General features: G+C 63.7%; 52 protein-coding genes. 29 read left to right on the top strand and 23 right to left on the bottom strand.

Annotated elements, in window-relative coordinates; genetic code table 11:
• Positions 1-232: 232 nt before the first annotated feature.
• Complete coding sequence (gene rph / locus NKH19_RS25820) at positions 233-949, bottom strand: ribonuclease PH (RefSeq protein WP_023762602.1); 717 nt, start codon at positions 947-949, stop codon at positions 233-235.
• A 181-nt stretch (positions 950-1,130) separates the two neighbouring features.
• Here rph and hrcA point away from each other — a divergent pair, with 181 nt between their 5' ends.
• The 6 genes from hrcA (at position 1,131) to NKH19_RS25790 (ending at position 6,627) form a co-directional block, all read left to right on the top strand.
• Entirely contained in the window at positions 1,131-2,213 is a 1,083-nt protein-coding gene (hrcA, locus tag NKH19_RS25815; RefSeq protein ID WP_352872376.1) for a heat-inducible transcriptional repressor HrcA, read from the top strand.
• Positions 2,214-2,296: 83 nt separating this feature from the next.
• Complete coding sequence (locus NKH19_RS25810; protein WP_013528634.1) at positions 2,297-2,494, top strand: hypothetical protein; 198 nt, start codon at positions 2,297-2,299, stop codon at positions 2,492-2,494.
• A 113-nt stretch (positions 2,495-2,607) separates the two neighbouring features.
• Complete coding sequence (locus NKH19_RS25805) at positions 2,608-3,957, top strand: PQQ-dependent sugar dehydrogenase (protein WP_352872378.1); 1,350 nt, start codon at positions 2,608-2,610, stop codon at positions 3,955-3,957.
• Between the two features lie 115 nt (positions 3,958-4,072).
• Positions 4,073-4,690: a LysE family translocator gene (locus tag NKH19_RS25800; RefSeq protein ID WP_352872379.1), complete on the top strand. Its 618-nt coding sequence runs from the start codon at positions 4,073-4,075 to the stop codon at positions 4,688-4,690.
• A gap of 199 nt (positions 4,691-4,889) precedes the next feature.
• Positions 4,890-5,870, top strand: coding sequence for a cysteine synthase A (gene cysK / locus NKH19_RS25795; protein WP_352872381.1), 981 nt, complete (start codon positions 4,890-4,892; stop codon positions 5,868-5,870).
• Positions 5,871-6,000: 130 nt separating this feature from the next.
• Entirely contained in the window at positions 6,001-6,627 is a 627-nt protein-coding gene (locus tag NKH19_RS25790) for a glutathione S-transferase family protein (RefSeq protein ID WP_352872382.1), read from the top strand.
• A gap of 30 nt (positions 6,628-6,657) precedes the next feature.
• Here NKH19_RS25790 and NKH19_RS25785 read toward each other — a convergent pair whose 3' ends face one another.
• The gene (locus NKH19_RS25785) at positions 6,658-7,902 is read right to left on the bottom strand and encodes an RNA polymerase sigma factor (protein ID WP_352872384.1); all 1,245 of its coding nucleotides are present in this window, start codon (positions 7,900-7,902) and stop codon (positions 6,658-6,660) included.
• A gap of 7 nt (positions 7,903-7,909) precedes the next feature.
• Positions 7,910-8,278, bottom strand: a complete 369-nt coding sequence (locus NKH19_RS25780; protein ID WP_352872385.1) for a YciI family protein — start codon at positions 8,276-8,278, stop codon at positions 7,910-7,912.
• 261 nt (positions 8,279-8,539) lie between these two features.
• On the opposite strand from NKH19_RS25780, the gene NKH19_RS25775 reads away from it, so the two are divergent.
• The 3 genes from NKH19_RS25775 (at position 8,540) to NKH19_RS25765 (ending at position 12,138) form a co-directional block, all read left to right on the top strand.
• The gene (locus tag NKH19_RS25775) at positions 8,540-9,499 is read left to right on the top strand and encodes a TAXI family TRAP transporter solute-binding subunit (RefSeq protein ID WP_352872386.1); all 960 of its coding nucleotides are present in this window, start codon (positions 8,540-8,542) and stop codon (positions 9,497-9,499) included.
• Between the two features lie 159 nt (positions 9,500-9,658).
• Positions 9,659-11,758, top strand: a complete 2,100-nt coding sequence (locus NKH19_RS25770; protein WP_352872388.1) for a TRAP transporter permease — start codon at positions 9,659-9,661, stop codon at positions 11,756-11,758.
• The gene (locus tag NKH19_RS25765) at positions 11,755-12,138 is read left to right on the top strand and encodes a DUF1850 domain-containing protein (RefSeq protein WP_352872389.1); all 384 of its coding nucleotides are present in this window, start codon (positions 11,755-11,757) and stop codon (positions 12,136-12,138) included. Before NKH19_RS25770 ends, NKH19_RS25765 begins: the two co-directional genes overlap by 4 nt.
• A gap of 320 nt (positions 12,139-12,458) precedes the next feature.
• Here the strand turns inward: NKH19_RS25765 and NKH19_RS25760 are convergent, their stop codons facing one another.
• Positions 12,459-12,599 (bottom strand): hypothetical protein, encoded by a 141-nt coding sequence (locus NKH19_RS25760; protein ID WP_352872390.1) that lies wholly within the window; start codon positions 12,597-12,599, stop codon positions 12,459-12,461.
• A 376-nt stretch (positions 12,600-12,975) separates the two neighbouring features.
• Here NKH19_RS25760 and ku point away from each other — a divergent pair, with 376 nt between their 5' ends.
• Both ku and ligD read left to right on the top strand, forming a co-directional pair.
• Entirely contained in the window at positions 12,976-13,830 is an 855-nt protein-coding gene (gene ku, locus NKH19_RS25755; protein ID WP_352872391.1) for a non-homologous end joining protein Ku, read from the top strand.
• Positions 13,831-13,842: 12 nt separating this feature from the next.
• Positions 13,843-16,356, top strand: a complete 2,514-nt coding sequence (ligD, locus tag NKH19_RS25750) for a DNA ligase D (RefSeq protein ID WP_352872392.1) — start codon at positions 13,843-13,845, stop codon at positions 16,354-16,356.
• A 12-nt stretch (positions 16,357-16,368) separates the two neighbouring features.
• On the opposite strand, the gene NKH19_RS25745 is transcribed toward ligD, so the two are convergent.
• On the bottom strand, positions 16,369-17,043 hold the full coding sequence (locus NKH19_RS25745; protein ID WP_352982980.1) for an ArsR/SmtB family transcription factor: 675 nt from the start codon (positions 17,041-17,043) through the stop codon (positions 16,369-16,371).
• 68 nt (positions 17,044-17,111) lie between these two features.
• On the opposite strand from NKH19_RS25745, the gene NKH19_RS25740 reads away from it, so the two are divergent.
• The 3 genes from NKH19_RS25740 (at position 17,112) to NKH19_RS25730 (ending at position 18,087) form a co-directional block, all read left to right on the top strand.
• A complete protein-coding gene (locus NKH19_RS25740; RefSeq protein ID WP_352872394.1) occupies positions 17,112-17,327 on the top strand; it encodes a DUF1127 domain-containing protein in 216 nt (71 codons plus the stop codon).
• 86 nt (positions 17,328-17,413) lie between these two features.
• Complete coding sequence (locus NKH19_RS25735) at positions 17,414-17,746, top strand: NIPSNAP family protein (protein WP_352872395.1); 333 nt, start codon at positions 17,414-17,416, stop codon at positions 17,744-17,746.
• Positions 17,743-18,087 (top strand): antibiotic biosynthesis monooxygenase family protein, encoded by a 345-nt coding sequence (locus NKH19_RS25730; protein ID WP_352872396.1) that lies wholly within the window; start codon positions 17,743-17,745, stop codon positions 18,085-18,087. Before NKH19_RS25735 ends, NKH19_RS25730 begins: the two co-directional genes overlap by 4 nt.
• Before the next feature lie 40 nt (positions 18,088-18,127).
• Here NKH19_RS25730 and mbfA read toward each other — a convergent pair whose 3' ends face one another.
• Positions 18,128-19,111, bottom strand: a complete 984-nt coding sequence (gene mbfA, locus NKH19_RS25725) for an iron exporter MbfA (protein ID WP_352872398.1) — start codon at positions 19,109-19,111, stop codon at positions 18,128-18,130.
• 166 nt (positions 19,112-19,277) lie between these two features.
• On the opposite strand from mbfA, the gene NKH19_RS25720 reads away from it, so the two are divergent.
• Both NKH19_RS25720 and NKH19_RS25715 read left to right on the top strand, forming a co-directional pair.
• Positions 19,278-19,601 (top strand): hypothetical protein, encoded by a 324-nt coding sequence (locus NKH19_RS25720; protein ID WP_352872401.1) that lies wholly within the window; start codon positions 19,278-19,280, stop codon positions 19,599-19,601.
• Positions 19,602-19,997: 396 nt separating this feature from the next.
• A complete protein-coding gene (locus NKH19_RS25715; protein ID WP_352872403.1) occupies positions 19,998-20,981 on the top strand; it encodes a threonine/serine dehydratase family protein in 984 nt (327 codons plus the stop codon).
• Between the two features lie 145 nt (positions 20,982-21,126).
• Here NKH19_RS25715 and NKH19_RS25710 read toward each other — a convergent pair whose 3' ends face one another.
• From NKH19_RS25710 to NKH19_RS25695, 4 genes are read right to left on the bottom strand one after another with little or no spacing between them, the layout of a single operon-like run.
• Complete coding sequence (locus NKH19_RS25710) at positions 21,127-22,263, bottom strand: ABC transporter permease (protein WP_352872405.1); 1,137 nt, start codon at positions 22,261-22,263, stop codon at positions 21,127-21,129.
• Complete coding sequence (locus tag NKH19_RS25705) at positions 22,260-23,180, bottom strand: ABC transporter ATP-binding protein (protein ID WP_352872407.1); 921 nt, start codon at positions 23,178-23,180, stop codon at positions 22,260-22,262. The genes NKH19_RS25710 and NKH19_RS25705 overlap by 4 nt, the downstream gene beginning before the upstream one ends.
• Positions 23,177-24,130, bottom strand: a complete 954-nt coding sequence (locus NKH19_RS25700; protein WP_352872409.1) for an HlyD family secretion protein — start codon at positions 24,128-24,130, stop codon at positions 23,177-23,179. The genes NKH19_RS25705 and NKH19_RS25700 overlap by 4 nt, the downstream gene beginning before the upstream one ends.
• A gap of 13 nt (positions 24,131-24,143) precedes the next feature.
• The gene (locus NKH19_RS25695) at positions 24,144-24,824 is read right to left on the bottom strand and encodes a CerR family C-terminal domain-containing protein (RefSeq protein WP_352872410.1); all 681 of its coding nucleotides are present in this window, start codon (positions 24,822-24,824) and stop codon (positions 24,144-24,146) included.
• Positions 24,825-24,924: 100 nt separating this feature from the next.
• On the opposite strand from NKH19_RS25695, the gene NKH19_RS25690 reads away from it, so the two are divergent.
• The 3 genes from NKH19_RS25690 to NKH19_RS25680 are packed head-to-tail and all read left to right on the top strand — an operon-like array spanning position 24,925 to position 27,205.
• The gene (locus NKH19_RS25690) at positions 24,925-25,398 is read left to right on the top strand and encodes a CYTH domain-containing protein (protein ID WP_352872412.1); all 474 of its coding nucleotides are present in this window, start codon (positions 24,925-24,927) and stop codon (positions 25,396-25,398) included.
• On the top strand, positions 25,395-26,327 hold the full coding sequence (locus NKH19_RS25685; RefSeq protein ID WP_352872414.1) for a CHAD domain-containing protein: 933 nt from the start codon (positions 25,395-25,397) through the stop codon (positions 26,325-26,327). Before NKH19_RS25690 ends, NKH19_RS25685 begins: the two co-directional genes overlap by 4 nt.
• A gap of 50 nt (positions 26,328-26,377) precedes the next feature.
• Positions 26,378-27,205, top strand: coding sequence for a YiiX/YebB-like N1pC/P60 family cysteine hydrolase (locus NKH19_RS25680; protein WP_352872416.1), 828 nt, complete (start codon positions 26,378-26,380; stop codon positions 27,203-27,205).
• Positions 27,206-27,270: 65 nt separating this feature from the next.
• Here the strand turns inward: NKH19_RS25680 and NKH19_RS25675 are convergent, their stop codons facing one another.
• Both NKH19_RS25675 and NKH19_RS25670 read right to left on the bottom strand, forming a co-directional pair.
• Positions 27,271-28,647 carry an adenylate/guanylate cyclase domain-containing protein gene (locus NKH19_RS25675; RefSeq protein WP_352872417.1) on the bottom strand — a complete coding sequence of 459 codons (1,377 nt, stop codon included), beginning with the start codon at positions 28,645-28,647 and terminating at the stop codon, positions 27,271-27,273.
• Between the two features lie 118 nt (positions 28,648-28,765).
• Positions 28,766-29,566, bottom strand: coding sequence for a helix-turn-helix domain-containing protein (locus NKH19_RS25670; RefSeq protein WP_352872419.1), 801 nt, complete (start codon positions 29,564-29,566; stop codon positions 28,766-28,768).
• Between the two features lie 113 nt (positions 29,567-29,679).
• Here NKH19_RS25670 and NKH19_RS25665 point away from each other — a divergent pair, with 113 nt between their 5' ends.
• A complete protein-coding gene (locus tag NKH19_RS25665; protein WP_352982976.1) occupies positions 29,680-30,540 on the top strand; it encodes an SMP-30/gluconolactonase/LRE family protein in 861 nt (286 codons plus the stop codon).
• 64 nt (positions 30,541-30,604) lie between these two features.
• Here the strand turns inward: NKH19_RS25665 and NKH19_RS25660 are convergent, their stop codons facing one another.
• Positions 30,605-31,528 carry an AraC family transcriptional regulator gene (locus tag NKH19_RS25660; RefSeq protein ID WP_352872423.1) on the bottom strand — a complete coding sequence of 308 codons (924 nt, stop codon included), beginning with the start codon at positions 31,526-31,528 and terminating at the stop codon, positions 30,605-30,607.
• 745 nt (positions 31,529-32,273) lie between these two features.
• Between NKH19_RS25660 and NKH19_RS25655 the strand changes: the two genes are divergently transcribed.
• The 3 genes from NKH19_RS25655 (at position 32,274) to NKH19_RS25645 (ending at position 35,793) form a co-directional block, all read left to right on the top strand.
• A complete protein-coding gene (locus NKH19_RS25655; protein WP_352982974.1) occupies positions 32,274-33,260 on the top strand; it encodes a methyltransferase in 987 nt (328 codons plus the stop codon).
• 21 nt (positions 33,261-33,281) lie between these two features.
• Positions 33,282-33,839 carry a c-type cytochrome gene (locus NKH19_RS25650; protein WP_352872429.1) on the top strand — a complete coding sequence of 186 codons (558 nt, stop codon included), beginning with the start codon at positions 33,282-33,284 and terminating at the stop codon, positions 33,837-33,839.
• A gap of 217 nt (positions 33,840-34,056) precedes the next feature.
• Complete coding sequence (locus NKH19_RS25645) at positions 34,057-35,793, top strand: adenylate/guanylate cyclase domain-containing protein (protein WP_352872430.1); 1,737 nt, start codon at positions 34,057-34,059, stop codon at positions 35,791-35,793.
• A gap of 206 nt (positions 35,794-35,999) precedes the next feature.
• Here NKH19_RS25645 and NKH19_RS25640 read toward each other — a convergent pair whose 3' ends face one another.
• The 5 genes from NKH19_RS25640 to NKH19_RS25620 all read right to left on the bottom strand — a co-directional run bounded on the left by NKH19_RS25640 (position 36,000) and on the right by NKH19_RS25620 (position 40,552).
• On the bottom strand, positions 36,000-36,677 hold the full coding sequence (locus NKH19_RS25640) for a redoxin family protein (RefSeq protein ID WP_352872431.1): 678 nt from the start codon (positions 36,675-36,677) through the stop codon (positions 36,000-36,002).
• 436 nt (positions 36,678-37,113) lie between these two features.
• Complete coding sequence (locus NKH19_RS25635) at positions 37,114-38,847, bottom strand: SulP family inorganic anion transporter (RefSeq protein WP_352872432.1); 1,734 nt, start codon at positions 38,845-38,847, stop codon at positions 37,114-37,116.
• 80 nt (positions 38,848-38,927) lie between these two features.
• Positions 38,928-39,206 carry a helix-turn-helix domain-containing protein gene (locus NKH19_RS25630; RefSeq protein WP_352872434.1) on the bottom strand — a complete coding sequence of 93 codons (279 nt, stop codon included), beginning with the start codon at positions 39,204-39,206 and terminating at the stop codon, positions 38,928-38,930.
• 270 nt (positions 39,207-39,476) lie between these two features.
• Positions 39,477-40,196 carry a phosphatase PAP2 family protein gene (locus tag NKH19_RS25625; protein WP_352872435.1) on the bottom strand — a complete coding sequence of 240 codons (720 nt, stop codon included), beginning with the start codon at positions 40,194-40,196 and terminating at the stop codon, positions 39,477-39,479.
• Between the two features lie 14 nt (positions 40,197-40,210).
• The gene (locus NKH19_RS25620; RefSeq protein WP_352872436.1) at positions 40,211-40,552 is read right to left on the bottom strand and encodes a hypothetical protein; all 342 of its coding nucleotides are present in this window, start codon (positions 40,550-40,552) and stop codon (positions 40,211-40,213) included.
• Between the two features lie 171 nt (positions 40,553-40,723).
• Between NKH19_RS25620 and NKH19_RS25615 the strand changes: the two genes are divergently transcribed.
• Positions 40,724-42,115 carry a sensor histidine kinase gene (locus NKH19_RS25615; RefSeq protein ID WP_352872438.1) on the top strand — a complete coding sequence of 464 codons (1,392 nt, stop codon included), beginning with the start codon at positions 40,724-40,726 and terminating at the stop codon, positions 42,113-42,115.
• Positions 42,112-42,774, top strand: a complete 663-nt coding sequence (locus NKH19_RS25610; protein ID WP_352872440.1) for a LuxR C-terminal-related transcriptional regulator — start codon at positions 42,112-42,114, stop codon at positions 42,772-42,774. The genes NKH19_RS25615 and NKH19_RS25610 overlap by 4 nt, the downstream gene beginning before the upstream one ends.
• A 75-nt stretch (positions 42,775-42,849) precedes the next feature.
• Here NKH19_RS25610 and NKH19_RS25605 read toward each other — a convergent pair whose 3' ends face one another.
• The gene (locus tag NKH19_RS25605) at positions 42,850-43,242 is read right to left on the bottom strand and encodes a hypothetical protein (protein ID WP_502911028.1); all 393 of its coding nucleotides are present in this window, start codon (positions 43,240-43,242) and stop codon (positions 42,850-42,852) included.
• Positions 43,243-43,623: 381 nt separating this feature from the next.
• Positions 43,624-44,094: a hypothetical protein gene (locus NKH19_RS25600; RefSeq protein ID WP_352872443.1), complete on the bottom strand. Its 471-nt coding sequence runs from the start codon at positions 44,092-44,094 to the stop codon at positions 43,624-43,626.
• 296 nt (positions 44,095-44,390) lie between these two features.
• On the opposite strand from NKH19_RS25600, the gene NKH19_RS25595 reads away from it, so the two are divergent.
• Entirely contained in the window at positions 44,391-46,394 is a 2,004-nt protein-coding gene (locus NKH19_RS25595) for a PhoX family protein (protein WP_352872445.1), read from the top strand.
• Positions 46,395-46,483: 89 nt separating this feature from the next.
• Here the strand turns inward: NKH19_RS25595 and NKH19_RS25590 are convergent, their stop codons facing one another.
• The gene (locus NKH19_RS25590; protein WP_352872447.1) at positions 46,484-47,674 is read right to left on the bottom strand and encodes a flavin-containing monooxygenase; all 1,191 of its coding nucleotides are present in this window, start codon (positions 47,672-47,674) and stop codon (positions 46,484-46,486) included.
• 349 nt (positions 47,675-48,023) lie between these two features.
• Here NKH19_RS25590 and NKH19_RS25585 point away from each other — a divergent pair, with 349 nt between their 5' ends.
• Positions 48,024-49,061: a phosphatidylglycerol lysyltransferase domain-containing protein gene (locus tag NKH19_RS25585; RefSeq protein ID WP_352872449.1), complete on the top strand. Its 1,038-nt coding sequence runs from the start codon at positions 48,024-48,026 to the stop codon at positions 49,059-49,061.
• Between the two features lie 30 nt (positions 49,062-49,091).
• Here the strand turns inward: NKH19_RS25585 and NKH19_RS25580 are convergent, their stop codons facing one another.
• Both NKH19_RS25580 and NKH19_RS25575 read right to left on the bottom strand, forming a co-directional pair.
• Complete coding sequence (locus NKH19_RS25580) at positions 49,092-49,853, bottom strand: ABC transporter permease (protein WP_352872455.1); 762 nt, start codon at positions 49,851-49,853, stop codon at positions 49,092-49,094.
• Positions 49,854-49,867: 14 nt separating this feature from the next.
• Entirely contained in the window at positions 49,868-50,794 is a 927-nt protein-coding gene (locus NKH19_RS25575) for an ABC transporter ATP-binding protein (RefSeq protein WP_352872451.1), read from the bottom strand.
• 251 nt (positions 50,795-51,045) lie between these two features.
• On the opposite strand from NKH19_RS25575, the gene NKH19_RS25570 reads away from it, so the two are divergent.
• Both NKH19_RS25570 and NKH19_RS25565 read left to right on the top strand, forming a co-directional pair.
• Positions 51,046-52,407: a cytochrome ubiquinol oxidase subunit I gene (locus NKH19_RS25570; RefSeq protein WP_352872453.1), complete on the top strand. Its 1,362-nt coding sequence runs from the start codon at positions 51,046-51,048 to the stop codon at positions 52,405-52,407.
• A 585-nt stretch (positions 52,408-52,992) separates the two neighbouring features.
• Positions 52,993-53,997, top strand: a complete 1,005-nt coding sequence (locus tag NKH19_RS25565) for a cytochrome d ubiquinol oxidase subunit II (RefSeq protein ID WP_352874100.1) — start codon at positions 52,993-52,995, stop codon at positions 53,995-53,997.
• The last annotated feature ends 283 nt before the right edge of the window (positions 53,998-54,280 follow it).

Genomic DNA, 54,280 nt, shown 5'->3' with positions numbered 1-54,280 from the left:
GAGAGAAGACGGACAAACCCCGTTTTACGGGGCATGCACATGCGGCATTTCGATTCACTCAAAACTTTCCCCGGACAGCCCTGCGCAAGGGGGGAGATTGGAAGCATCAGCGCTGGCTCATGACTTGCAAAGTTGGTGATTGGCGAAACCCGCAACCACAGCCCATCTCCCCCCTTGCGGGGGAGATGGCCGGCAGGCCAGAGGGGGGTGCCTTGGCTCGGCATTCGAAACCTCAAGCCACTGCCATCTGCTGCAGGCTGACCAGGCGCTGGATGCCCTTCTTGGCCAGGCCCATCAATTCGGCGAACTGCCCTTCGGAGAAAGGCTCGCCCTCGGCGGTGCCCTGGATCTCGACGATGCCACCCTTGCCGGTCATGACGAAATTGGCGTCGGTGCCGGCCGACGAGTCCTCGATATAGTCGAGGTCGATGACCGGCTGGCCGTCATGGATGCCGCAGGAGATCGCCGCGACATGGTCCTTCAGCACCTTGGCGACGCTGGCCATCTGGCGGGCTTCCATCCAACGCAGGCAGTCATACAGCGCCACCCAGCCGCCGGTGATCGAGGCGGTGCGGGTGCCGCCATCGGCCTGGATGACGTCGCAGTCGACGGTGATCTGCTGCTCGCCCAGCGCCTGCAGATCGACCACGGCACGCAAGGAGCGGCCGATGAGCCGCTGGATCTCCAGCGTGCGGCCGCCCTGCTTGCCGGCGGAAGCCTCGCGGCGCATGCGCTCGCCGGTCGAGCGCGGCAGCATGCCGTATTCCGCCGTCACCCAGCCCTTGCCGGAATTGCGCATCCAGCCCGGCACCTTCTCTTCGAGGCTGGCCGTGCACAGGACATGCGTGTCGCCGAACTTCACCAGGCACGAGCCTTCGGCATGCTTGGAGACGCCGCGCTCGAAGGAGATGGCGCGCATTTCGTCGAATTGGCGTTTGGAAGGGCGCATTCAGGCTGCTTTCTTGTATCATTTTCGGAATCTTGGCCGGCTTGTAACCGCATGGGACGCACGGCGCAAAGGAAAATGGCCCGACGATCCGACACAGACACCGGGTGATCTGACGCGCGCACACCGGGTTGCGCGGGCCGTAGCGAAGTCTATATCCTTGGGCCGGAGGTTTTTGGCCGCAATGACCAAGCCAGTCGATCCGAGTTCGCAGTCGCCCGCGCTTCAATCTTTGGATATGCGCTCGCGCGACATCTTCCGGCGCATCGTCGATTCCTATCTCAAGGACGGCGAACCCGTGGGATCACGCAGCCTGTCGCGCATCCTGCCGTCCTCGCTGTCGCCGGCCACCATCCGTAACGTGATGAGCGACCTCGAGCATCTCGGTCTGATCTACGCGCCGCACATCTCGGCCGGCCGGTTGCCGACGCAGGCCGGCCTGCGTTTCTTCGTCGACGCCTTCATGGAGCTTGGCGATCTCTCCGACGAGGAGCGCCGCGCCATCGAGGCGCAGGTGCGGGCATCCGGCTCGGGCGCGACGCTGGAACACATGCTGACCGAGGCCAGCCAGATGCTGTCGGGCATGTCGCGCGGCGCCGGCTTGGTGCTTGCCGCCAAGAACGAAGTGGCGCTGAAGCACATCGAATTCATCCAGCTCGAGCCGACCAAGGCGCTGGCGGTGCTGGTGTCGCAGAATGGCGATGTCGAAAACCGCGTCGTCGAGCTGCCCGCCGGCGTCACCGTCTCGCAGCTGCACGAGGCCTCGAACTTCCTCAACGCCCATATCCGCGGCCGCACGCTGGCCGAGGCGCGGATCGAGATCGCCCGCATCAAGGAAGAGACCAGGGCCGCCCTCGACACGCTGTCGCAAGACCTGGTCGAAAAGGGGCTGGCGGTGTGGGCCGGCGCCGACAGCGGCCTGCCGGCACGGCTGATCGTGCGCGGCCGCGCCAATCTGCTCGAAAACGTCACCGCCCAGGCCGATATCGAACTGTTGCGGCACTTGTTCGAGGACATGGAGACGCAGGACGGGTTGATCCAGTTGCTCGACCTCGCCGAGGAAGGATCGGGCGTGCGCATCTTCATCGGCTCGGAAAACAAGCTGTTCTCGCTGTCCGGCTCATCGCTGGTGGTCGCGCCCTATCGCGACAAAGACGCCCGCGTCGTCGGCGCGCTCGGCGTCATCGGCCCGACCCGGCTCAACTATGCCCGCATCGTGCCGATGGTCGACTATACGGCGCAGCTGATATCCCGCATGCTGCGCTAGGTGTATTGATATTCCGGGGATGCCGGCCTGACCTGAATCTCAGCACCTTAGATCCAAACCTAAGGCCTCCGAGGAGAAAAAGAATGGCGCTCGAAGAATTCAAAGCCCGGATCAGCCTGCTGCTCGAGGAGATGGTCAACCAGCCGGAAGACCAGCACGAGATCCAGGAGCAGTTGCGTGAAAAACTGCGGGAAATGCGCGCCATGGGCCTGCCGCTGCCGGCCGATCTCGTCGAACTGGAAAAACGTCTCGATGACGATTTCTACGCCGCTGGGACCTGAGGCAAAAAACCTCCGCTTTCACTTCAACTGATCGTGTGCCGCGGAACAACAGACGAAACCGCTCGTTTGCCCCTTTGCGGCCGTTCATTGTGTGACCGGGTTTGGAGGATTGAATGATCCGATTGGCCGGGCTGGCCATCTCCGCCGCGGTGTTTCTCACCGCCGCTGCATTCGCCCAGCAGGCGGAGCCCGTATTGAAAGGTGCCGCCGCCTTCGGCGACTGGCGTGCCGACAGGCCGGGTGTGCGCCGCCTGATCAAGCCGAACGATCTGCCAAAGCCCGACGTCACCAATTCCGCCTCCAACAGCGCCGGCCTCGCCGAAAGACCGGCAGGCGCCAAGCCGAAACTGCCGCCGGGCTTTTCGGCCGAGCTGATCGCGTCGGGCATCGACAATCCGCGCGTCGTGCGCGTCGCGCCGAACGGAGACCTGTTCGTCGCCGACAGCGAAGGCAACCAGATCCGCGTCTACCGCCTCGCCGACGGCAGTGCCAAGCCCATTGAGAAAGGCATCTTTGCCGGCAATCTCAACCAGCCCTATGGCATTGGCTTCTATCCTCCGGGCAACGACCCGCAATGGGTCTATGTCGCCAACAGCGACAGCGTGGTGCGCTTTGCCTATCGCAATGGCGACCTGAAGGCATCAGGCGATCCGGAGGCCATCGTCGACGACATCCCTTCAAGTCATCACTGGACCCGCGATATCGCTTTCTCGCCGGACGGCAAGACGCTTTATCTATCGGTCGGGTCTGGTTCGAACGCCGCGCAGGATATGGGCAACGAACCGGAAGGCGGCCTCGACGCCTGGGCGAAGTCGCAGCCGCTCGGCGCTGCCTGGGGTCCCGAGGATGGCCGCGCGGCTGTGCTGGCTTTCGATCCCAACGGCAAGAACGGTCGCATCGTCGCCACTGGCCTGCGCAACTGTTCGGGCATGGCCGTGCAGCCGGCGACCGGCGCGCTGTGGTGCGTCGTCAACGAACGCGATGCGCTCGGCGACAATGTGCCGCCCGAATATGCGACCGTGGTCAAGGAGGGCGCCTTCTATGGCTGGCCCTGGTACTATATCGGCAACAACGAGGATCCGCGCCACAAGGGCGCGCGCCCCGATCTTGCCGGCAAGGCGACCATTCCCGACGTGCTGATGCAAGCACATTCGGCGCCGCTCAACATCGCCTTCTACGAAGGGAAGAGCTTTCCGTCCGAATACAAGGGTGACGCCTTTGTCGCTCTGCACGGCTCATGGAACCGTGGCAACAGGACCGGCTACAAGGTGGTGAGATTGCTGTTCAGCGACGGCAAGCCGACCGGCGAATACGAGGATTTCATCACCGGCTTCGTCGTCTCCAACGGCGAGGTCTGGGGTCGGCCGGTCGGCGTGGCGGTGGCGAAGGACGGCGCGCTGATCGTGACCGAGGACGGCAACGGCACCATCTGGCGCGTCACCCATGACGGCGGCCGCTCCTGAGCGCAAATTCGCATGCCGGCGTGGTGCAATCGAATTCGGGGGCAGGGAATTCACGTCTGGCGGACTTTGTGCGATAGGAGGCTGCGATAGCAGCGTCGCGCGCAAGGCCACAACCATGACCCTCACCGGATTCCTCGCCTACAGTGCCGCTCTCGGCATCGCCGCCGCCATTCCTGGCCCCGGCGTCGCCGCGCTCGTCGCGCGTGCGCTCGGCTCCGGCTTCCGCTCATCCCTGGCGATGTCCTTTGGCCTGATGGCTGGCGACCTCACCTATCTGACCGCCGTGGTGCTCGGTCTCGCCTTCGTCGCGCAGACCTTCGGCATGGTTTTTCTCGCCATCAAATGGCTCGGTGTCGCTTACCTCGCCTTCCTCGGCTGGCGCTTCTGGAACAGCGGCATCACGCCCGAGACCGTCGAGGCGAAGAAGGGCAAGGGCGGGCTGCTGTCGAGCTTCCTTGCCGGCCTGACCGTCACGCTCAGCAATCCGAAGACGATGGTCTTCTACCTCGCGATCACGCCGACCATCGTCGACCTGAAGACCATCACACTGACCGATTACGGCATTCTTGTCGCGCTGACGGTCGTCGTGCTTCTGGTGGTGCTGGTGCCGTATCTGGCGCTGGCGGCCAAGGCGCGCTGGTTCCTGAAGTCGCCGCGCGCGCTCAAGGCGCTGAACCGCACCGCCGCCGGCTTCATGGTCGGCGCCGCCGCGGCGATTGCCGCCCGGCAATAGAGGGCTTTTCGGCCAAAGTATTTCGTAAACAGGCCTTTTCGCGAAATGCTTTTCCGGGGGCGCGACGTTTTCGACACAGGTCCCACTCGGATATTTTCAGCCGACAGTCTATCTTGCGCGGCCGAAGGCCCTATCTTGCCGGCTTGAATTCCATTTGCCTGAAATTCTCCACTTGCCTGAAATTCTGGGAGCGAAACCAATGAACAAGCCCGTCACCTCTGCCCGTTTACCCGGTCGCGGCCGTGTCTACGATTCCATCACCGATACGATCGGCGACACGCCCCTGGTGCGGCTCGACAAGTTCGCTCGGGAAAAGGGCATCGTCGCCAATCTGATCGCCAAGCTCGAATTCTTCAATCCGATCTCCTCGGTCAAGGACCGCATCGGCGTGGCGATGATCGAGGCGCTGGAGGCAGCCGGCAAGATTTCTCCCGGCAAAACCACGCTGATCGAACCGACGTCGGGCAACACCGGCATAGCGCTTGCCTTCGCCGCCGCCGCCAAGGGCTACAAACTGATCCTGACGATGCCGGAAACGATGTCGATCGAGCGCCGGAAAATGCTGGCGCTGCTTGGCGCCGAGCTGGTGCTGACCGAGGGCCCGAAAGGCATGAAGGGCGCCATCGCCAAGGCCGATGAACTGGCCGCGACGATCCCCAACGCGATCATCCCGCAGCAGTTCGAGAACCCCGCCAATCCGGAAATCCATCGCACGACGACGGCCGAGGAAATCTGGAACGACACGCATGGCGAGGTCGATATCTTCGTCGCCGGCATCGGTACCGGCGGCACCATCACCGGCGTCGGCCAGGTGCTGAAGAAGCGCAAGCCCTCGGTGCATGTCGTCGCGGTCGAGCCGGACTCCTCACCGGTTCTGTCGGGTGGCCAGCCCGGCCCCCACAAGATCCAGGGCATCGGCGCCGGCTTTGCGCCCAAAATCCTCGACACGACGATCTATGACGAGATCGTCACGGTGTCGAACGAGGATTCGGTCGCAAATGCCCGCCTCGTCGCCCGACTCGAAGGCGTACCGGTCGGCATCTCGTCGGGCGCCGCCCTGCAGGCGGCCATCGTCGTCGGCTCGCGGCCGGAGAACAAGGGCAAGAACCTGGTCGTGGTCATCCCGTCCTTCGCCGAGCGTTATCTGTCGACCATCCTGTTCGAGGGGCTGGGCTCGTAGTCCTACGCTTCTTCGCGACTAGGCTGGCCCGCTGAAAAAAGTCCCTCGTGGCGCCAGCCACCGGCTTGAGCAGCACCCTGCTTCCGGTTCATATCCCACCGGTCCGCCTTTCGCGGCCCGGGAGGATTTCATGCACAAGCTCTACACTCGTCCGGGCAGCGGCGGCTTCGTCGTCGAGGCGGCGCTGGCGCTGGCGAACGCGCCGTTCGAGCAGATCGACGTGCCGAAGACGGACCGGCCCGATCCGGCCTTCCTCGACATCAGCCCCTTGAACCAAGTGCCGGTGCTGACGTTGCCGGACGGAAGCTCGATGACCGAATCGGCGGCGATCTGCATCCTGCTTGCCGAGCGTCATCCCAATGCCAGCCTGGCGCCGGCGGCCGACGCGCCTGCCCGCGCCGACTTCCTCCGCTGGATGGCCTTCATGTCATCAGTGCTCTATCCGGCGATCCTACGGCTTTACTACGCGCATCGTTACACGACCGATGCCGAAGGCACCAACGCGGTCAAGCAGGCAGCCGTCGCCGAGATGGACCGCGGCTTCGCCGTCCTCGATGCCTCTCTCGAAGGCCGTGACTGGCTGGTCGGCGACCGAATGTCGCTCGCGGACATCTACCTCGCCATGCTGGTGGCCTGGCATCCCGACGCCGAAAGGGCGCGGGCGACCTGGCCTGATATCGAGCGTCTGTGGTCGAAGCTGCGCGAGCATCCCCTGATGAAGACGCTCAACACATCGCATGAGATGTGGCCAGGCTGAACGGACGGCAAAGCGCCGCCTTGGCGAGGCTCAATTTCGCAGCACCGCCCTTTTGCCCTGCAGGAACCGGCGCACCGCTGGGTCGCGCTCGAGGCCGATCGCCCTGTCATAGGCTTCGCATGCCTGCGGTGCCTGGCCGAGCCTGGCCAGGAGACCGGCGCGGGCTGCCCAATAGGGCTGATACTCATCTAGCCGCTTGTCGTCGCCCAGCACGTAGAGGGCCGCCAGTCCAGCCACGGCACCCTCGGCCTCGGCGATCGCCACCGCGCGGTTGATCGCCACCACCGGTGATCCCGCGATCGAGAGCAGCGCGTCGTAGAGCTCGCGTACCGCCACCCAGTCGGTGCGGCCGGTCAGCCGTCGTGCCGCATGTGCGGACTGAACCGCCGCCTCAAGCTGGTAGCGGCCGATGACGCCCATGGTGGCGGCGCGGCGGAGCAGGGATTCCGCTTCGTCGACCAAAGCGCCATCCCACAGCGTATGATCCTGCTCGGCCAGCGGAACATAATCTCCGGCCGCATCGCGCCGTGCCGCGCGCCGCGCCTCGGCGAACAGCATCAGCGACAGCAGGCCCAGCGCCTCGGGCTCTTCCGGCATCAGCGAAGCCATCAGGCGGCCGAGCCAGATGCCTTCGCTGGCCAGATTGCGGCGCCGCGTTTCGGTGCCCGCGGGATCGGACCAGCCTTCTGCAAAGGCGGCGTAGATCGCTTCCAGCACCGCATCCAGCCTTTCGCCGAGTTCGGTCCGGTCTGGAACGCGGAACGGAATGCCGGTTTCACGGATGCGGTTCTTGGCGCGCACCAGGCGCTGGCCCATCGTTGCCGGTGACACCAGGAAGGCGGAGGCGATCGTTGCCGCGTCGAACCCGAGCACGGTCTGCAGGATCAGCGGCGAACGAATGCCGGGCTCGATTGCCGGATGGGCGCAGGCGAACATCAGCCGCAGCCGTTCGTCGGGAAGGTCTTCGTCGGTCATGCGCGCCTCCATCTCCTCGGCAATCAGCTTGAGATGCTCGCGGCCGGCCTCGCTGGTCAGCCGCCGCCGCACCGCATCGACGCGGCGCCGCCTTGCCACCGCCAGCAGCCAAGCTTCCGGCTTTTCGGGCACGCCGGTTCGTGGCCAGCGTTCGAGCGCCGCGGCAAAGGCGTCAGCCAGCGCGTCCTCGGCGGCGGCCACGTCACGCGTGCGCGCCGCGAGCCAGGCGACCAGCTTGCCGTAGCTTTGCCGGGCGGCGGTTTCCGCCGCCGCCCAGGCGATCTCCGGGCGACTGTCCATCACCTCGTCATTTCTTGGGCATGTAGTCGGCCATTTCCCAGATCGGCCGCAACTCGACCGTGCCGGTGCTGGCCGCCGGACAGCGTGCCGCCCATTCGATGGCTGTATCGATGTCGGCCGCCTCGATCATGTAGAAGCCGGCAAGCTGCTCCTTGGTGTCGGCATAGGGGCCGTCAATCACGTTGGTCTTGCCGTCAGCGATCCGCACCGAGGTGGTTGCCTGGGTCGGGCGCAGCCTTTCGCCAGCCAGCCACGCACCGGATTTCTTCAACGCTTCGGTATAGGCGCCATAGGCCGCGCTCATCTGCTGGGCCTTCTCGATCGGCGTGTTCGCCAATGCGGCTTCGTCGTTATTGATCAAAATCATGTATCGCATGGTCTTCTCCCGTTGTTTCGAAGGCCGCTTCGTTGCGAGCCGGACGTATGTCGCGCGGCAGCGCGCGATTTCGACAGGCAGCTCAAAAAAACTTTCGGCTGCGCTGGCTTTTTGCGCAAGCCGCCATCTGTTTCCCGATCCCTCAACCGTTCGTCCAACGAGCACAATTGCGGGTTGGCATTTGCGGCTCGCTGTCTAAACTCGCTCCGGTTCGCACCTGGGAGGCGGTGCGGTCGTCGATATTTTCAGGGAGGAGATCCGATGTTCCATTTCAGAACGAAATTCGTTGCGGCCGGCGCCGTGGCGCTCTCGCTTGGCCTGGGCGCTGTCTCAGCCAAGGCACAGGAATTCATCAACGTGCTGACCGGCGGCACGTCCGGTGTCTATTATCCGCTCGGCGTCGCATTGTCTGAAATCTACGGCAAGGGCATCGAAGGCGCGCGCACCCAGGTGCAGGCGACCAAGGCTTCGGTCGAAAATCTCAATCTGCTGCAGCAGGGCAAGGGCGAGATCGCCTTTGCGCTCGGCGATTCCGTCAAGCTGGCCGCCGAGGGCAACACCGAGGCCGGATATCCAGGCAAGCTCGACAAACTGCGCGGCATCGCCGCCATCTATCCCAACTACATCCAGATCGTCGCCAGCAAGGAATCCGGCATCAAGACGCTGGCCGATCTCAAGGGCAAGAGCCTGTCGGTCGGCGCGCCAGCCTCCGGCACCGAGCTCAACGCGCGCGCCATCTTCGCCGCCGCCGGGCTGAAATACGAGGATCTCGGCCGCGTCGAATATCTGCCCTTCGCCGAATCGGTCGAGCTGATCAAGAACCGCCAGCTCGACGCCACGCTGCAATCGGCCGGGCTCGGCGTCGCCTCGATCCGCGACCTCGCCACCTCCGTGCCGATCAACGTCGTTGCCGTGCCAGAGCAGGACGTCGCCAAGATCGGTGCGCCCTATCTTTCGGTGGTCATTCCCAAGGGCACCTATGAGGGCCAGAGCGAGGATGTCGCCACCGCCGCCGTCGGCAATTTCCTCATCACCCGCGCCGATGTCTCCGATGAAACCGCCTATCAGATGACCAAGCTCCTGTTCGAGCATCTCGACCAGCTTGCCGCGGCGCATGCGGCCGCCAAGGCGATCGACCCGGCCAAGGCGCTCGACGGCATGCCGGTGCCGCTGCATCCGGGGGCTGAGCGGTATTACAAGGAGAAGGGGCTGCTGAAGTAAGCGCCTTTCCCTCCCCTTGAGGGGAGGGTGGACAGCCGCCGAAGGCGGGTGGACGGGTGGGGTCGGTCCAGGCCGCGCACTGCCGCAATGACCCCGCCCGCCTCGCTTCGCTCGGCCCTGCCCTCGAGGGGGAGGGAAAGCACCGCCAGGAACCCGCCAATGACTGACGTCCATCCGAAAACCCCGACCGTGCTTGCGCCCGCCGAAGAGCAGGTAGAAGGCCTGCCGCCGGGCTTCGGCGAAGGGCTCGCCGGTAAGGCCGCCTTTCTCATCGCCGTCGCCTTTTCCGTGTTCCAGATTTACGTCGCCGCCTATGGCAGCATTCCGAGCCAGGTGGTGCGGGCCATGCATGTCGGCTTCCTGCTGCTGCTCGGCTTCGGCCTGATCGCCAATCTGCGCGCCACCAGCGTGCCGGCGAAGGCCGCGTTCTGGACGCTCGGCGCGCTCGGCTTTGGCACCGGCCTGTACAATTGGGTGTTCTATATCGACCTCATCCGCCGCTCCGGCTTCCTGACCACGCCGGACCTTATCGTCGGCGCCGTGCTGGTGGTGCTGGTCTTCGAGGCCGCGAGGCGGCTGATGGGGCTACCGCTGGCGGTCATCGCCTTCATCTTCCTCGCCTACTGCTTCGTCGGCAATCATCTGCCGCCGCCACTGACCCATCGTGGCTATGATTTCGCCCAGCTCGTCGACACCTTCGCCTATGGCACCGAAGGCATCTACGGCACGCCGATCTATGTTTCGGCCGCCTACATCTTCATCTTCGTCGTCTTCGCCGCCTTTCTCGAACGCGCCGGCATGATCGCATTGTTCAACGATTTCGCGCTAGGTCTTGTCGGCACATGGCGCGGCGGCCCGGCGCAGGTCTGCGTGCTGTCGTCGGCGCTGATGGGCACCATTTCCGGATCGGGCGTCGCCAACGTGGTGGCCAGCGGCCAGTTCACCATCCCGCTGATGAAGCGCTTCGGCTTCCGCTCGGCTTTCGCCGGCGCCGTCGAGGCGACCTCCTCGATGGGCGGCCAGATCATGCCACCGGTGATGGGCGCGGTCGCCTTCATCATGGCCGAAACGCTGAACGTGCCCTATGCCGAAGTGGTCAAGGCGGCGATCATCCCGGCGTTGCTCTATTTCGGCGCCTGCTTCTGGCAGGTGCATCTGGAAGCCGGCAAGGCCGGCCTGCACGGCATGGCGAAGGCGGACCTGCCCAACCCGTGGGACGCGGTGAAACAACACTGGCCGCTGGTGCTGCCGCTCGCAGCCCTCATCTATCTTTTGTTCGCCGGCTATACGCCGATCTTCGCCGGCACGATGGGCCTGGCGCTGACCATCGTGCTCATCCTCGGCACGCCGCTGGCCGCGGCGATCGGGCCGCTCGCCTTCCGCATCGTGTTCTGGTTGGCCCTCGGGCTTGCGGCGGCTTCGTTCATGAAATTCGGCGTCAACCTCCTCGGCCTCGTCATCGCCGCGCTGGTCGTCGCCTGCTTCACCTCTAGGGGCGGCCGCGAAACGCTGCGGATCTGCGTCGATTCGCTCGCCGAAGGCGCCAAGAACGCACTGCCGGTCGGCATCGCCTGCGCCATCGTCGGCATCGTCATCGGCACGCTGACGCTGACCGGCATCGCCTCGACCTTCATCGGCTGGATCATCTCGATTGGCGAGGACAATCTTTTCCTGTCGCTGGTGCTGACCATGGTCACTTGCCTGGTGCTCGGCATGGGCATCCCGACCATTCCCAACTACATCATCACCTCGTCGCTGGCCGGGCCGGCGCTTTTGTCGCTTGGCGTGCCGCTGCTGGTCAGCCACATGTTCGTCTTCTATTTCGGCATCATGGCCGACCTGACGCCGCCGGTGGCGCTGGCCGCGTTTGCCGCGGCACCGATGGCCAAGGAAAGTGGCCTCAAGATCGGCATCCAGGCGACCAAGCTTGCCATTGCCGGCTTCGTCGTGCCGTTCATGGCGGTCTACACGCCGGCGCTGATGCTGCAGGATGCCGGGCCGATCGCCGCCCAGTTCGGCTATCCGGTCGAGGTCGCCTACATCGTCGCCAAGGCGTGCATGGGCATAATGCTGTGGGGTGCCGCCGCCGTCGGCTTCCTCGTCAGGCGCATGGCGTGGTGGGAGCGCCTGCTGGCCTTCGCCGCCGGCGTGCTGCTGGTCGCCGCGGTACCGCTCACCGACGAGGCCGGCTGGGCGCTGTCGCTTGCCTGGATCGGCTGGCATTGCTGGCGGGCGCGGCAGGCGTCGATCTCCGCATGAGCCTGTGCATCCTGGCCGCCGGCAAGACGGTGACGCTCTCGGTTGCCGCCTTCACGCTGTCCTGGACCCATTCGGTGGAACGGACGCGCTGGCAGGAGGACTGGAAGCTGACGCCTTCCGGCCTGCAGGTGGTCGAGGCGCGGATCGAAGGTTCTGGCGCCGGCATGGAACCTCCGGAAGGCGCGGTGCTGAAAGACGGCTGGTGGATTTATACGCCTGATGTCGGTCCGCAGCGGCGCGTCGTGCTCGCTGCCTCGGGTGCCACCGGCGACGGCTGGACGCTGTGCACGGTTCAGGGCTGCCGTGAACTGGGCAGGGCGACTGGCGCCTCCATCGTGCTGGAACCATGCGGGTCGGACGGCACGAGCCAGCCGCGATAGCGCACGATCAATCCGATGAGCGGATGGGAAACTGAACACCATGCCCACGACCGGAGCACAGAACGCAGACGCCATCGAAAACGATGAGGATGGCGTGCGTCGCTGGATATTTCGGAGGGACGATCCGACGTGGGACGGTCGGTCACGCCGGCCTCGGCTGTCCTATGATACTAAGCCAGCCAGCAATGGCACCAAAAGCCGTGGCGATGTCGCATGTCGCCCGTCGACGACAGCGGGACGCTCGGCGCGATAGGTGGTGGCGCGGGTAGAGGTGGCGGGCCTGCAAATCCGGCTGTCGTGGCGATTTTCGAAAGCCATGATCAGTGCGCGCCCAGCGAGTTGCCGCGACGGGCGCAGGCCGGGCCGGGGCCGCGCATGTAATAGCGCTCGGGCCGATATGTCGGCGCAACGAATTCGCGGATGGCGGCGGCATAGCCGATGAGGTGCGCGATGAAGTTCATTTACCTGGTCCCTGTCCCGATTTTCGGATGTCCCTTCCGAATTGCGGTCATCATAGCGTCGAGGCGTGAATAGTCGGTGAACGTGATGTTAATATCGGGTCAAAAATGCCTTGCTTCGTGGCTGGAATGCGGCTGATTCGGGGTCTTTCCGTGCAGTTGGTCGGCATTCCGGCCAATGTGACTTTTGCATCACATATGTTTCGTTTGAATGTCGCCCGCGCGCGGTTCTGTTTCAACTTTTGCCGCGCCCGTGAAATTTCCGTGCTTGGCGCCTCGGCGCCGCAAACCGACCTGGACCTCCATTCGTCGCGCGATGGCGGAACTGGAGCGGGCTCTGTCCGTTCTCACCCTTATCGGGTCGTGGAAGGGAAAAGTCATGGCGCCGCGTCCAGCCTGGAAGGGCTATCTGAAGCTGTCGCTGGTCACCTGTGCCGTCGAGCTGACCAATGCCGTCAGCCACGCCGAGAAGGTCTCGTTTCGGGTGCTGAACCGCAAGACCGGCAACACGGTGAAGCGCATCTATGTCGATTCCGAAACCGGCAAGCCGCTCGGTGACGGCGACGAGATCAAGGGCTATGAGGTCGACGACGGCGAATTCCTTCAAATCGAGGAGGACGAAATCGAGGCTGTGCGGATCGAAGCATCGCATACGCTGGCTCTCGACGGGTTCGTCGACAAAGCCTCGATCCAGCAGATCTATCTCGACACGCCCTACTATGTCACGCCGGCCGACAAGGTGTCGGAAGAGGCGTTCGCCGTCATCCGCGATGCCATGGCGGGCAAGAAGATGGCCGGACTGGCGCGCATCGTGCTCTATCAACGCGAGCGCCCCGTGGTGATCGAACCGCTCGACATGGGCATGGTGCTGACGACGCTGCGCTACGACACAACGGTGCGCGAGCCCGACACGGTGTTCGGCGACGTCAAGGCGGTGAAGACCGATCCGGAGATGACCGAGCTGGCCGAGCTGATCATCGACAAGAAGAAAGCGAAGTTCGATCCAGCGGAATTCGAGGACGAATACGAGAACGCGCTGCTCGAGCTGGTCCGCGCCAAGAAGGCGGGCAGAAAGGCGCCCAACGCCAAAGCGGCGCCCAAACCCTCCAATGTCGTCAATCTGTTCGACGCGCTGAAGAAGAGCCTGTCGTCGGATGGCGACGCGACGAAGGCTTCGGCGAAGGCTAAACGCGCCAAGCCGAAAGCCGGTGCGCCCAAGCGCAAATCGGCCTGAGGACACGAAGCGATGGCCAGCCTCGAACAGTATCATTCCAAGCGCGATTTCAGGAAGACCGCCGAGCCGGCCGGCAAGGTTTCTCGCGACACCAAAGCCAAGGCCGGCGGCATCTTCGTCATCCACAAGCACGCCGCGACGCGGCTGCACTACGATTTGCGCCTCGAGCATGACGGCGTGCTGTGGAGCTGGGCGGTGACGCGCGGCCCGAGCCTCGACCCGCATGAGAAGCGGCTGGCGGTGCATGTCGAGGATCATCCGATCGACTATGCACCGTTCGAAGGCACAATCCCCAAGGGCGAATATGGCGGTGGTTCGGTGATCGTCTGGGACGAAGGCACCTGGACACCCGAGATCGATCCGGCCAAGGCGATGAAGAAGGGCCATATCAGCTTCGAGCTCAAGGGGCACAAACTGCACGGCCTTTGGCATCTGGTGCGGCTGAAGCCGCGCGCGGGTGAAAAGCGCGACAACTGGCTGCTGATCAAGTCGGACGATGCCGCCGCGCGTCCCGGCGAGGACATTCTGACGGAAGCGCCGGAATCGGTGAAGTCGGGCCTGACGATCGAAGAGGTCGGCGAAGGCAAGACCGCCAAGGGCCAGAAGCCAAAGGTCTGGCATTCCAACAAGCCGGCCGCCGGCAAGGCGAAGGCCGGGAGCACGAAACTCGATTTTATCGAGCCGCAGTTCGCCACGCTGGAGCGGGAAGCACCGCCGGGCAAGGACTGGCTGCACGAGGTGAAGTTCGACGGTTATCGCATGCAGGCGCAAATCGCCGGCACGGAGGTGCGGCTGCTGACCCGCACCGGTCTCGACTGGACGGAGAAGTTCGGCGGGGAGATCGTCGCGGAACTCGCCGGGCTGAAATGCAGCGACGCCATCATCGATGGCGAGGTCGTCGTGCTGGCCGATAACGGCGTGTCTTCCTTCGCGCTGCTGCAGGCCGATCTCTCAGCGAAGCGGACGGACCGCTTCCTCTACTATGTCTTCGACATGATGCGCCTCGATGGCGAGGATTTGCGCCGGGCACCTCTGGTCGAGCGCAAGCAGGCCCTGCAGGAGCTGCTCGGCAAGCAATCCGAGAATCCGGCGGTGCGTTTCAGCGACCATTTCGCCGAACCCGGCAAGATCATGCTGGAGCATGTCTGCCGCATGGGGCTGGAAGGCGTCGTCTCCAAGCGCGCCGATGCGCCGTATCGCAGCGGGCGCGGCCCCACCTGGGTGAAGTCGAAATGCACGGCGCGGCAGGAATTCGTCATCGGCGGTTATCTACCGTCGGACAAGACCGGGCGGGGGTTGCGCTCGATCCTCGTCGGCTTCCACGAGGGTGGCAAACTGCATTATGCCGGACGTGTAGGCACCGGCTTCTCCGGCAAGGGCGCCACCGACTTGAAGGCAAAGCTCGATGCGCTGACGGCAAAATCATCGCCCTTCGCCGCAGCCGTGCCGAAGGGCAAGGGACTGGTCTGGGTGAAGCCGGAACTTGTCGGCGAAGTGGAGTTTCGCAGCTGGACGTCCGACCGTATAATACGCCACGCCTCGTTCCAGGGATTGCGCGAGGACAAGCCGGCGGAGGAAGTCGTGCAGGAAAAGCCGAAGGCGGCGACGGGCAAAGGCCCAGCCAAGGCCAAGCCGCCGGCCGGCAGTGCCGCCAAACCCGCCGGGTCGATGACCACCACGGTCAAACTCTCGCATCCCGACAAGCTGCTGTGGCCGGACGAAAAAATATCCAAGCAAGGGCTGCTCGACCACTACGCGCAGGTATGGCCGCGCATGGAGCAATTCATCGTCAACCGGCCGCTCAGCCTGGTGCGGGCGCCGGACGGCATCGGCGGCCAGCGCTTCTTCCAGAAGCACGCCTCGGCCGGCATGAGCGACAAGATCGCCCGCATGAAGGACCCGACCGACGGCGAGGAGATACTGTTCATCCGGGATTTCGACGGCGTTGCGGCGCTGGTCCAGTACGGCGTGGTCGAGATCCACATCTGGGGCTGCACCGTCGACAGACTGGAGCAGCCGGACCAGATCATCTTCGATCTCGATCCCGATGAAGGCGTCGACGTGAAGGCGGTGCGCGAGGCGGCACTCGATATCAGAGGCAAGCTCGACGAGCTGTCGCTGCCGAATTTCGTCAAGACATCCGGCGGCAAGGGCTACCACGTGCTGGTGCCGCTGAAGCCGTCGGCGGATTGGGAGGCGGTTAAACCGTTCGCCCATGATTTTGCTCGCGCGCTCGAACAGGGTGCCCCCGACCGCTACACGGCGACGCTGTCGAAGAAGGCGCGCACGGGAAAGATCTTCGTCGACTATCTGCGCAATGGCAGGGGCTCGACGACGGTCGCGCCTTATTCGTCACGCGCCAAGAGGGGCGCCACCGTGTCGATGCCGGTGACCTGGGCCGAGATCGAGGCCGGGCTGGCGCCGAACGCTTTCCCGATCGGCGACAAGACGACGATGAAGCAGCTGGCGCAAGCCGATCCGTGGGCAGATTTCTTCAAGCAGGGCAAGGTGCTGAAGCGGGGCTAGGACTTCGCCCGCTCAGGCTAGAAACACCTTCTCGAAAGCCTGCTTGCCCGCGGGCGAGAAAATGACCGCGCGGCTGTCCTTTTCGCGGCGCGCCCATTTTTCCGAAAAGATCTTGTCGAGGATGGCGGCGCCCAGCGTGCCGGCGAGGTGCGAGCGGCGCACGCTCCAGTCGAGGCAGGCGCGGCACACCGGCCGGCGCGGCTTGGTGTAGACATCGATGCCGATAGCGGCGAAATGCGATGCGGCCGCCGGCCCGAGCCTGATTTCCTTGTCGTCGCGGACCAGGACGTTTTTTGCGACAAGGCGATCGAGCATCGCCACCGCCTGCTCGCCGGCGAGGTGATCGTAGCAGACGCGCGCCACCCGCATCGCTCCGTCGCGGGGACCCGGTCGCACGCGCTTTGGGCCAACGGCTTCCGCGACGCCGGTGATGGCTTCGATCATGCCCGCCACCTGCGGTCCGGCGAGACCGTAATAGCGATGCCGACCTTGGCTCGCCACCGTGAGCAGCCCGCCTTCCATCAGCTTGCCCAGATGCGAGCTGGCGGTCGGCAGTGACACACCGGCCTCGAGCGCCAGTTCGCTCGCCGTCAGCGCCGTGCCGCCCCTCAGGGCATTCAGCATGTTTGCCCGTGCTGGATCGCCGACCAGACTGGCGATGCGGGCTATGTCGGGTCCTTCACGCATAGTTCGTTCTCCGTCGAAGCATTCTTGTCAGATAACCACTATTCTCCGGGCAGATCAAGGAGACGACGATGACCGCGCGAACCGCTTTCCCCTCGGCACCGCTCCCCGGCCGTCAATCGTTCCCGTTCGTTACCTGGCTGCGTTCGCGGCTGCTGGCCCGCTGGTATGACCGCCATTTGCAACGTCTCGACCTTGCCGAGATCGACGACCATTTGCTGCGCGACCTTGGCCTGACGCCGCAAGACGTGCGCCGCGAATGCGCGAAATCCTTCTGGCAAGCGTGACCGTCACCACGATTGCCTAGCAGACCAGGCGGCACAATGTATCGACGCTGCTCGAACTATCGATGCGAAAACCCAAGGAGACCACCATGACCATCACCTGTTTCATCCGCTACGAGATCGACCCGTTCGGCAAAGCCGCCTTCGAGGAGTATGCGCGCAACTGGGGCCAGGCCATTCCGCGCTGCGGCGCCGATTTGATCGGCTATTTCGCGCCGCATGAGGGCTCGGCCACGACCGCCTATGCCGCTTACAACATCGACAGCCTGGCGGCCTACGAAGCCTACCGCGCCCGGCTTGCCGCCGATCCCGCCGGCAAGGCAAACTATGAGTTCGCCAAGCGCGAAAGATTCATCCTGAAGGAGGACCGCATGTTCCTGAAACACGTCTCGGGACCGCACGCGAAACTGGTGCTGCCGTGATTGCCGTCATCTTCGAGGTCGAGCCGGCGGCAGGCAGGCGCGATGCGTATCTGAGCATCGCCGCCGACTTGCGGCCGCTGCTCGACGGCATCGACGGCTTTCTCTCCATCGAGCGCTTCCAGAGCCTGGTCGACCCGAACCGCATCCTGTCCTTGTCGTTCTGGCGCGATGAGAAGGCGGTGGAGGCCTGGCGCAACACCGAGGAACACCGGCAGGCGCAGAAGGCCGGCCGCGGCGGTATCTTTGCCGGCTATCGTCTGCGCATCGCGCATGTGGTGCGCGACTATGGACTGACAGAGAGGGACGAGGCGCCGGCGGACAGTCGGGCGGTGAATGGGTGAGTGGTTCTTCCTTTTCCCCCTGTGGGACAAGGAAAGAACACTAGGCATTCCCGATCAGCACACCCGCCGCGAACACCAGGGCGCCGCCCAGCACCACCTGGAAGGCGGCACGCAGGAAGGGCGTCTGCATGTAGCGGTTCTGGACGAAGGCAATCGCCCACAGTTCGAAGAACACCACGACTGCCGCGACACCTGTCGCCGTCCAGAAATGCGGGATGAGATAGGGCAATGCATGGCCAAGGCCACCCGCCGACGTCATGACGCCGGTGGTGATGCCGCGTTTTATCGGCGAACCACGGCCCGATAGTTTGCCGTCGTCGGAAGCCACTTCGGTGAAGCCCATCGAAATGCCGGCGCCGATCGAGGCGGCAAGCCCGACCAGAAAGGTCTGCCATGTGTCATGCGTGGCGAAGGCGGCGGCGAAGATCGGCGCCAGCGTCGACACAGACCCGTCCATCAGCCCGGCAAGCCCTGGCTGCACATAGGTGAGGATGAACTGGCGCTGCTCGGCGGCGGCCTCTTCGTCCTTCACTTCACCCGGCACGTGCTTCTGCTCCAGGCGCTGCGCCAGCGTCTCATGACCCTGTTCCGCCAACGCCAGATCGTCGAGCAGTTTCCGGGTCGAGGCATCCGTGGTGCGCTTGGCCGCCTCGACATAGAACAGATAGGCCTGCCGCTCCATCGCTTCGGCCTGGCTGCGCACGTGCTCGATGCCAAGCGGCCGGACCAGCCAGTCGGGCTTGCGCTCGTAATAACCCTTCACATGTTCGCGCCGGATCAGCGGAATGCGCTCTCCGAACCGCTCGCGGAAAAGCTCGATCAGCGCGTCGCGATGGCCGTCCTCCTCCTCGGCCATCTCCTCGAACACTTTTGCCGATTGCGGGAAGTTCTCCGTCAGACCATCGGCGTAGGCGCGATAGATGCGTCCGTCATCCTCCTCGGACGAAATGGCCAGAGCCAGGATCTCCTGTTCGGTAAGCGATTCGAAGGGACGGCGGCCGAAGCCGAAGACGCGGGAAAGCATGAGGAATTCACCCTAGTTTAGAATAGTTCTAAACTATGGTTTGAGATGCCTTCGGTCAATTGCGTGCGGTCAAGAATTGTTGAAGCCCGCGCGCGTACCAAGGCCTTCATTATCAGTGAATGTTTACCTATATGGGTGAGCCAAGCCAAGAACAAGGAGCCGGCAGATGACGGCAAAACAGCCTCCGCATCCCTATGATCCCAAGCCCGTTCTCGATCTCATCGCCAGCATCGAGGCCGATCTGCATCGCCTGAAAGGCCTGGTCGAGCAGCAGATCGAGAAATTCGACCCCGCCAATCCGCACAACAAGGCGCCTGACGGCAAACTGACCGAGGAAGGCGTCGAGTGCTGCTACCGCATGTTCGACGAAGGCAAGTCGCGCTATTCGGTCGCCCAGCAAATGAAAATCTCCTTTGCGGCCGCCACGCATCGGTTCAACAACTGGCGCAAGCTGGGCGGGAGCAAGAGGCAGCGGACGCTGTTGGGGTGAGAGCCCGGTTCGCCGCAGGCGAATTGAAAGATCCGGTGGACCTTTCAAAGGGCTCGAACCGGGGGGCTGCCGTAGGCAGCGGGCCCCCGGCTGAGCGCTCGACCGCCAGATGTCGGCGGGACAGCACCCCCCTCTGGCCTGCCGGCCATCTCCCCCGCAAGGAGGGAGATTGGCAGTTTCGACTTCGGCGCTTCTCTTGTCGACGTTGGAAGTTGGCGAGAGTGTTCGTGACGTCTAATCTCCCCTGAGAGGGAGATGGCCGGCAGGACAGAGGGGGGCGTGCAGCGGCGGCGTTGCCGCCCCGCCAAACTTTGTAACGGTCACATTTTTTCATTGGTGCGCCACGTTTGTTTGCGCGCATCATGCGAGGACACCTTCTCTTCCACTGGACCTTACATGACCGCCATAACCCCTCCCGGCATTGCCGACATCCACCGCGCTGCAGCCCGGCTTGCCGGCTTGATCGTCGAAACCCCGTTGATCGAATCGCAGGAGCTGAATAAGCGCTTCGGCGCCCGCATACTGTTCAAGCCGGAGACACTGCAGCGCACCGGCTCGTTCAAGTTCCGCGGCGCCTACAACAAGCTGTCGTCGCTCAGCGAAGAGGAACGCAGCCGGGGCGTCGTCGCCTTCTCGTCGGGCAACCATGCGCAAGGCGTCGCGGCGTCGGCGGCGATGTTCGGCGTCAAGGCGGTCATCGCCATGCCGGCCGACGCGCCGGCGATGAAGATCGCCAATGTCCGCAAGATGGGCGCGGAAGTGGTGCCGTTCGACCGTTTTCGCGACAACCGCATGACCGTGATCCGCCCTTACCTCGAAAAGGGCATGGTGCTGGTGCCGCCCTTCGACGACCCGGCCATCATTGCCGGCCAGGGCACGATCGGCCTCGAATTGATGCGCCAGGCAAGAGCGCTTGGCGTCAGCCTCGACGCGGTTGTGGTTCCCTGCGGCGGTGGTGGCCTGTCGAGCGGCATTTCCGTCGCCGTCAAGGACGTCTCGCCCGACACTGCGGTCTGGGCGGTGGAACCCGAGCACTTCGACGACACCCGCCGTTCGCTGGTCGCGGGCACCAGGGTTTCGAACGAGCCGGGCCACGCCTCGATCTGCGATGCGATCCTGACCGCCGAGCCCGGCCTGATCACCTTCGAGATCAATCGCAGGAACCTCACTGGTGCCATCGCCGTCTCCGACAAGGCGACGGCCCAGGCGATGCGCGATGCCATGGCCTACCTCAAGCTGGTGGTCGAGCCCGGCGGCTGCGTCGCGCTGGCCGCGCTGTCATCGGGCGAGATCGAGCTATCGGGCAAATGCGTTGCCGTGGTGCTGTCCGGCGGCAATGTCGATTTCGGTACCTATGCCGGGATCATGGCGGCGGCATAGCTGGTTCCGAAGAATTGCAGCGGCGCAGAATGATAGCTGCAGCGATCCTTCACACCCCCTCTGGCCGGCAGGCCAGAGGGGGGTGCTGTCCCGCCGGCTTCCAAGACTTCCGCGCTGCAAAAGCACCCTGACGCTCACGCGGCGTCTAATCCAGCGTCCGCCTGAACCGCACCAGTGCGACGCCGGCAAACAATGCCACGAACACCACCAGCCAGCCGATCTCCGTTGCGACCGCTGGCAGTTCGGCTCCCTTCAGCATCACCGCGCGGATGATGCGCAGGAAATGCGTCAGCGGCAGGATCTCGCCGAACACCTGCGCCCAGCCGGGCATGCCGCGATAGGGAAACATGAAGCCGGATAGCATGATCGACGGCAGGAAGAAGAAGAAGGTGAGCTGCAGCGCCTGCATCTGCGTGCGGGCAATGGTGGAGATCGTATAGCCGAGCAGCACCAGCGCCAGCACGAAGATCAGCACGGCGGTGAGCAGCAGCGATATCGAGCCGGTGAAGGGGATGGCGAACAGAAGCTTCGCCGCGGCCAGCACCACCACCACCTGAACGGCGCCGACCGCCAGATAGGGCAGCACCTTGCCCAGCATGATCTCGAGCGGGCTCGACGGCATCGCCAAGAGGTTCTCCATGGTGCCACGCTCGGTCTCGCGCGTCAGCGCGATCGAGGTCATCATCACCATCGTCATCTGCAGGATAACGCCGAGCAGGCCGGGCACGATGTTGTATTGCGAGATGCCTTCGGGATTGTAGCGCCGGTGCACCACCACTTCGAGCTGGCCAAGCGCCGCCTCGGCGGCCGCCTCCTGTATGCCGCGCGCCCGAAGCAGCGCCTGGCTGGCGACGGTGCCGAGCGTCGAGATGGCGCCGCTGGCGACGGCCGGATCGGTGGCGTCGGCCTCTATCAGGATCCGCGGACTGTCGCCGCGTTCGACCCGCCGAGCGAAGTCGGCGGGTATGGTGACGACGAAGGCGACATCGCCACGCGACATCAGGAACTCCGCATCGGCAGCACTTTGCGAGACATGGTCGAAACGGTAGTAGCCCGTGGTCTGCAACGCCGAAACCATGGCCCGCGTGTAGGGGTCACTGCTTGTTGCCACGAGTGCCGCCGGCAGGCTTTTCGGATCATTGTTGATGGCGTAGCCGAACAGCACCAGCTGCATCAGCGGCACGCCGAGCATCATGGCAAAGGTGATGCGGTCGCGCCGCATCTGGATGAACTCCTTGATCAGCAGGGCGCCAAGCCGGGCGAAGGAAAAGACGCTGTTCATGCCATGTTGTCCTTCGAGCCGGACATGAACTGGATGAAGACATCCTCGAGGCTGGTTTCACCAGGCGAAACTTTCACGCCCTTGTGCTGCTTTTCGATATCGGCGAGTGCCGCCTCCAGCTTCTTTTTGTCGGAGCCGACGACATGCAGCGTCGCGCCGAACGGCGCCACCTGGTCGACACCAGGGCGCCCCTGCAGCGCTTCGGCCACCTGGTCGAGCCGCGGGCCTTGCAGGACGAACGTGGTCAGCCCGGCATTCTTGACCACCTCCGCGACTGTGCCGGTGGCCAGCATCTTGCCGTAGGAGATATAGCTGATTCGGTGGCAGCGCTCGGCCTCGTCCATATAGTGGGTGGAGACCAGCACGGTCAGCCCGCCGCTGGCGAGGCGATGGATCTCGTCCCAGAACTCGCGCCGTGCCTTCGGATCGACGCCCGCCGTCGGCTCGTCGAGCAGCAGCAATTTCGGCTGGTGCATGATGCAGGCGGCCAGCGCCAGCCGCTGCTTCCAGCCACCCGACAAGGTGCCGGCCAGCTGGTCGCGGCGCGTCGCCAGGCCGAGGTCTTCAAGCGTCCTGGCGACATGTTCTTCGACCGGCCTCAGCCTGTAGAGCCGCGCCACGAATTCGAGATTCTCGCCGATCGTCAGATCCTCGTAGAACGAGAATTTCTGCGTCATGTAGCCGACTTCGCGTTTGATGCGCAGGCTGTCGGTGCGGATGTTGAAGCCGAGCACCGTGCCTTCGCCCTCGTCGGGTGTCAGCAGGCCGCACATGATGCGGATGGTGGTGGTCTTGCCCGAACCGTTCGGCCCGAGAAAACCGACGATCTCGCCTTCGGCGACCGTCATCGTCACATGGTCGACGACGGTCTTGTCGCCAAAACGCTTGACCAGGCCATGGACGTCGATGACATTCATTTTGCGCTGTCCGCCAGATCGACATCGACGATCTGGCCCGGCTGCAGCGGGCCGGCATCGCCCTCCGGCCGCGCCTCGACGAGGTAGACCAGCTTCTGCCGGTTCTCCAAGGAATAGATCACCGGCGGGGTGAATTCGGGATCGGGCGAGACGTAGCTGACACGTGCCTTCACATCCGGGCCGCAGCCGTCGCAATGGACTCCGAGCAAGGTGCCGACCTTGACCGAGGAGAAGGCGCTCTCCGGAATGTAGACGCTGAGCTTTACCGCTCCGTCGGGCAGGATCGAGATGACCGGCGCGGTCGGGCCGGCGGTGTCGCCCGGATTGCGGATGACGTCGTTGACGCGGCCTGGCGAGGGTGCTGCCAGCACGCGCTTCGACAGCCGCCACTCAGCCTGCTCCAGCGTCGCCTGCGCCTGCTTGACCTGGTTGTCGGCGGCCTTGATCGTCTCCGGCCGTGCCGGCAGGCCGCCGACGGCGAGATTGGCATTGGCCTGGCCGACCTGCGCGTTGGCCGTCTCCAGCGTCGCCGAGGCGGTGTCGAAATCGGCCTGCGTGCCGGCGCCGCGTTTGAACAGGTCCGCGGCGCGGTCGAATTTGCGCTTGGCGTCGGCGGCCTGGGCACTCGCCATGTCGACCTCGGCCTTCAGCACGGCGATCTCTTCTGGCCGCTTGCCGATCTGCAGGTCAGCCAATTGCGCCTGCGCCTGGGCGAGGCCGGCCTCGGCCTGCGCCACCGCGATCCTGGCATCGGCACTTTCCAGCGTCACCACGGTCGTGCCGGGCACCACACGATCGCCGCGCTTGACCATGACGGTCTCGACCTGCGCCACCTCGATCGGCGCCAGCAGCACATAGTCGCCCTCGACATAGCCGACGGCCAGCGGCGCAGCCGGGGCACAGGCGCTGAAAAGCTGCGCGGCGAGCGGCAGCGAACACAAAATGCTCATGGTCTTTGCCTCTTCATCCTTGCCTCTTCCGGGCAGCCAGTATGGCCTTGAGATTGCCCGATGTGGCCGCCACCACCTTGGCGGCCTCGGCGGCGCCGATGTCGTGCCAGCCCATGCGGCGCATCACCGCCTCGCGACCGATGCGGAAATAGATGACCTGGCCGATCAGCGTGAACACGGTAAGCCTCGCAGCCTCGCTTTCGGCCGGCTCGCCCGTCGCCTGTTCCCAGAGCTGGCACAGCCGGCGGTGCGTCGGCTCGAAGACGCCGTCATAGATGCGGTCAAGCGCTGCCGTCGGATGGGAAAGCTCGCGCAACAGGAACTGCACGATCTCGCCGGCCTGCGGGCTTGCCACGACAAAGCCGACCATTCGTTCCAGAGCCGCGAAGAGCTGCATTTGCGCCGCCTCGGGACTGCCCGGCGCGGTTGCCTGCATATTGCCGAGCGCCTGGCCGGCAACCGTCTGAATGGTTTCGACGATAAAGTCGGCGGCAGCGGTGCGAAGACCCTCCTTGCCGCCGAAATGATAGGCGATCGAACCGATATTGGCGTGCGCCTCCGCGGCGATCTCGCGCGTCGAGGTGCCGTCAAAACCCTTTCGGCCGAACAGTTTCAGCGCCGCCTGCACAAGAGCGGCGCGCGTCATCTCGGTGGGCTCGCGGCGAGGGCTTTTGGGGTCGGGCGACTTTGTCATGACCTCCATTTAATCAATCGATTGATTAAAGTCAATCCGTGAGCGCCAACTGTGTACATTGTCTTGCCATGAACGGCGGCAACCGCTTTAGTGCGCGGCCATGGGCAAGGAAATCGAACGCAAATTCCTGGTTTCCGGCACCGCATGGCTGGAACTGGCCGAGGCGGATATCCGCATCCTGCAGTTCTATCTCGCCGCCGGCCCCGCGCGCACGGTGCGCGTGCGCATCAGTGACGGCACTTCCGCCAAGCTGACGCTCAAATTCGGCGGCAAGGCGCGCGAGCGCGACGAGTTCGAATATTCGATCCCCCTGTCGGAGGCGATGGAGATGCTGGACTTCGCCCTCGGACGTGTCATCGAGAAGACACGTCACCATGTTAGGCACCGCGGCTATCTCTATGAAGTCGATGTCTTTGGCGGGCCGCTGGCGGGACTTGTGGTCGCCGAACTCGAGACGCCGGAGGACGTGCCGGACGAAATGCTGCCTGACTGGCTCGGCCGTGAAGTGACCGGCGAGCAGAAATTCTACAACGCGTCGCTCGCCCTCGGGGGGATACCGGAGATCGCCGCATGAGCTTTCGCATCGATCCACGCCTGCCGCTGACCGACGAGGTCAGGCGTATCCTTGCCGAGGAAATCGGCAAGGCTCTGCATCATCTTGACGCCGCGCGTAGCAGGCCGGAGCAGGCGCTGCACAAATGCCGCAAGCGGCTGAAGAGCGCGCGTGCCTTGCTGCGCCTTGTTCGTTCCGGAGACGAAACATTCTGCGAGACAGAGAACCAGTGCTACCGCAATGTGGCGGGGCTGCTTGCCGGCCCGCGCGAAGCGACGGCGCTGATCGAGACCATCGACCGGCTGGCGGCAAGCTTTCCCAAGGAGAGCGCCGACGATGGGCTGACCGCCGCACGCGACAGGCTGATCGCCCACCAGCATGAATTGCACGAAGGCAGCGGACTCGAAGCGGCGATCGGCGCGGCGACCGCCGCTTGCGAGGAAGGCCTCAAGCGGATCGAAAGCCTCGTCTTGCCCGACCAGCCGGAACAGGCCGCGGACGTGCTTGCCGAAGGCGCACGTGCCACGCTGCGTCGCGCCAGAAAGGCGCTGGACAAGGCCGGATCGCGCGGCGAAGCCAATGATTTCCACGATCTGCGCAAGGCGGCCAAGACCCACGGCATGCATCTGTCGCTGCTCGGCAGGCTGTGGCCGACACCGATCAAGGTCCGGCGCAAGGCGGTCGACGAACTGGGCGAGCGGCTGGGCGACCTGCACGATGTGTTCGTCATGCGCGACCTGCTCGAGGCCGACGGGCGTCCGCTCGGACCGCACGAGGACACCAAGCTTCTAGGCAAGCTTTTGAAGCGGTCGGAGAAGCAGCTGAAGAAGAGCTGTCTGGCCGAGGCGGCCGAACTGTTCGGCGACAGCCCCAAACGCTCGACGCGCAAACTGGCGCGCAAGGCGCGCGGCGATCTGGCTTCGCCGCCGGAAGACGCGACGGTCAGCTGACCGACATGCGGCTGGCGCCCGGCTGCCCGCCTATGCTAATCGCCTAGGATATGACCGAGCCCGGCAACACGCTTCTGGATCGACTTGGCCGCTGGCTCGCCGGCCGGCTGCAGGAAGAATCTTCCGGCTACGAACCCTACACGCCATCCGATGCCGAGACGCTGCGCCGCACGCTTGAGCCCGGCGATATCCTGCTGATCGAGGGCAACCAGAAGATCTCGGCGGCGATCAAATACCTGACTCAGTCGACCTGGTCGCATGCGGCCTTCTATGTCGGCGACGCGCTGGCCGAACCGGAGGACGGAACGGAGAGGCGGCGGCTGATCGAGGTCACGCTCGGCGAAGGCTGCGTGGCGGTGCCCCTGTCGCGCTATCGCACCTACAACACCCGCATCTGCCGGGCGAGCGGGCTGACACCGGAGGACCGCGACAAGGTCGTCGCCTTCATGGTCAGCAAGCTCGGCCTTAAATACGACCTCAAGAACATTTTCGACATGCTGCGGTTCTTCTTCCCGACGCCACCGGTGCCGGTGCGCTGGCGCCGCCGCATGCTGGCCTTCGGCTCCGGCGACCCGACACGGGCGATCTGCTCGACGCTGATCGCCGAGGCCTATGGCCAGATCCGCTATCCGATCCTGCCCGAGATCACCCGTGCGCCCGGCCGCGCTTCGGCGCAGTCGAACTATTCGCGCAAGGAAATCCTGCACATCCGCCACCACTCACTGTACACGCCGCGCGATTTCGACCTGTCGCCCTATTTCCGCATCGTCAAGCCGACGCTGGAATATGGTTTCGACTACCGGCAGATGGTCTGGGACGACAAGGCAAGCACAGACGCCGCAGCCGCAAAGGCTGGCGCAATCGCCTCAGACACCTGATGGCCCCTATGGCGCGGCCTATCGCTATCCAGCCGAGGTGCAGGCGTTTCACATGGCGGCCTATATCACGCCGAAACCGCAATAGCACCCTGGTTTTTGGCTCTGTGTTCGACCCAGACATGGACCGGTTCGTCCCGGCCGCGGATGCTCACCGGTCCATGATCGCGCGCATTCAACAGTGTCGTGGGCGATTCCGCCTTCGCGGCCTCAATCAGTCGTGACCCAAAGCAAATATTCGCCTGAAGCTCACGGCAGAGCGACTGCAAACGGCTGGCGACGTTGACGGTGTCGCCCACCACCGCGAAGGACAAATTGCGCTCGCTGCCGACCGCGCCGATGACCACTGCGCCATATTGTGCACCGATCCGAACGTCCAGCGGCGGGTATCCCCTGGACACCCGCTGGACATTCCAGTCTTCGAGAGCGGCGACCATCGCTTCAGCACACTGAATGGCCCGAGTCGCGTCGTCATGGCTGGCTTGCGGAACCCCGAATGTCGCCATGATGCAATCGCCGATATAGTTATCGACGGTGCCATTGTGGTCGAAAACGACCTGTTCCATGCGACGGTGGAACTGACGCAGAAGTTCGAACACTGCTTCGGCCGGATGATCCTCGGAATAGTGTGTGAAGCCGACGATGTCGGCGAACAGCACCGCGATATCCTGCCGGCGGACCGGGCCGAAGGGCTCGTCATCGGTGGCGAGCTGGTCGACGACATTGGGCGAAAAATGCCGGGCGAGATTGGCGCGGGCGCGCTCTGCCTTGACATAGTCTTCCGACAAATGTCGGGAACGATAGACGACCAGCGCCATGATCGCGCCGATAATCAGCACAACCAACACGTTGGTCGCCTGCGCAAATGTATCGACGAAATTGGGGTTGAGATAGAGGTTCAGTCGCTCTGTCACCGGCAGCGAATAGAGGTTCGTCGCCGGAATGACGGTTCCCGGATGAGAAATCACCCATCCCACCCCGATCGCCCATGTCAAGGCCGCGAGCGCGCCGAGATAGAGCGCCAATCGTGTCGAAAGGGTCAGCGCGCCAAGGCATACGAAAATCAGCAGGAATTTGAAGCTGCCCTCGCGCAGTTGCATCGCGGCTGGTGCGACCTCCAGGGAAAACGGGTTGGGCGTTACCAGCAGAACGGTCAACAGAATGATGTCCAGCGTACCGACGAGGTAACCGATCCACCATCGCGCCGTGCGACGGCGCGCAAAGAGAAACTGGATCAGGCCGACGAGCTGGAACAGCACGAGGCCCGCCAGCACGAAGAGCAGCGAAGCATCCCAGCGGCTGATCAATGAAAAGAAGCAGGAGATCACAGCGAGCGATGCCGTACGGGCCCAGAACTGCAATGCAGCACCCTGGCGTTCTGCGCGCGCCCGCAAATTTTTCAGGCGCGAATAGCGGCGAAGTTCAAGTGTTGGCGCGGTCGGCATAGGATCACTTCGATTTCACGGGGACGTGTCACGCATTCGGCAAACCCGCCCTCTTCAGTCTGGCAAATCAGTGCGCGAACTCTATCATGAATGTGATTTCATTTTTGAACCGCGGCTGTCAGGCCGGTAACGGGCGGCGTCCCTTTGCGGGAGCGGCGGGCCGATCGAACGCGCCGGCATCGCGCGGGTGCGGGCCGATCGGCATGATCGCGGGAAATGGCGTTGCACCGAAGGCAAACGTCCATTTGTAGCCAACCAGCCCATCCTCCGGCGTGGTGTGCTGATCGTGATGGGCCAGCAATTTGGCGCGGTCGGCGAGGTCCTGGGCCTCGCGCCGCACCATTTCCGCCGTCTCCGGCCGCATCCGCCTCGAGAAGCTGACGAAGGTCGCTTCGTTCTCGATATGGGTGATGGCCCAGCCGATGAAATTCTTGTTGGTCATCTCGAACAGCGGCCGCAGCGGCCCTTCGAAATTCCACTGGATCGGCGTCTCGACCAGCAATCTCGCCGACAGACCCCGTCGGAGCGCGATCAGGCCAAGTTCCTCCAGATCCCGCAGATAGAGGAACATCGAGGCTTCGCTCAGGCCTTGCGAGCGCATGATGCCCTCGGGCGTGAACTTCTCCGACAGCATGACGAAGATGAACAGCAGTGCCGGCCGGCCGGCGAGCCTGCGCTCGATCTCCGGCGCGATGTGGTTGACCGGACCCGGCCCCCTGTTCATCGAGCCGAGCACGTTCTCCAACTCGACGCCGGCAGCGGCGCAGATCTCCATCAGCCGGTCGAGCTTGCAGTTGCGCTCGTGGAAGATGCGCTTCACCGTCGGCTCGGAAACGCCCATGCGTTCGGCGAGCTCGCGGTAGGTGACGCCCTTCGCCTTCAGCGTCCGCTTCAGCGCGTCGAAGATCAGGCCGTTCATGGGATGCACCTCTTGTCGGGAATTTCGTATCGATTTTCGATACTAGTGGTAATATGGCTTTCGGGAAAGTATCGAAAATCATAGCTCTCCGTTGTCATCACAGGAGACCAGCCATGAAAACCTTCGTCACCTCAGCCTTTCTCGCCGTCATCGGCATCGCCGCAGTGCCTGCCGCCCAGGCCGGCGAACTCTGGCGCGCCACCGGTCTCGAACAGCCGGAATCGGCCCTGTTCGATGCCGCCAACAACCGCATCATCGTCTCCAATATCGTCGGCAATCCCGGTGAGGCCGACGGCAACGGCTATCTCAGCGTGGTGTCCTTGGACGGCAAGACGGTCACCCAACACTGGACCGACGGCATGGATGCACCCAAGGGCATGACAATATCGGGCGGCAAGCTCTATGTCGCCGACATCACCAAGGTTCGCGTTGTCGATCTCGCCAGCGGCAAGCTCGTCGCCAGCATCGCGGTGCCGAACGCGGTCTTCCTGAACGACATGACATCGGACTCGTCGGGCAAGGTCTATGTCACCGACATGCTGGCCGACACGATCTATCGCATCGACGGCGACCGGCCGGAACTGTTCGTCAAGGACGCGATGCTGGCTTCGCCCAACGGCGTCTTCGTCGATGGTATCAGGCTGATCGTCGCCTCCTGGGGCAAGGGCATCAAGCCCGACTTCAGCACGGCGGAGCCGGGCGGGCTGCTGTCGGTCGACATCGCCAGCAAGGTGGTTTCGCCCTTGCCGGACGCGCAGAAATTCGCCGACCTCGATGGTGTCGTCGCTATTGGCGACACCATCTACGCCACCGCCTACATGACCGGCACGCTCTACCGCTGTCATCCCGGCGCCGCGCCGGAAGCGGTGGCGCATTTCAAGCCGGGCAGCGCCGACATCGGCACCGACGGCAAGTCGATCCTCTATGTGCCGCTGATGAACGAGGGCGAGGTTGCGGCGCTGAAGCTCGACTGAGAGCCATGATCGGCGCCTCGAGGCCGATCTCCTCGACGTTCGCCAACAGCCGCGAGTGCAGAGGTCAAAGATTCCCAATCCCGACGCGCTCGACCAGGGATCGGCCATGAACGCAGCGGCCAAATTGGCGTGGGGTCAGTCCGGTTACCTCTCGGAAGCGGGCGGAAAAGTGGCTTTGGCTGCCAAAGCCGCAGGCATGTGCCACGTCGGACAACGGAGTCTTGCCTGCTGCAAGAAGCCGCTTGGCATGGTCGGTACGTCTCCGCAATACGTAGCGATAGGGGCCAAGGCCAGTCGAGCGTTTGAAGGCACGGGCGAAGTGATAGGGGCTCAGACCGGCCACGGCAGCCAGGTCCTCAATCGTCAGGTCCTGCTCCAGATTGGCTTCGACATACTCCTGCACCCGCCGCAGAACGACTGGCGCCAGACCGCCGCGGATGAAGAGCGCTCTCGGCGGGCGTTCGCTGCAGCGGGCCGCGAGATAGGTGGTCAGCATTTCGCCGGCCTGAGTTATGGCGATGCGGTCAGCCGGCTCCTCCCACGACAGCGGCAGCACCATGGAGCGGATAATGTTTTCGAGCGACGGATCGCGTTGGAGGCCCGCTTCGCGCAGGCTTATCAGGCTGGGGTCGGCATCGAGCGTCTCCACCACTCGCGACTCAAACACCGGCGTCGGGATGTAGAAGTGGAGCAGCCGGCCTTTCCCGGCAGCCTCCCATGCGGTCGGTGCGCCCGCCGGCACAACCCAGAGGCTGCTTTCGCCATGGATTGGGTCGTAGCTGCGTCCGCGCAGCCGGCGAAAGCCCGCACCACCGGCGACCCAAAAACTGAGCGTATGGTGATTGGCCGGGTTGTAGCGGTAATGCCCGTGTCCCTCCCGCTCCCAGAGCGCAGCTGCCAAGCCCTCCCCGAAGCGTGTCGAGGCCCGCAAAGGAACACCCGACTGCTGCAGATGATTGAAGGTGGTGTAGTCCTGCAATCGTAACATGGCACAGTTCAGGTAAGCGAAATCTCTGCCGAAGCAAGACCGCCGCCCATTCCGCAGCAAGATCAGAACAAAACCCGGAGCTTTTGGGCTGACAGCGCCGCGGTGCCTGCGCTATGTGTCGCCCTGCGGTGGGCTTCGCAGAGCGAGGCAAGAACATGCGATTGCTTGACGACGCAATTGCTGTGCATGGTGGCGAAGCTGAACATCGCCGACGAACTGGCCGGTGGGCTGCATACCCCCAAGGAACTCGCGCGGATGGCTGGAAATGGGAGGCTGAAATGCCTCGAGCGGAAACTCGCGTCGATCACTCGTCGAGTGTGCGACTACTTGGAGTTGTGTTGAAGGCTACAGACGTGGCTCCCAAAGCTTGGCTGTTGGCCGTCTCCAGACGTCGGGCAATCGCGGATTTGCCCCCCGAGCGGCTGAGGGACATCGGTCATGCCGAGGCCCCAGCGGCAGTGCTTGAAGTCAACCCAGGTTTAGTCACGAACTTGATGTCGATGAGGTAGGGGCGGTCCGGACCTGCGGCAGTGTTCGGAACCCGCACTGCCAAGAATACAGCGCGGCTTGAAGCCGCGAATTAACCGTCAACACTGAGGAATGCGCCATGTTGAACCATCTCCAGCGCGCTGCTGCGCGCACGACAACGCTTGCCCGCCAGCCCGGTTCGATCTCGGACGGGACAAGGCTGCGCTCGGTCGACCAGCCGATTGCCACGCAGGAACTTCCTTCCGCCGTCCCGCTAATGGCACTTTCGACGGGCTTCTGGGCTTTCAAGGCCCTGGCTGCAGCACACGAGCTGGACCTCTTCAGCCGCCTCGCGGGCGGCCCAGGCACGACTGCTGGCGAGCTAGCGCAAGCGCTCGGTCTGCATCCACGCCCGGCCGAGATGCTGTTGACCGGCTGCGCAGCACTCGGGCTTCTGGAGAAAGCGGACGGCCGCTATCGCAATACGCCTTTAAGCGAAGCCTATCTCGTGCGCGGGAAGCCGTATTACTTCGGTGGCTTCGTGCAGATGGCCGACAAGCGGCTCTACGCGGGCTGGGGCAAACTTACCGAAGCGCTGCGCACGAACCGGCCAACCACATGGGACACGACAGTGCAGTCCTCGGCATTCGACGGCGAGGATCCGACGATGCTGGCAACCTTCTGGGAGGCGATGCATTCGCTCTCCACGATGACCGCGAGTATGCTTGGGGAGGCCGTGGATCTCAGCCGTTTCCGCCGTCTTCTCGACATCGGCGGCGGATCGGGCGCGTACGACATCGAGCTTTGCAAGCAATATGGAGCGCTGCGCGCGACCGTGTTTGATCTGCCGCATGTGGCCGCGATCGCCGCGGGAAAGATTGCCGAGGCCGGCTTGACCGACCGGATCGAGACCATAGGAGGCAGCTTCTTCGAGCAGCTTCCCGGGGATCACGACGTGCATCTCCTGTCGATGATCCTGCACGATTGGGACGAGGCGAAGGACCGCCCCCTGCTGCGCCGATCCTTCGAGGCTTTGCCGAGCGGCGGCGCGGTCGTCATCAGCGAGCTTCTCGTCAATGACGAAAAGACCGGGCCGACGCCGGCCGCGCTAATGAGCCTCAACATGCTGATCGAGACGGAAGGGCGAAACTATACGCCGGCCGAATATTCGGCGTGGCTCGAGGAAGCCGGATTCAGGCAAATCGAGACGGTCTGGTTCGACGCACCCGCCGCGAACGGCGCCGTGATCGGCCGCAAGCCCTAGAGCCACGGGACGGAGGAAAGCATGAGCATTCGCGACTTCGGATCTGCCGCGGCGCGCGTGGCGTCGCAGACGGCCAGGCGGGTGTTGCCCGCAGCATTCACGGCGCTGGTGGCGACGATCGGATCGTCGCCTGCCGGCGCGGCCGACCGCGAGCTGGTCGAACGGGGGAAATACCTGGTGACCATCGGGAACTGCACCGATTGCCACACGCCGGGACATTTCCTCGGCAAGCCGGACATGACGCGTCACCTCGGAGGCTCCGAGGTCGGCTTCGAGATCCCGGGCCTCGGGGTCTTCTACGGCCCCAACCTCACGCCCGACGCGGCGACGGGTCTCGGGCGCTGGAGTGAGCGTGATATCGTCACGGCAATCCGAACAGGCAAGCGCCCCGATGGACGCACGCTCGCTCCGATCATGCCGTGGGCGGCATTCGCGGAGCTCACCGATACCGACGCCGGGGCGATCGCGGCCTATCTCAAGAGCCTGCCGCCGGTGAGCAACAAGGTCCCTGGACCGTTCGCACCGGGCGAGGCGCCGACTTCGTTCGTGATGAAGATCGTGCCGCCGGCGAAGCAATAGCGCGCATTGCAGGGCGGCGCCCATCCCTTTACGGAGTCGCCCCTGCCAAGAGCAACCCGTCCTCGCGACCGCGTAAAGAAGAAAGTGAATGATCGACCCACGTGGCGCGATCACTCCATGTAGCGGGTTGCCGATCGAGCTTCGAAGTCAGCCTGATAGACTTTTGAAATGGGCGGCATACAATCCATTTTTCTGCTTTCAATGAAAGCAAAGCGAAATGGCCGAAGAACGCGCCCAACGCCGTCTTGCCGCCATATTGGCCGCCGACGTGGTGGGCTACAGCCGACTTCTGGACCTGGACGAGAAAGGAACGTTGACCGCGTTAAAGAGAAGGCGGAAGGAGATCCTGGAACCACTGGTCCGCGACCGTCACGGCCGTGTCGTAAAAGTGATGGGCGATGGCGTCCTAGTCGAGTTCGGAAGCGCAGTGAACGCTGTGTCATGCTCCGTCGAACTCCAGAAGCGGATGATGGCCGCGAATGAGGGTTTGGCGTTCGACCGACAAATCAACCTGCATATCGGCATCAATCTGGGCGATGTCGTTGTCGAGGACGGCGATCTGTTCGGCGATGGCGTTGTTATCGCAGTGCGGCTTCAGGCAATGGCCGGGGCTGGAGATATCTGCGTCTCCGGCAGCGTCTATGACCAAGTCAAGCGAAAGCTTGAATGCGACTTCGACGAACTCGGTCCGCAAGCGATCAAGAACGTTGCCGAACCGGTGTCCGTTTATCGGATTCGGATATCGACCTCATCTGACGGTGGCGGACCGGCGGAGAAAGCGCCGCTGCCGCTCCCCGGCAAGCCCTCCATCGCCGTCCTTCCCTTTACGAACATGAGCAACGATCCGGAGCAGGAGGCCTTTGTCGACGGCCTCACCGAAGACCTGATCACGGATCTGTCGAGGAACAGCGAGTTGTTTGTCATCGCCAGCAACTCGGCTTTTGCATATAAGGGCAGGCACGTGGATGTGCGTCGCATCGCGCGAGAACTGGGAGTGCGCCATCTTCTTGAGGGTAGTGCACGGCGGGCAGCTGGACGGGTGCGTATCAACGCTCAATTGATCGATGCGATCGGGGGCGACCACCTTTGGGCCGAAAGATTCGACCGAAGCCTTGAAGATATCTTCGCCGTTCAGGACGAGGTGACCGGCAAGATTGTCGAGGCTCTGGTGGGCCGTCTGACCGCCGCGCCGGCGCGCAACAGACCGAGCAACCTGGAGGCCTATGATCTATGTGTGCGTGCACGGGCCTTGGGGCTGCAAACGGCGGTCACCGCGAAAGAAGCCATTTTCCTGCTGAACCGGGCAATCGCGCTCGATCCGGAATATGCGGAGGCCCATCGTTGGCTGGCACTCAACCTCTGGCTGGGCTGGGAGTTCTGGGACGAACCGATGGATCCCAATCGCGCAAGTGCGCTTGCCGAAGCACAGCAGGCGGTCGGACTTGACCCGAATGACGCTGGGAACCGATGGGTATTGGGCGTTATATTAGGACATGAGGGTCGCTGGGCGGAATCGGATGCCGAATTCGCCGCCGCCCACAAGCTGGATCCCAACCACGCCGACGCATGGGCGATGCAGGCTGAACTGACGACGGAAAACGGCCGGCCTGCCGAAGCCATAGAGCAGGTGCGCAAGGCGCTGCGACTCAACCCTCACCCGCCCGGTTGGTATTACTGGATGTTGGGCCAGGCTCAGTATGCCATCGGTGACTACGAATCCGCGGTTCAAACGTTGCGGAGACCCGAAACTTATCGCACGACTTCACGACGCCTGCTTGCGGCAAGCCTTGCGCGACTTGGCCATTTGGAGGAGGCGCGCTGGGAGGCGGAAATGTTCATGATAAGCAATCCGCACTTCACAATCCGGCATTGGTCAGCTTCGCAGCCTTTCCCGGCCGAAGACGTGCGGCGGCATATCGTGGAAGGCTATCGCATGGCCGGGCTGCCAGAATGACTGTCATGGCTATGCCGTCGGGGCCGCAGTGGATAGGCGTCTCGAGGCTGCCGCAGCAGCGAATTTTTGGTCTCTGCTGCCGGGAACGAAATTCGTCATATCGAGACTTGAACATGGCCAGTGAAGACTTTCGACACCGGAAAGCACAACGCGAGGATTACGCTCATGGACGCGGCGATCTCTGAACGCCAGAACCCCTTTCCAGATTAGTGTGCGACTTGGAAAGCTGCCGCCATCAATTCTTTGGGATTTGGGGCCCGGCATACATTCTGGCCTTCCTCTTCAGCTTCCGTGAAGGTCCAGCGCACAATGCCTTCCCGATCGAGCAAGAACTCGCCGACAAGCGGCATGTGACCGGCGATCATAATCTGCCGGTCGGCCTCCGTAATTTCGTACCCGTCCTTTTTCTCAAAAAAGTCGCCCGCCGCAGCCGGGTTCATCGGCTCGGGCAACTCCCCTGGCAGATCGATCCGCATTGTCATGACTGCGTCCATTCCGAGCTTGTGCGGCCATTCGGTTTCATTCTCCGTGAGCTCGAGGATGGGTAAACCGAAGGCGCGGTGTGAAGCGCCCTCCGGGTCGGATGCGCTAAGAAGATCGGGTAGCGGATGGTAACGGAAGTAGAGCCGCGCACGTTCGACCGGCGTCTTGACCACTGCAAGACATTCTATGCCTTTTTCCTTCAGGGCCGGATTGAGCTGCGCCATCGCCGCGACATGGCGCCGGCAGAATGGACAGTGCAGGCCTCGAAACAAACCGACCAGTAATGGGCGGCCTCGAAAATCGTCGAGCGCGATCTTGCCGTCGCGCGAGATCGCGTCGAACACGATATTCGGTACCCGGTCGCCCGGCTGCAACGGCCGGTCGATACGACTCGTGGACATGGACAACCTCCTCGCCCGGATCAGTCAGAAAAAGGCAGCACACCCAGCGTTTCGGAGTTGAGCCCGTGCTTGGGCGCATAACTTCCTGCGCCAGGCAAAATAGCTTTCGGCCTCTGCCATTGCAGAGGTCGATTAAGCGTCGCAACACCATCATAGCACGGAAAAATCATCTGCGGGTCGCCCTCGCGCTGTCTCGAGCGCCTCTATAGTAGATAGTAGCTAACCGCCAGCACCGGCCTTGCCAAACATGTCGGCCAGCGTGGTCGTTTGGGAAGTCGGCTTTCAGGAAGCGCCAAAGGCGCCCTGAATGGCCGCCATCAGGCGCAAAGCGGTCGCTCACGTCGCGCCTTGCGTGAGTCAACTCAGGATCAAAAGTTGGCGTTCAACCGGCGGACACCTTGCACAAAGCGGCCACCGGCCAGCAAATCCTGGTTGCCTACTCCGCCTCCAGCTTTCCTTTCAGCTGCGCCCGAGCGTCCCGGATCGAAGCGGCATAGGTCACCAGCGGACGCTTGACGCCGTGGTTGATCAGCATGCGCCGGATCTGCGGCGCGGCACCCGATATGATGAAGCGGACACCGGCGCGCTTGGCCTTGTGCGCGGCGCCCTCGATGACATTGGCCGCCGTCGAATCGAAGAATGGCACGGCCGAGCAGTCGAGGATGAAGTTCTTGCGCTGGTCGGCGATGCGGTCGAGCACGGTGCCGACGGTCGACGCGGCGCCGAAGAAGAAGGCGCCCGAGATGCGGTAGACGACGGTGTCGGCGTCGGTCGCCTCGCTGGAATCGTAGACGCTGGTGCTGTCGGCCTCGTCCTCCCGCACCAGCGGCTGATCGGCCTCGACCGCAATGCTCTTGGCCATGCGGTCGATGAACAGGATCGATCCCAGCACGAAGCCGACGACGATCCCTTCGGTGAGATCGCGGAAGATGACGAGCAGGAAGGTCGCCATCAGCACCAGCGCGTCGCCGCGAGAAGCGCGCAACAGCGTGGCGAAGGCCTGTTTCTCGAACATGTTCCAGCACACGACCGCCAGCACGCCGGCAAGAGCGGCGAGCGGGATGTAGCTGGCGAGCGGCGCGGCCACCAGCATCAGCGCCAGCAGGATGGCCGAGTGGACCACGCCCGAAATCGGTCCGTGGGCGCCGGCCCGCACATTGGTCGCCGTGCGAGCGATGGTGCCGGTGGCGCAGATGCCGCCGAACAGGGCGGACGCGATGTTGGCAAAGCCTTGCGCCACCAGTTCACAGTTGGAACGATGCCGCCGGCCCGTCATCCCATCGGCGACCACCGCCGACAGCAGCGATTCGATCGCGCCGAGCAGGGCAAAGGCTATGGCATCCGGCAGCACGGCGACCATCCTGTCCAGGCTGATCGGCGGCAAGGCAGGCATCTGCAGACTGCGTGGAATACCGCCAAAGCGGGTGCCGATCGTTTCGGCAGGCAGTGAAAGAAGCGCCACGGCCAGCGATGCCAGCCCGATGGCAATGAGCATGGCGGGCCAAGTCGGCCGCCAGCGCCTCAGGCCGGCTATGGTGACGATGGTCAACACCGCCACGAAGGTCGCCGCGGGGTTGATGGTGCCGGCCGCCTCACCGACCGCGATCAACTTCGGCACCAGCGGTCCCGGCTCCCTGCCGGCAAGCTTCAGCCCGAACAATTCGACGATCTGTCCTGAAAAGATGATGACGGCGATGCCGGCGGTGAAGCCGACCGTCACCGGATAGGGAATGAACTTGATGTAGGTGCCGAGCCGGAGATAGCCGATGGCGAGCAGGAAGACGCCTGCCATCATCGTTGCCAGCAGCAGGCCATCGATACCGACCCGGGCAACCGTCGCGGCCACCAGCACGATGAAGGCACCGGCCGGACCGCCGATCTGGAAGCGGCTGCCGCCGAGCGCCGAAATGATGAATCCGCCAATGATCGAGGTGTAGAGGCCGCGCTCCGGAGTCACGCCCGAGGCGATCGCGATCGCCATCGACAATGGCAGCGCGACGATGGCGACCGTCAGCCCGGCGATGGCGTCGGCCTTGAAGTTTGCGAGCGTGTAGCCCTCGCGCCAGACCGTCACCAGCTTTGGTGTGAACAGTTCGGAAAATGTCGGCTTTGCCGATTTGTGGGCCGACTTATGGGCCGTTTGATGCACCGCCCGCTGCGTCTGATCCATGAACTGCCTTCCGCACCCTGAAGGCGGCGGGATCGTCGGCAGGACTGTCGGCAGGACTGTCGGCGGTCGCCGTCGCGACTTTATGCCGGCTCAGCCTTGGGATCTGGCGGCACGACAGGCCTGAGGCGCACGCCCCGGCCGCCGCGCTCGCTGGTCTGGTTCTCGCCGATCAACTCCACCCCGGCCTCGTCGAGAGCCTGGATGACCTTCATCAGCGTGTCGACCACGCCCCTGACCACGCCATCGCTCGCCTCCATGCGTTGTATCGTTGGAAGCGAAACGCCGGCACGCTCGGCGAGCGTCTTCTGATCGATGCCGGCCAGCGCCCTTGCGGCGCGCATCTGCGCGGCAGTGATCATCGGCCGGAATCCCCGTCTGAGTCTGCAGAAATAATGTATAATACCATCATTATGATGTTTCAAGCATCAATATGAACGTCTGGGACATAAGCTTCGTCGCCTGACCAGCCATTTTTTCAGATACTTCCCGAGGATTGCGAGCTAGGGTGTCCCATCTGGCGTGGGAGGTAACGCGTTGACTGTTTTCAAGACCTTCGTGACATCGGCAGCCTTGCTGTCCGCGGTTTTCCTGTTGGCGGGTTGCGGGCATGGGCTGATCAACCGGCTGATCTAATCTCCAGTCTCGCTGTCGCCGTTCGGGCGCTGCCCGCGCCATCGCTGCCACGCTCGGGCAGTGAGCCAGCACAGCATCGCCCAGATGAAGCCGGCGCACCAGCCGGCCAGCACATCCGACGGCCAGTGCACACCAAGGTAGATGCGGCTGATGCCGACCAGCAGCGTCGTCAGCACCGCCAGCGACAGCACATAGATCTTCGTCGTTCGCCCGGGTAGGAAGCGCGCGGCCAGCGCGCCGAGCGTCAGATAGGTCACCGCCGACAGCATGGCGTGGCCGCTCGGAAAAGACAGCGTTGTTTCGTTGACGAGATGCGAGACGAGTTCGGGGCGCGGCCGATCGATCCCGGCTTTCAGGAGGCTCGACAGGACCTGACCACCGGCCACCGCCACGAAGATAAAAAGGGCGGTCGCCGGCCTGCGGATAAGCAAGAGATAAAGGATTACCGCCGTTACGATCAGCACCAGCACGCTGCCGCTGCCCAAGCTGGTGATATCGCGCATCGCCCCTTCCAGCCAGGGCGGGCCGATCGGGCTGTCGGGCTGACCCGCCTTGCGGAAGGCGAGCATGATTTCGGTGTCGAAAGCGTGCGGCGTGGTGGCCCGCGCCACCTCCATCAACTCCTCGAAGCCCCACAGGCCGGCGGCGATGGCAAGGCCGGCCAGCAGCACCGGGAATTCGATCCGGTTAAGCAGTGTGTTCGCGGCGTTCTTCATCGGCAACTCGCCTGTTACAACCGACCTTGCAGATAGGGCCCGAGCGTGATCAGCGCCACCGCGGCGATTGCCAGCATGATGCCGGTCGCCTGCAACGCGTTGACGCGCTCGCCGAAGAAGACGAGTGCCACGGCATTCACCGAGACCAGCTGGATGACCGCCGACAGGCTGAACGACACCGACATGCCGAATTCGCGGATCAGCCGCAGCATGATCAGATTGCCCAAGGAATAGAGCGCCAGCGTCAGCAGGATCTTGCCAAGGCTCGGCGCCAGGCCCCATTGCTTGGCCGCGGTGGCCGCCAGCAGGAAAATGACAGTCGAAAAGCCGAGCTGCAGCAATCCCGAAAAACTCAACGTTTCATCCTCTCTCGAACGGCTTCCGCCGCGTGTGTCGCGGACGTTGTTTCCGAAGCGCGCCGGGACGTCAAGCGACCCCGACCAAACGTAAGGTCTTGGCAACGGCAAGACGGAAGCTCAATGTGCTGAAATCGCCCAACCTATCGATTGAAGGGCGGTCAGGGGATCATGATTCGTATTTTTCAAAACTTGGCGCGGCGCTGGAGCGAGCTTTCCCTTGCTCTGCAATTCGTCGTTGCCGGCGGCTTTGGCCTGCTCGCGGTCATGCTGGTGGTGGGCGCCTGGGTGACGGGTCAGATCCGGGATGGCGTCATCCGCAATTCGGCCGCCACGACGGCGCTGTATGTCGACAGCGTGATCGCGCCCCTGCTTCCCGATTTGCGCAAGCAGCATGAGCTCAGCGACTCCGTCAAGCAGGCGCTCGACGAGACGCTTGGCCAGGGCGCGCTCGGCAAGCGCCTCGTATCGTTCAAGCTCTGGACCCGCGACGGCACGATTCTCTATGCGAAGGAGACGGCGCAGATCGGCCGCCGCTTCGATCCGAGCGACAACCTGCGTTCCGCCTTCGGGGGCAGTGTCGTCGCCGAATTCAATACGTTCGATGACGATGAAGGTGAGGAGAGGGCTTCCGGCCTGCCATTGCTGGAGATCTACAATCCCGTGCGCGAGCCGTGGTCCGGCGAGGTGGTGGCCGTCACCGAATTCTATGAGATCGCCGACGACTTCAAAGCCACGCTGGCTTCCGCTCTGTGGTCAAGCTGGCTGGTCGTGGCCGGCGCGACGCTGGCGGCCTTCCTGCTCCTGTCGGGCATCGTCCTGCGCGGCAGCCGCACCATCGACGATCAGCGCGGGGCGCTGCGCCGCCAGGTGTCGGAGCTGCAGGGTCTGGTGACGCAGAACAGCGCCTTGCGACTGCGCGTGCAGAGGGCGTCCCGTCGCGCCACCGCGCTCAACGAAAGATATTTGCGACGCATCGGCGCCGATCTCCATGACGGTCCGGCGCAACTCGTGGCGCTGGCGGCGCTGCGCATGGACAGTCCGGTGTTTTCCGGCGATGGCCATTCGGGTGAAAGCCGCTCGACCGAGGTCGCGATGATCCGCAAGACACTGGAGGATGCGCTGCGCGAAATACGCGGTATCTGCACCGGCCTGGTCCTGCCGCAGATCGAGACGGCTGCCGCAAGCGACATTCTTCGGCTGGCCGTCAACGAACACCAGCTGCGGACGGGAACGTCCGTAACCCTCACGCTGGCCGGGCAGTTGCCAGAACCTGGCGCCTCGGAGAAGATCAGCATCTATCGGTTCGTGCAGGAAGGGCTGAACAACGCCTATCGCCACGCGCGAGGCAAGGATCAGGCGGTGAGTGCCGGGATGAAGGGTGGCAGGCTTTTCGTTGAAGTATCGGATGCCGGGCCAGGCTTCGATCCCGCACGGGACGAGGGCCTCGGGCTCGCCGGTCTCAGAGAGCGGGTCGAAAGCATTGGCGGCCAGTTTGAAACCTTGACCGGGCCGCACGGCACGCGATTGGTAATCCGTCTATCGGTCGAGGAGCAAGCATGACTGGCGCCATTCGCATCGCCATTATCGACGATCATCCCCTCTTTCGCGAAGGTGTGACGCGCAGCCTGTCGGAGATCGGAGGCTTCGAGGTGGCTGGCGAGGGTGCCACGGCGCAGGATGCCGAACGCATCGCCGCGACGGTTCGGCCCGACATATTGCTGCTCGACATTTCAATGCCGGGCGGCGGTCTGGCCGCGGTCGCAAGCATCCTCGCCGGCCATCCCGCCCAAAAGATCGTCATGCTGACCGTTTCGGAGGCCAATGCCGATGTGACCATGGCCCTGAACGCAGGGGTGTGCGGCTATGTCCTCAAAGGTATCGGATCGCGCGCGCTTGCCGACATCCTGCGCAATGTGGCGGCCGGCGAAAGCTATCTTTCGCCGACGCTGTCGGCCCGACTGCTTTCGGATCTCCAGTCCCAGCAGCCGACCAACGGCATAGCGGACCGGCTGCGGCAACTCACCGAGCGGCAGACGGAAATCCTGCGGCTGGTGGCGGAGGGGCTGAGCAACAAGGAAGTCGCCTTGCGGCTGGAACTTCAGGAGAAGACCGTCAAGCATCACATGACCGGCGTGCTGTCGAAACTCAATGTGCGAAACCGCACCGAAGCAGCTTTGATGATGCGTGAGGCGCGCGACCGCGACAGGAACCAGTCTTAAGCCGCAAAACGAGGTCACCTCCGCCGGGGGCGGCGGAGGTGACATGCGAAGCCGGCCGTTGCCTGTTGGCTAGCTTCACAAGGTCTTGAGACGGCTGACATCGGCCGGCGTGGCCCGGCGGTCGATGATCGTGCGACCGAATGCATCCTCCATCCTGAAACGACCATTCTCGATCTTTTCCGTTATGCCGTCGGGATGCCGGACTGTGATCCTGTTGCCTGTCACGTCGACCTCTTTGACATGGCTCGCGCTATTGTCGTTCTTACCTCTGTTGGCTCCCGACTGGCCGGCATTGCCACTGTTGCCATTCCCGCTGCTGCTGTTGCCGCCATTGCCGCCACCGCTGTTGCCGCCGTTTCCACCGCCGCTGTTGCCACCGCCATTGCCACCCTTTTCTGCCTGTGCGCTGGCGGCGTAAATCCCGGGAACGGAGCCGTCGAAGGCAATCTGATAGGGAGCGATGGTCAACGCCAGCGCAGCCGCGGATTTGAGCGCAAGCCGGCAACAACGGGTCGTGAGCGATCTGTGCATCCTGATCTCCGTCGATTGAGCCCGGCCCGCCCACTCTCAAACGCTGCAGTTGCAACCAACATCGCCGAAAGACGTGGTGCCCGGAAGCGACCTCCGACCGTTGCGGTTGTCTCCTAGGACTTTTGGAAGCGCAAGGTTGGACTAAAGTCCTACACATGTGCTAATAGGTGCCGTATGAACGGCGGCGCGACCGCCGATGGCCATCGGGAAACTGGCTTTCCCGATGCCTGGCGGCGGCAGACGCCGGACATCAAGTCACCTCCGCCGGGGGCGGCGGAGGTGACTTGTGAAGCCGGGCCGCTGCCTGCTGGCCTTGCCTCACAATGCCTGGAGGCGACTGAAATCGCGCGCCGTCGCCGGACGTTCGATGATCGTGCGGCCGAGGGCATCCTTCATCTCGAAACGATCATTCTCGATCTCTTCCGTGGTGCCATCGGGATGCTCGACCTTGATCTTGTCGCCGTCCACCTCGACCTTGTCGCCAGTGGCCGCATTGACATGATGACCGGCTCCGCCGTTGTCGGATCCGGAATTGTCGGTTCCGCCATGGTCGTTGCCGGCGCCATCGCCGCCGCCGCCGGGCCCGGAATTGCCGCTGTTTCCGCTGGCACTTCCACCGCTTCCACCACCGCTGCCATCATGTCCGCCATCCTTGGCATGCGCGGCCGCGGCAACGATGCCAGAAGCGGAGCCATGGAAGGCGGGTTGATAGGGGACGACGGCCAGCGCCAATGCCGATGTCGCTCTCAGAGTCAGCCGGCGATAGCGGGTGGGGATCGATCCGCGCATCCCGGTCCTCCTCTTCATCAGGCCGATGCCGAAATTGGCAAGCGGCCGACCATTGCCGGCATAGCGGCTTTGGCATAGGGGGCCTACGACCGATGCCGCGCCAACAGGGACCTTTGCTTGGCCTGATCGGGGACCTTGGTCCCCACATTGCGCCGTTGCGAAAGGGGTCGGCTGCCGAGATCGTGGAACGCGGTTGAAAGCGGCCTGAGCTGTCACGAAAATGTGATCGACCGGATATAAGGGGTTAAACAGGCAACACGCTCCAGCCATCCCCCAAAGCCAGAGGCAAGCCCCAAATGACCGAACATCGCTCCCCCGACGCCCGATTCCGCACCAGCCTGCTCGAGGAAAACGACGGCCCGGCCACCAACCTCACCGACAACCGCACCATGGGCGAGGTCATCGCCGCGCGGTTCTCGCGCCGTGGCTTCCTCAAGGGCTCGCTGGCCGTCTCGGCCATCGCCGCCACCGTCAGCCCACTGGCGCTTATCAGCGCCGACGAAGCCCGGGCTGCGGAAGGCTCGGCCTTCGCGTTCGACGAGTTGGAGGCCGGCATCGACGACAAGCACCATGTCGCGCCCGGCTACGACGCCGATGTGCTGTTGCGCTGGGGCGATCCGCTGTTTGCCGATTCGCCGGAGTTCGACCCGGCGAAACAGTCGGCGCAGGCTCAGGCGAAGCAGTTCGGCTACAACAACGACTATGTCGGCTACATCGCCATCGACGGTTCGGCCGAACATGGCCTGCTGGTCGTCAACCACGAATACACCAACCCGCATCTCATGTTCCCGGGCATCGTCAAGATCGTCGAAAAGGATGGCAAGAAGTCGGCCGAAGTCGCACCGCTCTCGAAGGAGCAGGTCGATGTCGAGATGGCTGCCCATGGCGGCACCATCGTCGAGATCCGCAAGGTCTCGGGCAAATGGCAGGTGGTGCGCGACGGAAAGCTCAACCGCCGCATCACCTCCAACACCGAAATGGCGTTGTCCGGTCCGGTCGCCGGCCACGACCGCGTCAAGACCAATGCCGACCCGTCCGGCGCCAAGGTTTTCGGCACGCTCAACAATTGCGCCGGCGGCGTCACGCCCTGGGGCAGCTATGTGATGGCCGAGGAGAACATCCACGGCTATTTCTCCGGCGACCTGCCGGAGGGCCACAAGGAGGCCGCCAACTACAAGCGCCTGGGCATTCCCGAAGGCGCGTATGAATGGGCCGCGCATTACGATCGTTTCGACCTCGCCAAGGAGCCCAATGAGGCCAACCGCTTCGGATGGATCGTCGAGGTCGATGTCAACGACCCGACCTCGACGCCGAGGAAGCGCACCGCCATGGGCCGCTTCAAGCACGAGGGCGCCGAATCGATCGTCGCCAAGGACGGCCGCGTCGTCTTCTATCTCGGCGACGACGAGCGCTTCGATTATGTCTACAAATTCGTCACCAAGGCGGCGTTCAATCCGAACGACCATGCCGCCAACAAGGACCTTCTCGACGACGGCACGCTGCATGTCGCGAAGTTCGCCGACGACGGTTCGGTCGAATGGCTGCCGATCGTCTTCGGCCAGGGGCCGCTGACGACCGAAAACGGCTTTGCCAGCCAGGCCGACGTGCTGATCGAAACACGCCGCGCCGCCGACCTGCTCGGCGCCACCAAGATGGACCGCCCCGAAGACATCCAGCCCAATGCCGTCAACGGCAAGGTCTATGTCATGCTGACCAACAATTCGAAGCGCAAGGCAGACCAGGTCGATGCCGCCAACCCGCGCGCCGAAAACGCCTTCGGCCACATCATCGAAATATCGGAGGATGGCGGCGATTTCGCCGCTGCCAAGGGCAAGTGGGAAGTGCTGCTGAAATGCGGCGATCCCACCGTGGCCGATGTCGGCGCCACCTTCTCGACGGCGACGACGGCCAATGGCTGGTTCGGCATGCCCGACAATTGCGCGGTCGATTCGGCCGGTCGCCTGTGGGTGGCCACCGACGGCCAGGGCCCGAAAGCCACCGGCCGCACCGACGGCCTGTGGGCGGTGGACACCGAAGGGTCGGCGCGGGCGACCTCGAAACTGTTCTTCCGCGTGCCGATCGGCGCCGAAATGTGCGGTCCGCTGTTCGCACCGGACGATCAGACCGCCTTCGTCGCCGTCCAGCATCCGGGCGATGGCGGCGAGGACTGGGAGCCGTTCGGCCGCCCATCCTACTACGAGGACCTGTCGACGCGCTGGCCCGACTTCAAGCCCGACATGCCGGTGCGGCCGGCGGTGGTCGCCATCACCAAACAGGGTGGCGGCAAGATCGCGGTCTGATATCAGGCACTCGTTTGCAACTGGTGCTCACCCTGCTCGCGGAGGGACTTGCTAATGGAGGTCGTGGGTTCCGGCGGCTCGAGCCGAAATCAGCGTGAGGCACCGGACGAGGCGCCAGCGGAACCTGCGATCCGTTTGGCGATCGCCTTGGCCAGGATGCCGGCATTGGCGAAACAGCCGCGAATGCTTGGCCGCATGCCGGTGAACCACAGGCCGGGGAATTTCGGATCGGATTGGCCGCCATTGAAGAGCGGAACGCCCTTGCCGTCGAGCACGCCGAGCTTGCCGACCATGGGCTCCAGCCCGGTGCGATAGCCTGTCGCCGCAATGACGATGTCGGGATAGACCAGACTGCCATTGGCCAGTATCACGCCGTCGCGGGTGAATTCCCGTATGGCTGGCACCACGGTAATCTTGCCCGATTTGATGGCGCTGACCGCGCCGTCGTCGGCGGCGATCGCGGTATAGTCCGAGGTCAACCGGCTGGCGCCGCCCGAGGGCGCTGGCGGCAGGCCGAATTTGGTCAGGTCGCCGAAAACCAGGCGCTGCGTTGCCGCCATCACCGCATCGGCGATCCACAACGGCAAGCGCGCCATGAGCGGCGAAAGCCTGTGTACTGCGACCTTGCCGACCCGCTTGGGCAGCAAAGCGGGGCCGTTGCGGGCCGACAGCCAGATGGCTGCCGTGTTTATGCCGGCCAGATGATTGAGCGCGTCGAAACCCGAATTGCCGGCGCCTACGACCAGCACTTTTTGGCCCGCATAGCCCTGCGCGTCGCCGAAATCCGCCGAATGGATGATGCGGCCGGCGAAATCCTTCATGCCTTTCCATTCGGGAATGAACGGCAGCCTGTCGCGGCCAGTGGCGATGACGACATTGCGGGCAAGGCGCGGTCCGGCGCTGGTCCGCAGCGCCCAATGATCGCCCTTGAAGGTGATCTCTTCGACAGCGACGCCAAACTGCACCGGCAGCCGGTTCTCCCCACTGAAATCATTCATGTGGCGGATGACGGCCGTCCTTTGCGGAAAGGCAGGCGTGCCGGGGGGATAGGCAAGGCCGGGCAGCGAAGAAAGATTGCGGTGGGTGTTGAGATGCAACTGCTGATGCCGCCGATGCCAGGGTTCGGCCAGCCGGCTTTCCTTTTCCAGGATTGCCGTCGGAACGCCGGCGTTCATCAAGGCATGCGCCGCGACCAGTCCGGCAACACCGGCGCCGACGACGATTGCCGGCTCGACCGTTATCGGCAGGTCCGCAACCGATCGGATTGTCGTATCAGTCATTCACCCTCGAATCCCCATTCGACCATTGCAGCAAGCTCGCAGGGCGCTGTAACCGTTTGATCCCGTGCAGGATCCATAGAGCAAACCGCCACTGATTTTCCAGCCATACGATTTTCGAGCCATCCATTGGGCCGCGATTGCGCTCTGTATGGCATATGCGCGATATCAGCGGTAATCAGGTCGCGGCAATGTGATTGATTCGAGGCCTTTGGGGGCTGGTCTCTGTCATCCCCACGCGCATGCCCGGAGTCAGGGTTCGGTTTTCAAGGTCATGCGCAGAATCAAAGTGTTACAGCACCTTTGCGCGTCTTGAACGCGCGACGCTGTGGCGGCACGCGGAATCTCGACCATGCCCTCCTTGCGGATCTATTTCGACAAAATCCTTGAGGGCGCCGCGCCCAAGGTGGCGCGGCAGGAGCTGACGCATGTCGAGCGCCTGGCGCTGGTTCGCCGCCATGGTGACTTCTCGCTAGCCTATTCCAGCGCCGTTCAAAACAAGCTTTCCTATTTCGGCGACGCCGACGGCTACATCGCCTTCGGCACCAAGATGAAGCATCATTTCGCGCTCGGCGACCCGGTGGCGGCTCCAATGCTGCGGTCCGACTACATCAGACGCTTCGTCGAGACCGGCGGCAGCCCGTGGTTCGTGCAGATCGGCGAGGAGACCGCGCGCGTGCTGGCCGGACTCGGCTACAAGGTCAATCGGCTCGGCATCGATACGCGCCTCACCCTGCCTGATCATGATTTTTCCGGAAAGCGCAACGAGACCGTGCGCTACTCCGAGCGTTGGCTGTTGAAGAAGGGCTTCTCGTTCGAAGAGGACAAGCGCACGATCCACCTCGACGAGATCGCCCGGCTCTCCGACAACTGGCGCGGCGACCGCATCGTCAAGCGTAGGGAAATGGGCTTTCTCAACCGCCCGTTCGCCGACCATCTCGGCATCGATATGCGCCGTTTCGTCCTGCATGGTCCCAATGGCGAGCTGGTCGCCTTGCTCGACTTCGACCCATTGTATCGCGACGACAAGGTCATCGGCTACACCACCGCCTTCAAGCGCAAGCATATCGATGCCTCGCCGCATGCCGAGATCGGCCTGACCAAATTCGCCGTCGACCGTTTTCGCGAGCAAGGCATCTCGGTGGTGACGCTCGGCCTGTCGCCGCTCGTCGATATCGGTCCGAGCGGATTTCCCGAAAGCGATTTCTGGCGCAACACCTTCCAGCGCGCCTACGATTCTGCCTGGGTCAACCGCCGCAGGTTCAACCTGCAAGGCCAGGCGGCGTTCAAGCGCCGCTTCCACGGTGTCGAGGAGCCGGTCTACATCGCCTTCCGCAAGGGGACGTATGTCGAGATGCTGGGGTTGCTGCGGCTCGTCAAGGCGATCTAGACCTGGCTGCGGCTCAGGCACTTTCGCCGCTCAGTTCCTCAGCCGGTAACCGGTCCTGAAGATCCAGGCGACGATCGTTATGCAGATGGCCAGGAAGACGACCGTCATGCCTAGGCTGATGCCGACCGAGACGTCGGACTTGCCGTAAAAGCTCCAGCGGAAGCCGCTGATCAAATAGACGACCGGATTGAACAGTGTCACCGTGCGCCAGATGCCGGGCAGCATGTTGATCGAATAGAAGCTGCCGCCGAGGAAGGTCAGCGGCGTGATGATCAGCAGCGGCACCAGCTGCAACTGCTCGAAACTCTTTGCCCAGATGCCAATGATGAAGCCGAACAGGCTGAAGGTCACCGCCGTCAGCACCAGGAAGGCGACCATCCAGAACGGGTGCAGGATGGTAAGCGGCACGAACAGCGACGCTGTCGCCAGGATGATCAGGCCGAGGATGATCGACTTGGTCGCGGCACCGCCGACATAGGCGATGACGATCTCCAGATAGGAGACCGGCGCCGACAGCAATTCGTAGATCGAGCCGACGAATTTCGGGAAGTAGATGGCAAAGGAGGCGTTGGAGATCGACTGCGTCAAGAGCGACAGCATGATCAGGCCCGGCACGATGAAGGCGCCGTAGCTGATGCCGTCGATCTCGGTGATGCGCGAGCCGATGGCCGAGCCGAAGACGACGAAATACAGCGATGTCGAGATGACCGGCGAGACGATGCTCTGCAGCACGGTGCGGAAGGCACGCGCCATTTCCATCCGGTAGATCGCCCATACCGCACGTAGATTCATGGCCGGGCGCAGGTTCATGGCTCTCTCCTCACCAGATTGACGAAGATCTCCTCGAGCGAGCTGTTTTGCGTGTCGATGTCGCGGAACTGGATGCCGTCGGCCTCGAGGTCGCGGATGAGCGAGGCGACGCCCGGCCGCTCGGCCTGGTTGTCATAGGTGTAGGTCAGCTGCCCGCCATCGGCCGACAGCTCCAGCGCGTAGCTCGAGAACGCCTCCGGAATTGCGGGCAGCGGATTGCGCAGTTCAAGCACCAGCCGCTTGCGGCCGAGCTTGCGCATCAGTTCGGCCTTGTTCTCGACGAGGATGATCTCGCCGCGGTTGATGACGCCGACGCGGTCGGCCATCGCCTCGGCTTCCTCGATGTAATGCGTGGTCAGGATGATGGTGACGCCGTCCTCGCGCAGCCGGCGCACCATCGCCCACATGTCCTGGCGCAGCTCGACATCGACGCCGGCGGTCGGCTCGTCGAGGAACAGGACGCGCGGCTCGTGCGACAGCGCCTTGGCAATCATCAGCCGGCGCTTCATGCCGCCCGACAGCGTGATCGCCTTGGCGTCCTTCTTGTCCCACAGCGACAGGTCGCGCAGCACCTTCTCGACGAAGGCCGGGTTGGCCGGCTTGCCGAACAGGCCACGGCTATAGTTGACCGTCGCCCAGACGCTCTCGAAGGCGTCGATGGTCAGTTCCTGCGGCACCAGCCCGATCAGGCTGCGCGCGGCGCGATAGTCCCTGTTGATGTCGTGACCGTCGACGGTGACGGTGCCCGACGAGCGGTTGACGATGCCGCAAACGATCGAGATCAGCGTCGTCTTGCCGGCGCCGTTGGGCCCAAGCAGCGCAAAGATCTCACCACGCTGGATGTCGAGATTGACCTCCTTGAGCGCGGTAAAGCCGGTGGCGTAGGTCTTGGAGACCCCGGAAATGGACAGGATGGAAGGCATGGCTGAAAACGGCTGCTTGAAAGAGGTCCCTTGATATAGGCCGAATGTCGCTGTGCGCAACCGGAAGTCAATGCCGCTGCCGCCAGTTCTCGACAATGATTGCAGGGTCACGGGCGCTCAGGCCGAGCACGCGCCACGCCTGCGTCATGTTGGCAGGGCGCTGCGGCGTTCCGCCTCGCGGCGGGACGCCGCTTTGACCAGGCCCGGCTTGCGCCCTATTCTTCAATCACTAGAAGCAGCCGGAGCCCACCATGGACCCGCTCATCCTGTCGCGCATGCAATTCGGCGCCAATATCTCGTTCCACATCCTGTTTCCGACGATCACCATTGCGCTTGGCTGGGTGCTGCTGTTCTTCAAGCTACGCTACAACGCGACAGGCGATTCCGCCTGGATACGTGCGTATTTCACCTGGGTGAAGGTGTTCGCGCTGTCCTTCGCCATGGGTGTGGTTACCGGCGTCACCATGAGCTTCCAGTTCGGCACCAACTGGCCGGGCTATATGAAAACGGTCGGCAACATCGCCGGGCCGCTGCTGGCCTACGAAATCCTCACCGCCTTCTTCCTCGAGGCGGCCTTCCTCGGCATCATGCTGTTCGGCTTCCGCCGCGTCTCCAACCGCATCCACACGCTGGCGACGGTGCTGGTGGCTGGCGGCACCACCGTCTCGGCCTTCTGGATCATCGCGCTCAATTCCTGGATGCAGACGCCGGCCGGGTTTGAGATCCGCGACGGCGTGGCACACGCCGTCGACTGGTGGGCGATCCTCTTCAACCCGTCGATGCCCTACCGGCTCACCCACATGTTGCTCGCCTCCGGCCTGACGGTGTCGTTCCTGATTGCCGGCCTGTCGGCGCTGCGCTATCTCAACGGCGACCGCTCGGAATCGATGTGGAAGGCGCTGCGCACCGGCGTCTTCACCGCGGCTATCCTGATCCCGATCCAGATCTTCGCCGGCGACCAGCACGGGCTGAACACGCTGGAGCACCAGCCGCAGAAGATCGCCGCCATGGAGGCCAACTGGAACACCGGTCCCAACGTGCCGCTGGTGCTCTTCGCGCTGCCCGACGAGGCGGCCAAGGAAAACAGGTTCGAGATCGCCATTCCCGACGGGGCCAGCGTGGTGCTGCGGCACTCGACCAGCGGCGTGGTGCCGGGGCTGAACGACTATCCCGGCAACCATCCGCCGGTCTTCCCGGTGTTCTGGGGCTTCCGCATCATGGTCGGCACCGGCATCCTGATGCTCCTCGTCTCCTGGTCGGCCGCCTTCTTCCTCAAGCGCCGGCACAGGCTGCCGAAGCCGCTCGCTTTGCTGATGGTGCCGATGGCGCTGTCGGGCTGGCTGGCGACGCTGGCCGGCTGGTACACGACCGAGATCGGCCGCCAGCCCTGGCTGGTGACCGGCGTGCTGAAGACCGCCGACGCGGTCGGCCCGGTGGCCGGCAGCCATGTCGCGGTGACGCTCGCCATCTACCTTGTTCTCTATGCGTTTTTGCTGATCGCTTTTCTCGGCGTGCTGGTGCACCTGGCGCTGAAGGCGGCGAAGGATGGCGATAACTCGCCGCTGCCGGGCGTGCTCAACGCGCCGATGTCGCAGCCGGCCGCGGGGGAGTGATTGCCGAACCGAGGATCAGCTTAGCGTCCGATTTGCGGAGATATCATGCCAAAACAGACGGATAGACGATCGCCTCGGCCCGATTTGGCACTCCATCCCAGCGCCGGCGCCGCCCCTCACCTGCCTGCCGGCATCCTCTCCCCGTATAGTGGCGGGGAGAGGGACGCTGTCATCGGCGGTTTCGCCGACAACCAGCGTTGCAGAATAGGCGCCGAGGTTGCGGCCGGCCGCAGGGGAGTGATTGCCGAACCGAGGATCAGCTTAGCGTCCGATTTGCGGAGATATCATGCCAAAACAGACGGATAGACGATCGCCTCGGCCCGATTTGGCACTCCATCCCAGCGCCGGCGCCGCCCCTCACCTGCCTGCCGGCATCCTCTCCCCGTATAGTGGCGGGGAGAGGGACGCTGTCATCGGCGGTTTCGCCGACAACCAGCGCTGCAGAATAGGCGCCGAAGTTGCGGCCGGCCCCCTTCTCCCCGTCGTTATACGGGGAGAAGTGCCCGGCAGGGCGATGAGGGGCGGCTCCCAACTTTCATCCAATCGCGTGGCGATTGAACAGCTCCGGCGAGTGAGGAGAAGAAAATGACCTTCGACTGGCCAACCGCGCTCCCCCTCATCTTCGCCGGCCTGATGGGCCTCGCCATCCTGATCTACGTCATCCTCGACGGTTTCGACCTCGGCATCGGCATTCTCTTCGCCGCGGCGCAAGATGCCGAACAGGACACGATGATTGCCGCGATCGGCCCGTTCTGGGATGCCAACGAGACCTGGCTGGTGCTGGCCGTCGGCCTGCTGCTGGTCGCCTTCCCGCTGGCGCATGGCGTCATCCTGACCGCGCTCTACATTCCGGTGTTCGTGCTTCTGGTCGGGCTGATCCTGCGCGGCGTCGCCTTCGATTTCCGCGCCAAGGTGCCGACCGAACGCAAGCACCTCTGGAACCGTATTTTCTTCCTGGGTTCCGTCATCGCTTCGCTGGCGCAGGGCTATATGCTGGGCGTCTATGTGCTCGGCCTCGATGTCGGCTTCGGCGGCATGGCGTTCGGCGTGCTGGTGGCGTTCTGCCTTGCCGCGGCCTACGCGGCGATGGGCGCCGCCTGGGTGATCTACAAGACCGAGGGCGAGCTGCAGAAGAAGGCGGTGCGCTGGCTGCGCACGACGCTGGTGCTGACCGCGCTCGGCATGGTCGCCATCTCGCTGGCAACGCCGCTTGCCAGCCCGCGCATCTTCGACAAATGGTTCGTCTGGCCCTCGATGCTCTATCTGTCGCCGCTGCCGATCCTGTCGGCGCTGCTGTTTCTGTGGCTGTGGCGGCAAACCTTCCATCTGCCGAAGCCCGACGACCGCCATTCGCTGTCGCCGTTCCTGACACTGGCCGCCATCTTCGCGCTCGGCTTTGCCGGGCTTGCCTGGTCGTTCTATCCGTTCGTGGTGCCGGATCGCCTGACCATCTGGCAAGCGGCCTCGGCACCGGAAAGCCTGGCCATCATCCTGGCCGGCACCGTCGTCGTGCTGCCGGTCATCATCTTCTATTCGTTCTACGCCTACCGGGTGTTCGGCGGGAAGGCGACGGATTTGACTTATGATTGAGGTGTGATCTCCCCCTCGAGGGGGTTGAGGAGTGGTCCGCGCAGCGGACGGAAAGCCAATTGCTTGGCTTTCCGAACGACGAACGGCCGGCAGGCCAGAGGGGGGTCGCTGCGCGTGGAGCGCTAACCTTCTTCTGCCGCAAGAGGCCGAGTCCGGTCGAACCGACCCCCTCTGCCGCCTTCGGCGACATCTCCCCCACAAGGCAGGGCTGTCCGGGGAAAGTTTTGAGTGAATCGAAATGCCGCATGTGCATGCCCCGTAAAACGGGGTTTGTCCGTCTTCT

Source organism: Mesorhizobium sp. M1338 (assembly GCF_040318045.1).
Classification (GTDB): Bacteria; Pseudomonadota; Alphaproteobacteria; order Rhizobiales; family Rhizobiaceae; genus Mesorhizobium.
The sequence above is the reverse complement of the archived record's forward strand: the minus strand, read 5'-3'. Positions and strand labels throughout refer to the sequence as shown.

Excerpts from the sequence above, each read along its gene's own strand:
- NKH19_RS25690 (WP_352872412.1), top strand. The coding sequence starts at position 24,925 with ATGGGCAAGGAAATCGAACGCAAATTCCTGGTTTCCGGCACCGCATGG.
- NKH19_RS25770 (WP_352872388.1), top strand. The coding sequence starts at position 9,659 with ATGACTGACGTCCATCCGAAAACCCCGACCGTGCTTGCGCCCGCCGAA.
- NKH19_RS25735 (WP_352872395.1), top strand. The coding sequence starts at position 17,414 with ATGACCATCACCTGTTTCATCCGCTACGAGATCGACCCGTTCGGCAAA.
- NKH19_RS25565 (WP_352874100.1), top strand. The coding sequence starts at position 52,993 with ATGACCTTCGACTGGCCAACCGCGCTCCCCCTCATCTTCGCCGGCCTG.
- NKH19_RS25745 (WP_352982980.1), bottom strand. The coding sequence starts at position 17,043 with ATGCGTGAAGGACCCGACATAGCCCGCATCGCCAGTCTGGTCGGCGAT.
- NKH19_RS25740 (WP_352872394.1), top strand. The coding sequence starts at position 17,112 with ATGACCGCGCGAACCGCTTTCCCCTCGGCACCGCTCCCCGGCCGTCAA.
- NKH19_RS25695 (WP_352872410.1), bottom strand. The coding sequence starts at position 24,824 with ATGACAAAGTCGCCCGACCCCAAAAGCCCTCGCCGCGAGCCCACCGAG.
- NKH19_RS25665 (WP_352982976.1), top strand. The coding sequence starts at position 29,680 with ATGAAAACCTTCGTCACCTCAGCCTTTCTCGCCGTCATCGGCATCGCC.
- NKH19_RS25640 (WP_352872431.1), bottom strand. The coding sequence starts at position 36,677 with ATGTCCACGAGTCGTATCGACCGGCCGTTGCAGCCGGGCGACCGGGTA.
- NKH19_RS25800 (WP_352872379.1), top strand. The coding sequence starts at position 4,073 with ATGACCCTCACCGGATTCCTCGCCTACAGTGCCGCTCTCGGCATCGCC.
- NKH19_RS25615 (WP_352872438.1), top strand. The coding sequence starts at position 40,724 with ATGATTCGTATTTTTCAAAACTTGGCGCGGCGCTGGAGCGAGCTTTCC.
- NKH19_RS25780 (WP_352872385.1), bottom strand. The coding sequence starts at position 8,278 with ATGCGATACATGATTTTGATCAATAACGACGAAGCCGCATTGGCGAAC.
- ligD (WP_352872392.1), top strand. The coding sequence starts at position 13,843 with ATGGCCAGCCTCGAACAGTATCATTCCAAGCGCGATTTCAGGAAGACC.
- NKH19_RS25790 (WP_352872382.1), top strand. The coding sequence starts at position 6,001 with ATGCACAAGCTCTACACTCGTCCGGGCAGCGGCGGCTTCGTCGTCGAG.
- NKH19_RS25700 (WP_352872409.1), bottom strand. The coding sequence starts at position 24,130 with ATGAGCATTTTGTGTTCGCTGCCGCTCGCCGCGCAGCTTTTCAGCGCC.
- NKH19_RS25630 (WP_352872434.1), bottom strand. The coding sequence starts at position 39,206 with ATGATCACTGCCGCGCAGATGCGCGCCGCAAGGGCGCTGGCCGGCATC.
- rph (WP_023762602.1), bottom strand. The coding sequence starts at position 949 with ATGCGCCCTTCCAAACGCCAATTCGACGAAATGCGCGCCATCTCCTTC.
- NKH19_RS25580 (WP_352872455.1), bottom strand. The coding sequence starts at position 49,853 with ATGAATCTACGTGCGGTATGGGCGATCTACCGGATGGAAATGGCGCGT.
- NKH19_RS25655 (WP_352982974.1), top strand. The coding sequence starts at position 32,274 with ATGGCACTTTCGACGGGCTTCTGGGCTTTCAAGGCCCTGGCTGCAGCA.
- NKH19_RS25680 (WP_352872416.1), top strand. The coding sequence starts at position 26,378 with ATGACCGAGCCCGGCAACACGCTTCTGGATCGACTTGGCCGCTGGCTC.
- NKH19_RS25705 (WP_352872407.1), bottom strand. The coding sequence starts at position 23,180 with ATGAATGTCATCGACGTCCATGGCCTGGTCAAGCGTTTTGGCGACAAG.
- NKH19_RS25785 (WP_352872384.1), bottom strand. The coding sequence starts at position 7,902 with ATGGACAGTCGCCCGGAGATCGCCTGGGCGGCGGCGGAAACCGCCGCC.
- NKH19_RS25595 (WP_352872445.1), top strand. The coding sequence starts at position 44,391 with ATGACCGAACATCGCTCCCCCGACGCCCGATTCCGCACCAGCCTGCTC.
- NKH19_RS25720 (WP_352872401.1), top strand. The coding sequence starts at position 19,278 with ATGACGGCAAAACAGCCTCCGCATCCCTATGATCCCAAGCCCGTTCTC.
- NKH19_RS25600 (WP_352872443.1), bottom strand. The coding sequence starts at position 44,094 with ATGCGCGGATCGATCCCCACCCGCTATCGCCGGCTGACTCTGAGAGCG.
- NKH19_RS25610 (WP_352872440.1), top strand. The coding sequence starts at position 42,112 with ATGACTGGCGCCATTCGCATCGCCATTATCGACGATCATCCCCTCTTT.
- NKH19_RS25585 (WP_352872449.1), top strand. The coding sequence starts at position 48,024 with ATGCCCTCCTTGCGGATCTATTTCGACAAAATCCTTGAGGGCGCCGCG.
- NKH19_RS25575 (WP_352872451.1), bottom strand. The coding sequence starts at position 50,794 with ATGCCTTCCATCCTGTCCATTTCCGGGGTCTCCAAGACCTACGCCACC.
- NKH19_RS25590 (WP_352872447.1), bottom strand. The coding sequence starts at position 47,674 with ATGACTGATACGACAATCCGATCGGTTGCGGACCTGCCGATAACGGTC.
- NKH19_RS25625 (WP_352872435.1), bottom strand. The coding sequence starts at position 40,196 with ATGAAGAACGCCGCGAACACACTGCTTAACCGGATCGAATTCCCGGTG.
- NKH19_RS25715 (WP_352872403.1), top strand. The coding sequence starts at position 19,998 with ATGACCGCCATAACCCCTCCCGGCATTGCCGACATCCACCGCGCTGCA.
- NKH19_RS25760 (WP_352872390.1), bottom strand. The coding sequence starts at position 12,599 with ATGAACTTCATCGCGCACCTCATCGGCTATGCCGCCGCCATCCGCGAA.
- hrcA (WP_352872376.1), top strand. The coding sequence starts at position 1,131 with ATGACCAAGCCAGTCGATCCGAGTTCGCAGTCGCCCGCGCTTCAATCT.
- mbfA (WP_352872398.1), bottom strand. The coding sequence starts at position 19,111 with ATGCTTTCCCGCGTCTTCGGCTTCGGCCGCCGTCCCTTCGAATCGCTT.
- ku (WP_352872391.1), top strand. The coding sequence starts at position 12,976 with ATGGCGCCGCGTCCAGCCTGGAAGGGCTATCTGAAGCTGTCGCTGGTC.
- NKH19_RS25635 (WP_352872432.1), bottom strand. The coding sequence starts at position 38,847 with ATGGATCAGACGCAGCGGGCGGTGCATCAAACGGCCCATAAGTCGGCC.
- NKH19_RS25645 (WP_352872430.1), top strand. The coding sequence starts at position 34,057 with ATGGCCGAAGAACGCGCCCAACGCCGTCTTGCCGCCATATTGGCCGCC.
- NKH19_RS25710 (WP_352872405.1), bottom strand. The coding sequence starts at position 22,263 with ATGAACAGCGTCTTTTCCTTCGCCCGGCTTGGCGCCCTGCTGATCAAG.
- NKH19_RS25660 (WP_352872423.1), bottom strand. The coding sequence starts at position 31,528 with ATGTTACGATTGCAGGACTACACCACCTTCAATCATCTGCAGCAGTCG.
- NKH19_RS25805 (WP_352872378.1), top strand. The coding sequence starts at position 2,608 with ATGATCCGATTGGCCGGGCTGGCCATCTCCGCCGCGGTGTTTCTCACC.
- NKH19_RS25650 (WP_352872429.1), top strand. The coding sequence starts at position 33,282 with ATGAGCATTCGCGACTTCGGATCTGCCGCGGCGCGCGTGGCGTCGCAG.
- NKH19_RS25810 (WP_013528634.1), top strand. The coding sequence starts at position 2,297 with ATGGCGCTCGAAGAATTCAAAGCCCGGATCAGCCTGCTGCTCGAGGAG.
- NKH19_RS25675 (WP_352872417.1), bottom strand. The coding sequence starts at position 28,647 with ATGCCGACCGCGCCAACACTTGAACTTCGCCGCTATTCGCGCCTGAAA.
- NKH19_RS25670 (WP_352872419.1), bottom strand. The coding sequence starts at position 29,566 with ATGAACGGCCTGATCTTCGACGCGCTGAAGCGGACGCTGAAGGCGAAG.
- NKH19_RS25765 (WP_352872389.1), top strand. The coding sequence starts at position 11,755 with ATGAGCCTGTGCATCCTGGCCGCCGGCAAGACGGTGACGCTCTCGGTT.
- cysK (WP_352872381.1), top strand. The coding sequence starts at position 4,890 with ATGAACAAGCCCGTCACCTCTGCCCGTTTACCCGGTCGCGGCCGTGTC.
- NKH19_RS25775 (WP_352872386.1), top strand. The coding sequence starts at position 8,540 with ATGTTCCATTTCAGAACGAAATTCGTTGCGGCCGGCGCCGTGGCGCTC.
- NKH19_RS25570 (WP_352872453.1), top strand. The coding sequence starts at position 51,046 with ATGGACCCGCTCATCCTGTCGCGCATGCAATTCGGCGCCAATATCTCG.
- NKH19_RS25685 (WP_352872414.1), top strand. The coding sequence starts at position 25,395 with ATGAGCTTTCGCATCGATCCACGCCTGCCGCTGACCGACGAGGTCAGG.